Origin of the sequence: Actibacterium lipolyticum (assembly GCF_900184935.1) — a bacterium.
GTDB classification, from domain to species: domain Bacteria; phylum Pseudomonadota; class Alphaproteobacteria; order Rhodobacterales; family Rhodobacteraceae; genus Actibacterium_A; species Actibacterium_A lipolyticum.
On sequence record NZ_FXYE01000003.1, the window covers coordinates 57,672 to 115,342 of the forward strand.

A 57,671-nucleotide genomic window follows, 5' to 3' on the forward strand; every position below is an offset into this window, starting at 1 on the left:
ATTCGCCTCGTCCATGTTGGCGAACAATGTCAGGTCGCGAATCTCTTCCTTATACGACTCAGACATGTCCACTTTTGCCTCCAAATTTCTTAATTTACGATATTTTTTAGACCCACTTGATAAATGTCAAGTGATCGATTGATATGTACGGATCCTGACTTGATGAACCATCATATGAGAGTTGATGTATTTCGGTAAGTCATTTATTTCATTACACTTTTCCCGATTCTTGATGTAGATCAACCTTTCGCGTCTCGAAATCCTCCAACCCTGTACACAAGCCCGAATTGGGCATGTTGCTAGGAGGACCTACCATGGACAGTGCCGGAACCGTCGGCAGAGCCGACCAAAACAGAGCCCTAGGGCTCAGCACCGTTGCATTTACAGCGTGCTTTGCGGTCTGGACGATCTTTTCCATCATTGGTGTTGGCATCAAAGCCGAACTGGGCCTCAACGAGGCTCAGTTCGGCCTTTTGGTTGCAACGCCGATCCTGACTGGCTCGATCACGCGGTTGTTTCTTGGCGTCTGGACAGAGAAATACGGCGGTCGGCTGGTGTTCACCGCGCAGATGCTGCTGACCGCGATGGCGACATGGGCGCTGACCTTTGCCTCCACCTACACCATGTATCTGGTTGCCGCCCTTGGGATCGGCTTAGCCGGCGGTTCGTTCATCATCGGCGTCGCCTATGTTTCGCGCTTCTATGACGCGGGCCACCAGGGCACGGCCCTTGGGATTTTCGGGGCCGGCAACGTCGGTGCAGCTGTCACCAAATTCGTCGCCCCTTTCGTAATGGTAGCCTATGGGTGGCAAGGTGTTGCACATGTCTGGGCTGTCGGTCTCGCGATCATGGCGATCATTTTCTTTGTGTTTGCGAAGGATGACCCGGAACTGATTGCGCGCCGTAAGTCCGGCGTCAAAGCACCAAGCTTTGCGGAGCAATTTGCTCCTCTGCGCAATCTGCAGGTCTGGCGGTTCTCGCTTTATTACTTCTTTGTTTTCGGTGCCTTCGTGGCACTGGCACTTTGGATGCCGCATTACCTCATCGACGTTTATGGCCTCGACGTACGTGCTGCGGGCATGTCCGCAGCAGCATTCTCGCTCTCTGCATCGCTGTTTCGCGCCTATGGTGGCCACCTTTCCGACAAGTTTGGTGCGCGGAAGGTGATGTACTGGACTTTTGGTTTCAGCCTGGTGCTGCTGTTTATGTTGTCCTACCCGCCAACGGACTACGTGATTCAGGGCAAGGACGGCCCGATCACGTTCTCGACAGAAATGGCTTTGTGGCCCTTTGTCATCACACTGTTCGTCCTGGGGTTCTTTATGAGCCTCGGAAAAGCCGCCGTGTTCAAGCACATCCCGGTCTACTACCCGCACCATGTGGGCGCGGTCGGCGGTCTAGTTGGTATGATCGGCGGTTTGGGTGGCTTTGTCCTCCCCATAGGCTTTGGCGCTTTGCTAGAATTGACAGGTATTTATACCAGTTGCTTTGCGCTCCTGTTCGCGCTCGTTGCGATAGCGCTCGGCTGGATGCACTTTTCGGTACGCGCAATGGAACGGGCGGCACACGGCCCAGCCCTCGACGAGCTCCCCGAGCTCCCTGAGATGCAGCCGATCCACTTGCCGGAGCGGACAACCATGCCACGCACGCTCACGGAGTGGCAGCCAGAGGATGAATCCTTCTGGTCCAACAAGGGTCGTGCGGTCGCGCGGCGCAATCTCTGGATCTCGATCCCTGCGCTTCTGCTGGCCTTCTCGGTCTGGATGGTCTGGTCGATGGTTGTCGCGCGCCTTCCTGCAATCGGGTTCGACTTCACCTCGTCCCAGTTGTTCTGGCTGGCCGCATTGCCCGGGCTTTCGGGTGCGACCCTGCGTATCTTCTACAGCTTTATGGTGCCGATCTTTGGCGGCAGGCTCTGGACGACGCTTTCAACCGGGTCCCTGCTGCTGCCAGCCATGGGTATTGGATACGCCGTACAGAACCCTGATACACCCTATCTGATCTTTCTGTCGCTGGCGCTCTTGTGCGGCCTAGGCGGTGGCAACTTCGCGTCCTCGATGGCCAACATCGCCTACTTCTTTCCAAAAGCGGAAAAGGGCAATGCGCTCGCCCTCAACGCGGGCCTCGGCAACCTCGGCGTCTCTGTCATGCAGTTCCTGGTGCCCATCGTCATCACGGCGGGTGTTTTTGGAGCCATGGGCGGTGCACCGGTCACGCTTGATGATGGCAGCCAGCTTTGGATGCAGAATGCAGGCTTTGTCTGGGTGCCCTTTATCCTCATCGCGACCATCGCGGCATGGCTGGGTATGAACGACATCGCTGATGCCAAAGCCAGCTTCCGCGATCAGGCTATCATCTTTAGCCGGTTCCACAACTGGGTGATGTGCGTTCTCTATACCGGAACTTTCGGCAGCTTTATTGGCTACTCTGCAGGCTTCCCGTTGCTGACACGGCTGATGTTCCCCGAAGTGAATGCACTGCAGTACGTATTCCTCGGTCCCCTTGTTGGCGCGCTCAGCCGTGCAGGCACAGGCTGGATCAGCGATCGTTTCGGCGGCGGGCGAGTCACCTTCTGGACCTTCCTCGGTATGATTGTCGCGGTTTACGGCGTGATCTTCTTCCTGCCTTCGGGCGGAGATGGGGGCAGTTTCATGGGCTTCTTCGCCTGCTTCATGGCGCTGTTCCTGCTGACCGGAATCGGCAATGCATCCACCTTCCAGATGATCCCTGCAATCATGGGTCGTGAAATTCCGCGCCTGATGCCGGAACTGGATGCTGCCGCCAGCCGTAAGCAAGCCGAGCGCGAGAGTGCCGCGATCATCGCCTTCACTTCGGCCATTGCAGCATACGGCGCGTTCTTCATTCCCAAGCTCTATGGCACCTCGATTGCCATGACCGGGGCACCTAATGGCGCGCTTTGGGCCTTCCTCGGCTTCTACTTGATCTGCCTGATCGTGACCTGGGTCTTCTACACCCGGCCCGGTGGGCTTCTCCATGACATCGAACGTGGTCGCGGCTCCGCTGCCGCTGCACAACCTGCTCAGTAAGAAAGGAACCTGACATGAGCCATCTGCTCGACAGATTGAACTTTCTCCAGTCGAAAGAACTGGAACAGTTCTCGAACGGCCACGGCCAAGTCACTCGTGAAAATCGCGATTGGGAGGATACCTACCGCAACCGCTGGCGGCACGACAAAGTCGTCCGTTCTACCCATGGTGTGAACTGCACCGGGTCTTGCAGCTGGAAGATCTACGTCAAATCCGGGATCGTGACCTGGGAGACGCAGCAGACCGACTACCCGCGCACCCGCGCTGATCTGCCCAACCATGAGCCGCGGGGCTGCGCTCGGGGCGCCTCCTACAGCTGGTATCTCTATTCCGCGAACCGGGTGAAAAACCCACTTGTGCGGGGCCGCCTCATGAAGGTCTGGCGCAAGATGCGCGAAACGATGGAACCGATCGAGGCGTGGACAAAGCTGCAAGCCGATCCGATCCTGCGTGCCTCCTATGTAGAGACCCGCGGCAAGGGCGGCTTCGTGCGCGCCACTTGGGACGAGGCCACGGAAATTACCGCCGCGGCCAACGCTTACACCGCCAAGACCTACGGCCCCGACCGCGTGTTTGGCTTCTCGCCGATCCCTGCGATGTCGATGGTCAGTTACGCCGCAGGCTCCCGGTATCTCAGCCTGATGGGCGGCGTGTGCATGTCGTTCTATGACTGGTATTGCGACTTACCGCCGGCGTCCCCAATGACTTGGGGCGAACAGACAGACGTGCCCGAAAGCGCGGACTGGTACAACGCAGGATATCTGCTGCTTTGGGGTTCGAACGTTCCACAGACTCGGACACCGGATGCGCATTTCTACACCGAAGCGCGCTACAAGGGCACCAAATCCGCCGTGATTTGCCCAGACTATTCCGAGGCTGCCAAATTCGGCGATGTCTGGCTGAATGCCAAGCAAGGCACCGATGCGGCACTTGCGATGGCCTTTGGTCACGTGATCCTGCGTGAGTTCCACCTCGACAATCAGACAGAGTATTTCGAGGACTACACCCGCAAGTATTCCGACTTCCCGATGCTGGTGAAGCTTGACGAGCAGAATGGCAAGCTTGTTCCAGGCCGCTTTCTGCGCGCCGATGATCTGGACGGCAAGCTGGGGGAAGAGAACAACCCCGAATGGAAGACCGTCGCCTATGACGAGATTTCCAAGGGGTTCGTCGCACCGAACGGGTCAGTCGGGTATCGTTGGGGCGAAGATGGCGAATGGAACCTCGAGGAAAAGGCGAAGGAAGCTGAAACAAGGCTGAAGATGAGCCTCGTTCTGGAAGAGGATTACGACGATGTTGTTGGCGTCGACTTCCCGTACTTCGGCGGCGAGGCGTTTGGCCAGTTCAAGACAGACGCGACCCACCCTGACGTTCTGACCCGCAATATCCCCGTCAAGAAGATCAAAACAGCGGATGGTGAGGTTCTCGTCGCCACCGTGTTCGATCTGTTCTGTGCGAATTACGGACTTGATCGCGGACTTGGTGGTGACTGGGTTACTTCCGATTACGGCAACGACATGCCGGGTACGCCAGCATGGGCGGAAAAGATCACCGGCGTGCCTGCCGACAAGATCGCTCACGTTGCGCGGGAATTTGCGGACAATGCCGAAAAGACCCAAGGCAAGTCGATGATCATCATCGGGGCTGCGATGAACCACTGGTTCCACATGGACATGAACTATCGCGGTGTAATCAACATGCTGGTGATGTGCGGCTGCGTCGGTCAATCCGGCGGTGGCTGGGCGCACTATGTAGGCCAGGAAAAACTCCGGCCACAGACCGGCTGGCAACCTCTGGCCTTTGCGCTCGACTGGAACCGTCCGCCACGCCACATGAACTCGACCTCAGCGTGGTATGCGCACACCGACCAATGGCGTTATGAGACGCTCAAAGCCGATGAAATCTTGTCCCCGACAGCGCCTGAAGGTGACTGGGACATCAGTATGATCGACTACAACATTCGCGCTGAGCGCATGGGGTGGTTGCCCTCTGCACCACAACTGAAAACCAATCCGTTCGAGGTGGCGAAAGCGGCGAAAGCGGCGGGCAAGGAGATCCCGGCCTATGTGGCCGAGAATCTGAAATCCGGTGATCTGGAAATGTCCTGCGAGGATCCGGACAATCCTGCCAACTGGCCGCGCAACCTCTTCGTGTGGCGCTCGAATTTGCTGGGATCGTCCGGCAAAGGCCACGAGTATTTCCTCAAGCATCTTCTGGGCACCGACAACGGTGTGATGGGCAAGGACCTTGGCGAAGAAGGTGGTCAACTGCCGAAGGAGGCTAAGTGGCACAAGGACGCGCCGCGCGGCAAACTCGACCTGCTGGTGACCATCGACTTCCGGATGAGCACCACTTGCGTTTATTCCGACATCGTTCTGCCAACTGCCAGTTGGTACGAAAAGGACGACATGAACACCTCGGACATGCACCCGTTCATCCACCCGCTGCAGGCGGCGGTCGATCCGGCGTATGAAAGCAAATCGGACTGGGAGATCTTCAAGGCCATCGCCAAGAAGTTCCAGGAGATCGCCCCGGGATATCTGGATGTCGAGACAGACATCGTCGCTCTGCCCATTCTTCACGACACCCCTGCGGAAATTGCGCAGGATCAGGTGAAGGACTGGAAAAAAGGCGAATGTGATCTGATCCCGGGCAAGACAGCGCCTGCCTTCGTGGCGGTCGAACGGGATTACTCAGCGATCTATGAGCGGTTCAAGTCTCTTGGGCCGATGCTCGATAAGCTGGGCAATGGCGGCAAGGGGATCAACTGGAACACCCAGGAAGAGATCGACAATCTGTCGGCTTTGAATGGCGTGCAACTGGACGGCCCGGCGGCCGGTCGGCCCAAGATCGAGACGGCCATCGACGCCTGCGAAGTGATCCTGATGCTGGCGCCCGAAACCAACGGCAATGTTGCCGTGAAGGCTTGGCACGCGCTCGAGAAGGCCACGGGACGCGAACACGCGCATCTGGCTGAAGGTGAGCATGGCAACAAAATCCGGTTCCGGGACATTGCCGCACAGCCGCGCAAGATCATCTCGTCGCCGACGTGGTCGGGCATTGAGTCCGAAAAGGTCAGCTACAACGCGGGCTATACCAACGTCCATGAACTGATCCCGTGGCGCACCCTGACGGGCCGCCAGCAACTCTACCAGGATCACCTTTGGATGCGGGCGTTTGGCGAGGGCTTTATGTCCTATCGGCCTCCAGTCGACCTCAAGACAATCACCAAGGACGTGCAGGATGAAGGCGATACGCTGGTCCTGAACTTCATCACACCGCACCAGAAATGGGGCATCCACTCCACCTATACTGACAACCTGTTGATGCTGACCCTGAACAGGGGTGGGCCAGTTGTCTGGATTTCCGAGGTGGACGCCAAATCGGCGGGTATCGTCGATAACGACTGGATTGAGGTCTACAATATCAACGGTGCTTTGACGGCGCGGGCGGTCGTTTCTCAGCGGATCAAGGAAGGCTCGACCTTCATGTATCACGCCCAGGAAAAAATCGTGAACACGCCAGGGTCCGAGAAGACCGGGAACCGGGGCGGGATTCACAACTCCGTCACGCGTACGGTCCTGAAGCCCACCCACATGATCGGTGGCTACGCGCAACAATCCTATGGTTTCAACTACTACGGCACCGTTGGGTCGAACCGGGACGAGTTTGTGGTCATCCGCAAAATGAAGAAAGTTGACTGGCTCGACAAAGAAAAGAGCTGGGAAGCACCTGCACAGGAGGCAGCAGAATGAAAGTCCGCGCACAAATCGGCATGGTGCTGAACCTCGATAAATGTATCGGGTGCCACACCTGCTCCGTCACCTGCAAGAACGTCTGGACCAGCCGCGACGGCGTTGAATACGCCTGGTTCAACAATGTGGAAACCAAGCCGGGCCTTGGCTATCCGACCGACTGGGAAAACCAGGCGCGCTGGAATGGCGGCTGGGAACGCACCAAGGCGGGCAAGTTGCAGCCCAAACAGGGCAGTAAGTGGCGGATCCTGGCGAATATCTTCGCCAACCCCGACCTGCCCGAGATCGACGATTACTATGAGCCGTTTGATTTTGACTACGACCACCTGAAATCCGCCCCCGAGATGGAGGCGTTCCCGACCGCGCGCCCCCGCTCCAAGATCACCGGCGAACGGATGCAGAAGATCGAGAAGGGGCCGAACTGGGAGGAAATTCTGGGCGGCGAATTCTCCAAACGCTCGGAGGATTACAACTTCGAGGGCATCGAAAAGCAGATCTACGGGGAATATGAGAATACATTCATGATGTATCTTCCCCGGCTGTGTGAACACTGCCTCAACCCGACTTGTGTGTCGTCCTGCCCCTCTGGTGCGATCTACAAGCGTGAGGAGGACGGGATCGTCCTGATCGACCAAGAGAAATGCCGCGGTTGGCGGATGTGCGTCTCGGGCTGTCCCTACAAGAAGGTTTATTACAACTGGTCCACCGGTAAATCCGAGAAGTGCACTCTGTGTTATCCGCGGATTGAATCCGGCAACCCGACTGTCTGCTCTGAAACCTGCGTCGGTCGTATCCGGTATCTGGGTGTCATGCTCTACGACGCGGACAAGATTGAAGAAGCGGCCAGTGTGGAAAACACCCAAGACCTCTATGATGCGCAGCTTGGCGTCTTCCTTGACCCCAACGATCCTGCGGTGATCGAGGCGGCGCGGGCCGACGGCATTCCCGAGGATTGGATAACTGGGGCGCAAGAAAGCCCGATCTGGAAAATGGCGATGGACTGGAAAGTCGCTTTCCCGCTGCATCCGGAATACCGGACGCTGCCGATGGTCTGGTACATCCCGCCGCTATCACCGATCCAGAACGCCGCCGAGGCGGGTGCGATCGGAATGGATGGTGGCATGCCGGATGTGAAGAACCTGCGCATCCCGGTCAAATACCTCGCCAACATGCTGACAGCGGGCGATGAGGCCCCCGTGGTCACGGCGCTGGAACGGATGCTGGCGATGCGGTCCTACATGCGGTCCAAGACTGTGGAAGGTGTCATCGACGAAGGCATCGCTGAGCGTGTCGGCCTGAGCGGGCGCATGATTGAGGACATGTACAAGATCATGGCCTTGGCCGATTACGAAGACCGCTTCGTCATTCCGACAACCCACCGCGAACAGGTCGAGGAAGCTTATGACCTGAAGGGCGGCTGCGGGTTCACTGATACCAACGGATGCTCCACCGGTATCTCCAAAGGATCGCTCTTTGGTGGCTCCAAGCGACCCCTCAAAATGCCAGCGGAGGTACAGTAACATGGACCGTACACTGAAAGCCTTTTCCCTGATCCTGAGTTACCCGACGCGCGAGTTGCAGCATGCCATGCCCGAGATCGGAGGCGTTCTGGCCTCGGATACGCGATTGACAGCAGCAGCACGTCGGGCGTTGCGCCCGCTGGTGGAGGAGCTGGCCGGGCGCGACATTTACGACCTGCAGGAGACATTCGTCATGCTGTTTGACCGGTCGCGGACGTTGTCGCTAAACCTGTTTGAACATGTCCATGGCGAAAGCCGGGATCGGGGTGGGGCCATGGTATCGCTGGTCGAAACCTACCGTGAAGGTGGATTTGATCCGGTTACTTCTGAACTTCCTGATCATCTGCCGGTGCTTCTGGAATTCCTGTCGACGCGGCCCTTTGCAGAAGCACAGGATACTCTGGCGGATGCGGCCCATATCTTTGAGGCCTTGAACGCGCGTCTGGTTCGCAGGGAGAGTCCTTATGGCGCCGTCTTCGCTAGCCTTTTGCAGCTTGCTGGCGTGAAACCGGATCAGGAAGCGGTCGCAGAAATGCTGGCGCAGCCGGATGACGATCCCACCGATCTGGAGGCACTGGACGAGGTCTGGGAAGAAAGCGAAGTGCTTTTTGGCCCGGATCCTAGCGCCGGGTGCCCACAAGTGCGTGACATGTTGGCCAACATGGACGTTCCAATCAACCCCGCACCACATCAAGCGGCCGAATAGGGAGATACATCATGTTCTTGGACCTCGACTACTTCATCTTTGGAATCATGCCCTACATCGCGCTGACCGTGCTGATTGTTGGGTCAATTGCACGATATGAGAAGGACCCATTCACTTGGAAATCCTCTTCCAGCCAGCTTTTGCGACGCAAGCAATTGTGGTGGGGATCCGTACTGTTCCATGTCGGAATCATCACTGTCTTCGGCGGCCACCTGATTGGACTGTTCACACCAGTCTGGATTCTTGACACTCTTGGTATTCCATATGCAATGAAGCAATGGGCGGCTGTGATCCTTGGCGGTACAGCGGGCATTGCGGCCCTTATCGGTGCGTCACTTTTGATCCACCGCCGCGTGATGGACCCACGCATCTGGCGCCACACCAGTTTCGCCGACATTGGCATTCTTGTTTTGATCTGGCTGCAGTTGTTCATCGGGCTGGGCACAATCTTTCTGACCTTGCAGCACATGGACGGGGCAGAAATGGTGCGCTTCATGACCTGGTCGCAGAGCGTGATCCTGCTGAACCTGAACGCTTGGGCAATGGTTGTAGACGTCCACTGGCTCTACAAGGCGCACATCTTTCTAGGTCTGCTAATCACCATCCTGTTCCCGTTTACACGGCTTGTGCACATGGTATCCGGCTTTGCGGCACCGTTCCGGTTCCTGCTGCGCCCGGGCTATCAGATTGTGCGGTCGCGGCGGCAGAAAGCTCTGCCGAAGCGCAGCGCTGCCAAAGCAACACCGGCGGAGTAGAGCTCATGAACGTAGCACTCTTTCCCGACCTGATCGTCAATGGCGAACTTGTGCCCCACGCGCTGGTGGCCGCCGAAACCCAGAACCAGGAAGCCCCGAAAGGCAAACCCGGAATTGCATGGCGCAAGGCCACCAATGCAGTGGCGATCCGAACTCTGCTTTTGCAGGAGGCCGTTGCCCGAGGTGTCACGCCAGCCCGCCAGGAGGTTGGTCCCGGCCGGTTCGAGACAGATGAGGAGGCCCAGATCCGGGGCCTTCTCGAACAGGCGGTCAGTGTCACTCCGCCCAATGCCAAGGAGATCAAGGCAGAGTGGCAGAAAGATCCATCCCGGTTTAGAACCCCGCCTTTGTGGGAAGCATCTCATATTCTGTGCGCTTGCGATCCGCGCGACGCTGAGGCGCGGCAAAAAGCACTGTCGCGGATAACGGCTATCGCTGCGGTCCTAGCCGGGGACCCTAAAGGGTTTGCGGCATTGGCGGCACGTGAGAGCGAATGTGGATCGAAGGACTCTGGTGGAGCGCTTGGACAACTCGGTCCGGGTGATACCGTTCCGGAATTCGAGGCTGTACTCCGCAAGCTGTCCGAAGGTGAGACGACTTCTGAACCCGTTCTGACAAGGCATGGCTATCATATTATCCGGCTCGATGCGCTGGCGGAAGGCCAGGTTCTGCCGTTTGAGGCCGTGCGCTCAAAAATCGCCGAGGCGATGGAGAAAGCGGCTTGGGCGAAAGAGGCCCGGGACTTTGTCGATCAATTGGTCAAAGGCGCGGACATCGAAGGGGCTGACTTTAGCATGGTCTGATCGGGAGGATAGGCCGGTGACGAAAGATAGTGAACGATTGCTTACGACTGCGCGGGGCGGAAAGGCAAAAACCGGCCCGTTTAACAATCCGTTGGATTTCATTGCCGAAGATCACATGCGCGAACGGGAAGTCTGCGCCTTGATCGACAAGCTGGTCACCGCGTCATCTACCAAGAGCGCAGAAAGGAAGATGATCGTTGAGTTTCTAACGGAACAATTGCCGCTGCATCTTGCAGACGAAGAAATCGATCTTTTTCCGATGATGTTGGAACGCTGCGATCCGGAAGAGGAAATCAAAGAGTTGATTGAAAAGCTTGAAGCCGATCACGGACATGCCCTTGCTGATGCACCAGCCATAGCGGCTCTGATCGAAGTAAATAAGACCAGCGATACGGGCTTCTCGGAAAAAGCCTGCGCTCGGATGATTGATTTCGCCGGTCATGCACGACGCCATCTCATTCTTGAGAACGCCATTATTCTGCCGATTGCGCGCGTCCGTCTGACCGAGGACGACCTCGAAACCATGAGAAATCATATGCGGGAACGACGGCTTGATCATCACAAGGAGAAGACGAAATGATTGGTGATCTCTTGGACCGCAATGCGCAGTGGTCTGACCATAAGAATGCCGAGGAACCGGGATACTTTGCGAGACTGGCAACACGGCAGTCACCCGAGTTTTTCTGGATTGGCTGTTCCGACAGTCGGGTGCCGGCCAATGTGGTCGCGGGTCTCGATCCCGGTGAAGTGTTCGTGCATCGTAACGTCGCCAATGTGATCCACTCATCAGATATGAACATGTTATCGGCTCTGGAGTTTGCGGTGGAAGCGCTCACGATCCGCGAGATCATCGTCTGCGGCCACTATGGCTGTGGAGGCGTAAAGGCCGCGACAGAAGACCTGCCGCATGGTCTGGCGGATCATTGGCTGGAACCGATCCGCCGTCTGGCACGCTCCTATGCGGTAGACCTTGCGCAAGAAGATAATGAGGAAGCCCGTCGCGACAAACTCGCGGAGCTCAATGTAGTCGAAGGTGTCCGTCGCGTTTCCGAGACACCAATCCTGCAACGCGCATGGAAGGATGGCATCGGTATTCGGGTTCACGGACTCATTTATGGGCTCAAGGACGGTCGTCTGCGTGACCTCGATTGCACCGTGGGGCCGGGTCATTTTCAGAAGGAGGCCGCGCAATGACCGTTTTAACACGGATCGATGAGCCTGGGTGTGGGTGTGGCGCAGCCGATCATCTGGGTGGCCTGGTCGCGATTGACGAGGCTATAGCGCGGATTATCCAGAACGTTTTTGAGGTCCCCGAGACCGAAGAGGTGGCGCTTGCCGCTGCGTGTGGACGCGTTCTTGCCGATTCCGTGCGCGCGCTCTCAGCAGCACCCCCCTTCGACAATTCAGCGATGGATGGCTATGCGCTCGCCTCCATATCGCTGACCGGGGCAGGTCCGTGGCGTCTTGAGGTGACTGCTCGTATCGCGGCTGGACAGGTGGCAAGCGGATCGATCCGACCTGGTGCTGCTGCGCAGATATTCACCGGCGCGCCAATTCCTCAGGGAGCGGATGCAGTCGTGATGCAGGAAGACGTCGATGTCATCGACGACGCGATCATCATCTCACGAAAAATACGGCCACGCGCGAACATCCGAACTGCCGGTGAAGACATGGCTGCGGGTGCAATCGTTGTTCCGGCTGGCCGTCTTATCACATCACGAGATATCGCGGCTTGCGCTGCTGCTGGGGCAGCAACCGTCCGTGTACGCCGCAGAGTTCGGGTGGCGCTTGTTGTCACCGGTGACGAAGTCAATTCGTCTGGTCAGCCCCTCACCTTCGCGGGCATCTGGGATGTGAACTCACCAATGCTGAGCGCGCAGATCGCATCACCGGGGATTGAATTCGTCCAGATCGAAGCCGGTAAGGACGATAGAGATGCCCTGTGTCAACAACTTGGCGATCTGGCCAAGCGAGTCGACCTGATTGTCACCACCGGTGGTATTTCGGTAGGGGAAGAAGACCATGTAAAACCTGCTCTCAATTGCCTCGGCGCGACCATGGTGTTTAGCGGTGTCGCGATGAAGCCCGGCAAACCTGTCTCTTATGGGCGATTGGGAGACGCACACTGGCTGGGTCTGCCGGGCAACCCTCTCTCTGCGTTTATAGGCTGGCAACTCTTCGGAACTGTGCTTCTCCGAGTCCTTGCCGGAGACACCACTTCACAACCCAACCGCCGCCGACATGTCGTTTTGTCCCGCGCGCTTGATCATAAATACGGGCGCTGTGAATTGCGGCTGGCCGAACTCTCGGGGTTCGACGGTTTGGGACGGGAAATCGCCATATTTGAGGACGCGACGCACTCGGGGCGCGTCGCCCGGTTGCCTGCAGCGGATGGCGTTCTGTTCATCCCTTCAGAGATTGAAAACTTGCCGGAAGGCGCTCTGGTGGAATTCCAACCCTTCTGCGATTGATAAAAGGAAGCAAGACCATGAACATTGCTTACACTATGGCGCCCGGACGAGGCGACACTGATCTGCTGCTCTTCAGCGCTGCGCAAGAACTTGCAACACGCGGATACCGGACGTGCGGTACCGTGCAGATCAATACTGAATGCGACAGTCATCCTTGCGATATGGATGTTCAGGTTCTCCCGGATGGCCCTGTCCTGCGGATATCTCAGAGCCTGGGGCGCGAGTCCAAGGGATGCAGGCTGGATCCGTCAGCTCTCGAGAGCGCTGTTGGCCTCGTCGCTGAGCGCCTGATGGCTGAAGCCGACGTTCTTATAGTCAATAAGTTTGGCAAGCACGAAGCAGAGGGCCGCGGATTTCGGACAGTCATAGCAGAGGCGATAGCGCGCGACATACCCGTTTTGGTTGGCATAAACACGCTGAACTTCCACGCTTTTCAAGAATTCACCGGATCCGACGCAAATCGGCTGGAACCGTCTGTCAAGGCCATCGTCTGCTGGCTTGAGCGCACCTTGGCGGCTGGTCGCGAGGTCGCGTGACGAAGCAAGGAGTTCGCCTGTGATCTGAATCAAAGACGCAGAACAAGTCTCGTAAGACCATTGAGTTCAGGAGAATTATGCGCGGTCTACAAAATACTCTCGGGCCGTGTGCCGTTGATCAGAGTCGGCAGAACAACCTTCAAACTGCCGACATGCTGCGCAACAAATTGGGACAACTATGACTAACTCACTGAAAACGTATATGAGCCGCAATGTGCCGCGTTACACGAGCTATCCCACAGCGCCGCATTTTTCAAAGGCGATCGGACCTAAAGAGTACGCGGAGTGGGTTTCGGCGCTCAATCCGAATGCACCTGTTTCGCTCTATCTACATGTCCCGTTCTGTCGTGAGCTTTGTTGGTATTGCGGCTGCAACATGAAGCTGGCCAAACGGGACGCCCCGGTCGCAGAGTATGCCAAGACCCTGATCAAAGAAATCAACCTTGTGTCCGAACACCTACCGGGCCGCATGGACATCTCGCACCTGCATTGGGGCGGCGGAACACCGACGGCGCTGGTGCCCGATGACCTCGCGCGAGCGATGGATGCGGTGCGGGCGAGTTTCAACGTTACGTCTCATGCCGAACTGGCGATTGAAAGCGATCCCCGAACGCTCACCGACGAAATGATCCGACGCATTGGCGAATTGGGCTTCACTCGGGCCAGTTTCGGCGTGCAGGAATTTGACACGAAAGTTCAGAAAGCGATCAATCGGATCCAGCCGCCAGATATGGTGCGTCGATCTGTTGACGGCCTACGGTCGGTTGGCGTCTCCGGCATCAACTTTGATTTGATCTATGGACTGCCGCATCAAACCGTCGGCACCCTACTTGAGACGATCCGGCTCTGCGTCGATATGCAACCCGATCGGATCGCGCTGTTCGGTTATGCGCATGTGCCGTGGATGGCCAAAAAGCAGCGACTCATCGACGAGACCGCTTTGCCGGGAGTCGATGAGCGGCTGCTGCAATCGCAGGCTGCGGCGGTGGCTTTGACCGATGCGGGCTATGTGGCCATCGGCCTTGATCACTTCGCCTTGCCTTCGGATTCCATGGCGAAAGCCGCCGAGGCAGGGACGCTGCGCCGCAACTTCCAAGGCTACACGACAGATCAGGCAGAAATGATGCTTGGGGTCGGCTCTACCTCCATCGGGCGCACGCCGTCGGGATATGTGCAAAACCTGTCAGAAACCGGTGCCTGGGCGCGTTCTGTTGAAGCTGGTGAATTGCCTGTCGGCAAGGGTGTCGTGCTTACAAAGGACGATACGCTACGCGGCTATGTCATCGAAAGGTTGATGTGCTGTGGCGAGGTTGATTTGGACGACGCTGCATTGCGCGTCGGCATGTCAAAAGACTGGTATAGTGAACTTGTGTCGGATCTTATTGAATTGGAAATTGACGGTTTAATAGCGCGTCGTGACGGACGCCTATCGGTGACTGAAAAAGGAGCGCCGGTTGTACGTGTCGTTGCGTCGGTCTTTGATGCCTATCTTGTCGCCAATACCGCACGACACGCTGTGGCCGTCTGATACGCTCTCAGTTGCTGGTCGTCCCGGTATTCTTTGGCTTGGGAAAGCGCCATTTTTCCATTTCTTTGATCTTGAACCCGAGATGTAGTCATGTTAGTTAGTAAGTAATAACTAACTAATGGGTATTCCAAATGGCGCGTAAGGCAGCGAATGACCGGAAGACCGAGATTGTCGCTACAACCTTGCGCTTGGCCGATGAACTCGGACCAGACCGCTTAACAACCCAAGCGGTCGCCGACGCCGTCGGGCTGACTCAGCCTGCGATATTCCGGCATTTCCCCTCAAAACAAACTTTGTGGCTGGCTGTAGCGGACGCCATCGCAGAAGGCATGAAGGGTGCATGGGAAAGGGAGCTCGCGAACAAGACTGATCCCCTTCAACGACTTGTGGCGCTCGTTCTCGTGCAGTTGCGCCAAATTGAAGCCAACCCTGCCATCCCCGCAATTCTGCATTCGCGCGAGTTGCAGACAGAGAACGCGGACCTGTGTCAGATCTTTAGGGCCTTGATGTTGCGCCTTCAGGGCCTTCTGCGGTCTGAGTTGTCGCAGGCCCGCGATGCAGGGCAAGTTCGCAGCGACCTTGCGCCAGAGGACGGCGCAGTCCTGCTCATTTCCCTGATCCAAGGCATGGCAATCCGCTGGTCTTTGGGTAATCGCGCATTTCCGCTTGCAGAGGAGGGTGCGCGAGTTCTCGACGCCCAGATCGCGTTGTTCCGTGGTGTAACGGGAGAGGAGTAGGGCTATGAAAAAGCGGACACGTCGAAATCTCATCTTTCTGCTGCTCTTCGCCTTGGTGGGCGCAGGAGGATGGGTGTTCTTGAACCAGCGCCCTCTCCAGGTCTTAGTTGTCCGTGTGGAGCGGGATGTCCCAGTACGTGTCTATGGTTTGGGCACGGTCGAGGCACGGATCATGTCGCGGATCGGTTTTGAGGTTGGGGCCGCATTGACGGATCTTGCTGTCGACAGTGGTGAAGCGGTCGCGGAGGGTCAGGTTCTGGCCCGTCTCCATTCCGCCGAACAGGAAGCCCGCGTTGCGCGGGCTGAGGCTGTGGTTGCGGCTGCAGTCGCAACGCTTGGACGAACGCGTGCAAATGTGGTACGCGCCGAGGCAGTGCTTGCGCAAAGCGAGGCCGCCAATGCCCGGCGACAAGCGCTCGTGCTGAACAATACAATTTCGGCACAGGTGGCGGAAGAAGCACAACGCGACTTAGAAGTCGCCAGGGCTGAACTTGCCGTCGCCGAAACGGAGATCAGCGTCGCCCAGGCACATCGCACCGATGCGGAAGCAGCCCTTCGCTATGAGGTTGCGCTGCTAGACCATCATATCCTGCGGGCACCTTATGATGCGATTGTCGTAGATCGCCATGTCGAAGCGGGCACCGTGGTTCGTGCGGGCGATTCCATTTTTACCCTGATGGATCCACGCACTGTTTGGACGCTGGCCTATGTCGATGAGGCCCGCGCCGGAAGCGTCACTTTGGGCCAGATTGCTGAAGTCCGTCTGCGGTCGCTGCCGCACGAGATATTTTCGGGCACTGTGGCGCGTATTGGTATCGAAAGTGACCGGGTGAACGAGGAACGGCGTATCTGGATTGCCTGTGATCGCTGTCCGTCGGAGATCTATCTGGGCGAGCAGGCCGAAGTGCGGATTACCGTTGCTACACTCGCCGAGGCGCTGCTTGTTCCAGAGATCGCAGTCCGAGGTTTTGACGGCCATCGGGGTCGCGTCTGGGTGTTGCAGGACGGGCGAATGACTGAGCTTGCAATCGTTCTCGGCTACCGCACCGCAGACGCGCGCCTGGAAATAGTAAGTGGAGTTCCCGAAGGCGCTTTGGTCGTGTCCGCACCGGTCAATGGTCTGTCCGAAGGGCGCAGAGCGCGTCCTATCGCGGAGGATGAGCTATGAATCTTGCTTACCGGGATGTGCGCCATAACCTGTTTCGCTTCGTGCTGACCTGTCTTGGGCTCAGCCTTCTGATGGCCGTGGTTCTGGCGATGATCGGCATTTACAACGGTCTTGTGGCTGACGCACTGAATATCGTTAGAGCGCCGCAGGTTGATCTTTGGGTTGTAGAATCCGGTACACAGGGGCCATTCGCAGAGGCATCGCAGATCCCCGGCACTACCCGTGATGCCGTGGCACGGCTGCATGGCGTGGCAGAGACCGGCAGCATCACTTATCAGACTGTCGAGGCCAGCAACGCGGGCGTTCCCCTGCGTCTCTATGTGATCGGTTACGAGCCCGGACATCCCGGCGGGCCGCAGACAGTTACCGATGGGCGCGGCATCACGCAGACTCACTTTGAGCTTATCGCCGACCGGCAGACCGGGCTTGCAGTGGGGGATCGGATTACCCTTGGGCGGGACAGCTTCGCGGTTGTCGGGTTGGTCGATGACGTCATGAACTCCGGCGGCGATCCCGCAGTTTTCATCACGCTGGCGGACGCTCAGGTACTGCAATCACAACTGGCGCCACCCGCTCAAAGGGTTCAGGCGGCGCGTGGCATTGGGCTTGCGGAAAGCGGCGATACGGTCGCAGCAGTGATCGCAAGACTTGATCCTAACGCCAACGTGCAGCAGGTGGCGCAAACCGTCCGTCAATGGAAACACCTTGGCGCACTAACGCAGGGGGAACAGGAGGGGATCCTGATCGGCTCGGTTGTTGACCGCGCAAAACGGCAGATCGGCCTTTTCCTAGGCATCTTGCTGACCGTCTCGGCAGTAGTGATTGCGCTGATCATCTATACGATGACGATGGAAAAGCTGAAGCAGATCGCCACATTGAAACTGATCGGCGCGCCAGACAAAACCATTGTCGGCTTGATCGTACAGCAATCTCTTGCACTTGGGCTGGTGGGTTGGAGCTTTGGTTTAGTTCTGATCCTGCTCGTGAAGGACGTCTTTCCGCGCCGCGTGGTGCTGGAACCTGTAAATGCCGCAGCCCTTGGCGGGATCATCATTGTCGTGTGCATCTTTGCCAGCGGTCTTGGTGTGCGTGCTGCACTGAAAGTCGATCCGGCCACGGCAATCGGGGGATAGCACGATGGACAGCCCACGCCCGCCCTTGATCGAAATCTCCGGTGTTTCCAAGCACTTTGGCGAGGGTGAGACCCGCGTCGACGCGCTGCGTGACATCAACTTGACGGTGCGGCAAGGCGAAGTGGTAGCACTGCTCGGACCGTCGGGCTCAGGCAAGACCACTCTGCTTAACGTCGTCGGCTGCATCATCGACCCAACGAAAGGTCAGGTGACGCTGGATGGGGAGCTTGTCTTTGACAACCGCTGGCTGCGCGGTGATCTGCGCAAACTCCGGCTCGACAAGATCGGCTTCATTTTTCAGTTCCACAACTTGCTGCCCTTTCTCAACGCGCGCGATAACGTCGCGCTTGTGCTGACACTCTCGGGCAAGTCTGGTGCCGATGCGCAGGCGCGTGCAACTGAACTGCTCGATTACCTTGAGGTCGGCCACCGTGCAGCAGCCATGCCAGCACTTCTGTCCGGTGGAGAAGCGCAACGCGTAGCCATTGCCCGGGCGCTCGCCAACAATCCCCGTATCATTCTGGCCGATGAGCCGACGGCTGCGCTGGACAGCAAACGAGCAGGAATCGTTGTGGATTTGTTGCGCAAGCTCGCTTCCGAGCAGGACGCCTGCATCGTCGCGGTGACCCACGACGAAAAGATCTACGATCGTTTCGACCGTCTGTTTCATTTGCGCGATGGGGTTTTGGAATACGAAAGGGGAGAAGAGCCATGACAGCACATTCATCAAAAAGTTGGTCATTGCGGATTACGGCGGGCGTCGCAGTCGTGTTTGGAATGCTAACCATCATATCCGGCGGGCGCGTTTTATTTGGAGGTTCCGCCGCGAAGGAAGCCGCTGGGGATGCGGTTCCGTTTGTTCTGTGGTTCAACTTCCTGTCCGGATTTCTCTATGTTCTTGCTGGTATTGGGATCGCGATGCACCAACGTTGGGCGGCGTGGACGGCTATTGGTCTCGCAGCGGGAATTGCGGGTGTTTTCGCGCTATTCGGCTTGCATATTTTGCAAGGAGAGGCATTTGAGATGCGCACCGTGGGCGCAATGGTTTTACGTCTTGTCGTGTGGGTTGTGATTGCAGTCGTCGCGTTCCGAAGTGCTGCTGCCAACTGATCGATCGGAAGGCACTGATATCTAAAGCACGGCTCGATAAGTGGCAGTTTCTTGTTTCCAAGAAAGGTTTATTAGTGCGCGGTTGGCTCATGTAGCGAACTAACCTCACAACGACATCGCGCTTTCGCGCTTACAAAGAAGTATTGAAATACTAAGGTTCCTGAAGAGTAAGTAATTAGCTTGGACAGCGCTGACACCAGTCAGCATTTCCCGAATTGTTACTGTGTCTGCCGCAAGAGGAGCTTGATTGCAGCGCCTTTGGAGGAGTGGACAAACATTCCTACGAAATCCGAGCTGTAACAAGTGAGGATCTGCAAATCGTGTGCAGTTCCAACTGAAGGATCGCAAAGCGTAATGAACCAGATGTTGGCGCAAGAGCAGCGGAATAGTAGTTTCTCCCGCGTCGCGGCCATCAGACCAGTCACCGCCTCCCCAACCTTCCCAGCCGGGCCAGTTGCGCCAACATCTGGGACCCGGCCCCCGGTGACCCTGGGCCACTTGCCTGACCTGTCTGCCCCATGCCTTGCCTCACGGGCATTTGCTGCACGCCAAAGAACTGCCGCGCCCTGAGGGCTGCGTATTCTGCGCCACTGGCCCCGCCGATGAGGTAGCGATTGTAGGCCTGCTGGCTTCCCATGGCGGCGCGGGCAAAGCTGTAGCCGCCGCCGAGACCTCCGGAGAGGGCGGGCATCATGATGTTGCCGGAGATCGCGCGGACGATGAAGGGTGTGGCGATAATGAAGCCCTTGGCCATGAGCACCATCATGAAGAAGGGGATGAGCGCGCCGATGTTTGAGGCCCCTTCGGGATCGCCTAGTTCACCGATGAGCGCGGAGGAAACGCCTGTGATCGTTGCGAACACGCCTGCGACGACGATGGGGTATAGCGCAAAGGAAATCAGCGCGGATAACCAACGCGCGAAGTAATCCTTGGTCACCTCGAACAGCGTCAGGAAAATCATCACCGGGGCGATCCCGATCAGAAGCGCGATCATCAGTCGGGAGGCCACTAGGATAAAGGCGGCCAACCCGCCGAGGATCGAGAGCAGAAGCACACCGACAATGTCGAGCATGGCGCCGGCCATCCAGTTGAGCTCGGACCCGGCAGCGTTCAGATAGTCGCCCAGCTCCGCGATCAGCCGGTCGAATTCTTCGGCGAAAGTTCCAGAGGGCCCCGGACTGCCGCCGCCGACCGAGGCCACCAGCGCGCCCGCGATACTGTCGATCCCATAGAGAATGGCAGATGAGAACGCGTTGAACTGCATCCAATTGGTCGCGAATATCCCGATGAGCCCGATCTTGACCGCGAGCCAGAAGGCTGTGTGCCCATCCATGGCCCGATATTGATAGATCATGTTGATGCCGACGAGGATCACCACCAGCGTTGTCCCCAAAACCAGGAGCGTGCCGACTGTTGCCGCAACCGCACCAAACTGGGTTTCGGCAGCGGTGTCGAGATAGGCCTGGGAGGTTTCAACGAAGTAGGTGACGACACTCATCGCGGGGCTGCCTTACCAATTGCCTGCGGCGTCGCAGATGGCCTTGGCGGCAGTTCGGGCGGCGTTGGCGCGGCGGTTGTAGGCGTCCGAGGATTGCAGCATTTCCCACCGTTCGTTGCTCGCGTATTTTTCCCGAAACACAGCCTCGGCAGCGTCCCAGGACGGGAACCGGGTCTCGCAGTCGCAGCTGCCGGTCTCGACGATGCGCTCGAGGTTCTGGGCGCGGTAGATGTCTTGAACCAACACGCGCTGATAGGCTTGGCGGAGCGGAATTTCCTGCATCCAGACGGGCTCGGCGGGCCGGTCCGGACAGACGTCAAAGCTGCGATCGAGGGTTGGCACTAGGTTGCGCTCGGCAACGGCGAAGGTAGGCGTCAGGCTTAGGGCCAGCGCGGCCAAGGCGAGGTGCTGCGCCTGCCTCATGCCGTGGCTCCAGCGGGTGTGGTTTCGCGCTTCAGGAAAACGGTGTGCCCGATATTGGCGAATTCCGAAGTGCTGATTGACACCACCTCCCAGCCGTCTGCGCCCTTCTCGTTCAGGCAGGTCTGCATGTCGGCAAGGCCGGTTTTGCGGGTCATGGGAAAGGACAGGATATTGTATTCAAAGGTCTTCATGGGGAAGTTCCAATCTCAGTTGCGCCGGGGAGGTAGAATTCGGTGATGCCGCGTTTGCCGTCGTGGCGGCCGGCCTGGATGATCACGTCGATGGAGTTCTCGATGTACTGGATCATGTCGGCATAGGTCATCGGGATTTCGGTCTTGAGTGCCGCGATCGCGAGCCGCTGCACGGCGAGTTGCGGGGTTTCGGCATGCAGTGTGGTCATGGACCCGCCATGGCCGGTGTTGATGGCTTCCAGAAAGGTCATGGCCTCCTTGCCGCGCACCTCGCCGAGGATAATCCGGTCGGGGCGCATGCGCAGCGTCGCAGTGAGAAGCACGTCGGCGGTCTGGAATTCTGCGTCACGATTGGCGATGAGGGTCACGGCATTTGGCTGGGTCGGCAGAAGCTCGGCGGCTTCCTCGATGGTCACGATGCGTTCCTCGGACGGTACGTGAGAGAGGATTTTGCGCGCGGCGACGGTCTTGCCGGTGGAGGTGCCGCCCGAGACGATCATGTTGAGTTTGTTCTCGACGCAGAAGGCGAGCGCATCATCGATCAAACCCGCGGCCACCACGGCGCGCAAGGCGCGCTTCTTTTCCACGCGCAGGTCTTCGAGCTTGCGTTCTTTGCCATAGAGAAAGTCGAGCGCGATACCCTCGAGCGGCAGGCTTGAGAAGAACCGCAGGCTGATCGACATGGCCGAGAGCACGGCGGGCGGGGTGATGACCTGTGCCCGGATCGGGCGGCCCTTGTAGGTGATCGAGACTGAGACGATGGGGCGATCCTTGCTCATCGTCGTGTTGGCCGAGGAGGCGATCTGGTTGCCGAGGTCCCTGACCTGAACGCCGGTCAGCCTCTGGTCCAGCGCGCGCATGAAGTGATCGCCCTGGAATTCGCCCCAGCAGGTGCCATCAGGGTTGATGCAGATCTCGATGACATCGTCGCGAGCGGCGGCGTCGATCCGGTCGAGCGAGGTTTCGAGATAGCTCAGCGACATGGGCTCAGAATATCTCCAGATCGCGGTCGACCATGACGGTGACGCGGGCGCCCTGGTCGACATAGATGACGGGGCCGATAGAGAGGTAATCGCCAATGACGCTGTCCGTGGCATCTGCCAGATCATCGCCAACGTCTTCGAGAACGTCGGCGGCAGTCTCATCCTGAACCTCGGAGGCGGCGGCACTTGGCGCGGCCGAGATCAGCGAGATCAGGGCGGCCGACCCGAAACGCTCGGCAAAGCGTGTGTCCACAAAGCCGGTGACACCGGAGCGGCCCAATTCATCCCCCCCGAAGGAGCTGATCTGGACGGTCTGGTTGTTGGGCAGGATGATCCGGTCCCAGGCAATCGTGACGCGGCGCTGCGCGATATCGACGCCGGCGCGGTAGCGCCCGATGAGGCGGGATCCGCGGGGGATCAAGAGGCGCGCGCCATCGACGCTGTAGACATCCTCGGACACCACGGCGCGGGTCTGGCCGGGGAGGGAGCTGTCGAGGGCTGTTTCCATGACGGCCTGGATCATGGTGCCCTGCACGATGGTGTTGGAGGGATTGGCGATCACCTCGGCCTGCGTCACGGTGGAGGGCAACGCACCGTTCAGCACGAAATCCGTCACCTCGCCGAAGGTGCGTTCGGTCAGAGCCGTTTCATTCGCTCCTGAGGCACCGCCAAACGCGATGGTGGGCGAGGCGATGCGCCGCTCCTGGAAGGCGCGTTCCTCCGCGGCCCGGCGCTCCAGCTCGGCCATGCGCCGGGCTTCTTCCTCGCGGCGCAGTCGCTCTTGCTCGCGTGCGCGCAGCTCATCCTCCGTGGGGCCCGTTGGCGCGGGTTGCGGTCGGCTGGCCTCGAGTTGGGCCAATTCCAGATCCATGCGGAGTTGCTCAAGGCTGCGATCCCGCGCCGTCAGTTCGTCCTGGAACCGTTGCTGTGCTGCTTCCGAGGCGGCTTGCAGCGCCGCAATCTGAGTGGTCAGCGCGTCGATTGCCTCTGCGGCGGCGGTGTCTTCCTCGACGACCGGTTCAGGGGCGTTGCGCAATTCCTCGATCTGCGCCTGCAGCGCGGTGATCTGCGCCAGAAGCTCGGCGTTGGGCTCGACTGGACCCGGTTCGACGAACACAACCTCGGGCTCGGGCGGGGGCAAGGTCTCGATGGCGCCAAAGCCGTCGCCCTCGTTTTGGAAGACGTCCGGGGTGGCCGTCGGCAAGGCTTCCTCTTCGTCGGGCTGTGAGAGGAGATAAAGCAGGGCACCACCCGCGCCGATGACGAGCACCACGATCAGCGCAAGAAGGGGCGACCGGCGCTGCGCCGCTATGGGCGCGCGGGCACTGCCTTTCTCGAGGGCGGCGAGGCGTTTTTCCAGCTCGGTGTTCTCGGTATCGCTCATGAGGCGGCCTCCGCGGGCGGGATCGCCTCGATGCAGACCACCTCTTCGCCAAGTCGCAGGACCCATTGGCGGTTTACGCCGCTGACGCGGATCACGCCGTCTTCAGGGGTTTGCGTGTTGACCGTGCGCTCGCGGCCGCCCGCGTAGCGAAAGATCGCTGGCACAGGTGCGTTCCGCGGAAACGCGAAATACGTGAACGTCCCGTCATCCCAGATGCGGGTCGGGGTGAATTCGGTGCGTGCGCTGGCGCCGTAATTGTAGTTCGGCGCTTGGGCGGCGATGGCCCGGGTCGGGCGCGCATCGTCCTCAGGATAGCGGAACTGCACCACGTAGAAGGTTGGGCTGCGGACCTCCTCGACGTTGAAATAGTAGCTGCGCCTGTTCGTATAGACTGTCACATTGGTATGGACACCGCGCGCGACGGGCTTGATTGCAAAGGCCTGACCGCCGGGCACGCCGTCGATCTCAAACCCTTCCGTGTCGCCCGCGATAATCGAGCGGATGCTTTCACCGATCCCAAACTCGATGGTGGTGACATGGGTGAGCGAGACGCTGAGGCGGTAGACCTGGCCTTCCTGATATGTTGCCAACCGCACGCGGCTGTCATTTGGACCACCGCGCGGGATCGCTTCGGCAAAGGCAAGGCCGGGCAGCAAAACAAATATGGCAGCAACAAAGACCTTATTGATCAAACTAATTCTCCAATCTGTCGGAGCGGATGGAATATTCGCGCACGGTGAAGCCGAAGGGGTTGGTCCAGACCTCATCGATGGAGCGGCGGGTCTCCGGGCGGAACTCGAAGAGAAGCGTCGCAGTGAAGAGGCCGGTCTGGGTGCCGTTAATGGACGTCAGGCGCTTGCGCAGGCGGACCGTCGCGCGGTTGGTTCCGATCCGGTTGATGCTGAGGATTTCCACGTCGAGCCGAGCATTTGGGCCATAGACCGTCGGCGGGTAATTCTCGTTGGCGCTGTTCCAGATCTGACGCAGCCCGCTCTCGGCAGCTCCGTCCGAGCGGCGCAGGACGCTGCGGATGCGCAGATCGTTGTCGAGCTGGTTATAGACCTCCCGGTCGGTCACATAGCGGAACACCTCCGCCTCGATGATCGCCTGGTTGGCGGTGACGGATGTGGCCCCAACGGACGCCTCGGGCAGGGCAAAACCAGTGGCGGGATCATAGGGGACAACGACGGGGGGCGGATCGACATCGAGGATCGAGACTGCTGCTGCGCTCAGACAGCCGATGATGCCGAAGACAAGACCTGTCAGACCAAGGCGTTGCCAGAGCCGTTCGCGGCGCAGGGCACCATAGACCAGTTCTTCCTCGATGATTTCTTGTTCAGTCGCCACCCGTCATGCCCCCACGATCAGTCTGCCCGGAGGTCCGGTAGCGTGAAATCCATGAAGCGCTGCTCTTCGGCGATGGTGGCGGCATCAATCACGCCGCCCGTGCCATCGCCCACGGTTTGAATCGCTTCCAGCTGCCACATTGCCACGAGGGCGATGGCCAATTCAGCTGTCACGCGCGTGTTGAGATCGACGCTTTGCTTGAGCTCTTCCATGTCGTCGATGAGCCCGACAAGGCGGTCTACCCGCGCGAGCGATTGGCCTGCATCGTCGTAGCTGTTCTGGGCCGCCGCCGAGACGAGCGCACCGGTTGTTGCCTGCGTCGCCACGCGGTTGGCGCCGGGATTGCCGCTGGTGGCCATTTCCGAGAGGGTGTCTTCATCGAAGCCGAGATCGGCCAGCACCCGGTCCATCTGGGTTTCGATTTCGCCTGCGCCAGAACCGGACAGGCCCGAGAAATCCCCAGTCTTGATCGCCTCAATCGTGGCGAGGATGTCGCCGAACTCCTGGTCGAGCAGGCCATTGAGTTCGTCTTCCATCTCGGTGCGGATGATTTCCGGAAGCTCGGCAAGTCGGGTGAGCGCTTCATAGGTTCTTTGCAGCTCCGCGAGTTGATCCGTGAGAAGGCCGAGCTGTTCGCGGAGCTGCGTCAGCTGCTCGTTTTGCAGAATCTCGTCCTCGATCATCTGCCGGAGCTGCTGGATGTTTTGTGCGATGTTCTGGGTGTCGACGACCGGTACACCTTGTGCTGCGGCAGGGGGTAGGGCGCTGAACTGCAAGCCAACGCCAAGTGTCGTGGCCAAAGCTGTCCTCAAGAGCAGATGTCCCATCATTCAATCTCCCTGATCGTAAAATCCATGAACGCGCCTTCGGCCATGCGGGCGCTGGCCTGGGCCAGCTCCTCGGCGGAGATGACGCGGGTGCGTGCCGCCTGAAGCCGGATGCGGGCAGCCACGAGACGCACGAGTTCGGCGCGTGCATTGGTGTTGAGCGCGACGCTCTCCTGCACATCCTCGGTCTCGGAAATCCGCGTGACGATGTCGGAAATGCGCAGGGCGGCTTGGCGGATCGCGGCTGGTGAGTTGCTGCCATAAAAGGCTGCCCCATGACCCGTGAGCGAGAGGTTGGCATTGGCGAGAAGCGCCGGATCGATCGTGCCAAGCGATTCGATCCCGCCGATACGGGTCAAATAGAGGTTATAGCGTACGGGGATCACCTGGACGTAGTGCTGGGTCTCGCGAAAGGGCGGAACGCCGCCATACTCGAAGACCCGGCCGGGTCCGGCGTTATAGGCCGCGAGGGCGTTGATGATGTTGCCATCGAATGTGTTGAGCTGGGTCGCGAGATAGCGCGCGCCGCCATGCACCTGTAGGTAGGGGCTGTCATAGTATTCCGGGTTGATGCCCAGATCGCTGGCCGTGCCCGGCATGATCTGGGTGAGACCGAAGGCACCGACTGGCGACCGTGCCCCAATCGTAAACCGGCTTTCCTGCCAGATGAGGGCCTGTAGAAGCGCTCGCCACTGGACGGGCGAGAGGCCCGCGCGGCCAACACCCGCAAAGCCGCTGGTTTCCTGGGCGACCCGGATGATGAGCTGCTCGATGGTCTCAGACGCATCCCCGAACATCTGCGCACCGCCGCGATTGGGATCTATCTCGCCCGTGCCATAGACCGCCGCCACAGAGCGGTCGGGATCGCCGCTGCCGCTTTCCAGCCCCGAGACCATAGCCGGCAGGCCCTGACCGCCGAAGCTGGTCTGAGCATCGAGGATGCGTCGGAGGGTTTCAAGCTGCTCCCGTTCGATCTCCGCGATGAGTTCGCGCACTGCAAGCTTGTCGGCCTGAACAGCCAAGTCTGCGTCGCGATCGCCGGTCTCGACAATATCACGCGCGGTCAGCCCACTGTCATTGGTCGGCACGCCTTGGGCGATGCCGAGACCGGGCAGCAGGCAAAACGCCAGGATATGAGGCAGGCTAGACTTCAATGTCGCCCTCCGGGGTGCCAAGGGGCGTGAAGTGGCAATCAGGCGCGACGGGTGCCGTCGACGCAAGGAATGTGAAGCAGTTCGCCTGCGGCTCCCGGTACTGGGTGCAGGAGGCAAGCGCGCCGAGCGCAGCCAAAGCGACAAGAATACGGATCATGAAAGCCTCCAAAAATCTGGGCGGTCGCGGTAATCGGCGCCGACAAGCGCTTCTCCCTTTTCCATGCCGCCAAGGATCGTGAGATTGGGCCCAAGGGCGCTCAGATCGGCGTCGACCACGATCGAGCCCTGATCGTCGCGGATCAGTGCGAGGCGGCTGTTGCTGCCCGTGTTGAGAAGGACGTCGAGTTCCTTCTCCGTGAGGTTCAGCATGGCGTAGTCCGCAGGCTGCGCGCGGATATTGGGCAGCAGGATCTGCGTCGGCACGGCCTCGACGATGGTCTTGCCGGTCCGGGTGCGTTCGAGCTGGCTTGCGTATTGCGTCATCATCACGGCAACCGTGTTCTGCTTGCGCGCGGTCACCAGCCAGTTCGACAACCGTTCGGCGAAATACGCGTTGTCGAGCGCCTTCCAAGCCTCGTCGATCACGATGATGGTGGGGCGGCGATCCTCGATCTCGCGTTCGACCCGGCGGAAAAGATAGGAGAGGACCGCCATCCGCTCCTTGTCGGCCTCGCTGTCGAGAATGCCGGTCAGATCGAAGCCCACCACATCGCCCTTGAGCGAGAACGTGTCCTCGAGGCTCTGCCCGAAGATCCAGCCATAGCGGCCGTCTTCGGTCCACTCGAGCAGGCGCTGGTGCAGATCGCCGCCATCATCGGTGGACACAAAAAGAGATGCGAAATCCCGCCAGTTCCGCAGGGCCGGATTGGAGGCCTGCGCGTTCTGGCGCACCACTTCTTGGATGCGATTGGTCTGTGCCGGTGTGAGCGGCTTGTCGGCGCGGTAAAGAAGCGTGGCAAGCCAGTCCGAGAGCCACGCGGTGCCCCGCGCATCGGTCTCTGTCCAGAGCGGGTTGAGACCCGTGGGCTGGCCGGCGTTCAGGGAGGCGTAGCGCCCGCCATTGGCGCGCACCGCCATCTCCATGCCAAGACGGTAATCGAAGACGAAGATCCGCGCCCCTGCGCGACGGGCTTGGGTCATCAGGAAGGCCGACAGCACCGATTTGCCGGACCCGGGCCGCCCCATGATCAGGGTATGGCCGCTGGTCGGTTCTTTGTCGGGCGATCCCTGCTCGTGATAGGAAAACCGATAGGCGCTTTGCTCCGGCGTGGGCAAATATGTGACGACCCGGCCCCATGGGGTTTTCGCGGCCGGTTTGCCGAGCTGTGTCCGGTGAAAGGCCGCAAAATCCGCGAAGTTGCGATTGGTGACGGCGCTGGCACGCACGCGCTTGGGCTGGTTGCCGGGATGTTGGCTCAGGTAATGCGCCTTGGCCGCGACCCGCTCGCCGATCATCTTCACGCCTTCGGTCGCGGCGGCGTTCACGATCTCGGCGCTGAGGGTCTGCAGCTCTTCGAGCGTGTCGCAAAAGAGCGTTACGACCATGTGGTGTTCGCCAAAGCTCTGGCGCTTGGCCTCGAGGTCATCGGCGGCGATGTCGAGGGCTTCCATGAGCGAGAGGGCCGCGTCCTGGCTCGCCTGCATCTGCCGCTTTTGCCGCTTGATGCGGCCTGCCATGAGGTTCGAATTGATCGGCGTGAAGGACTGGGTGACGATCATGTCGACCGGCAGGTTCAGCATGTCGAACATGGTGCAGGAGGTGCCTTCGGAATATTCCCCGATGGTGAAACTCTTGCCGTAGCGATGGCCCACGACACCTTCGGAAAGCTCGAAATGATCGCCGTGGAACGTCACCCGGGTATTGGCGACGTTGAAGGACAGAAAGCCGTAGGTGTTGGCCGGGTAGAGCGGCAGCTCGGTGCCCGTGTTGAGCGCGCCCAAAAATCCCACCAACTCTCCCGATCCGGCTGACAGCAGGCGCGGCTTGAGTTCGGTAAGCCCCGAGAGGAAGACGTTCACGGCCTCACCGAGGCGCTGCAGGCGTTTGCGGGTCTCCTCCTTCAGTCGGTCCGGCGCGCTGCGGCTCAGGAACGGCAGGAGGCTTTTCGGGGGCGGGCGGTGAATGACGGTGAGCGTCAGTGTTTTGTCGCGGAGCCCGCTGGTCTCGAGTTTCGCGCGCCAGCGCCGGTCAACCTCGCCGGCGAAGCTGTGCTCACGGATCGGGTCGAGATCCGGTTTGATGGCCTTGGAGACCTTGTGGACGTAATAGCTAAACTCAGGCCCGAGCTGCGCGACGATGCGGGCAAAAAGCGCCGTCACCTTGTCGAGATAGGCATCGTCCGTCGTGTAGCTGTTGATCCCCTCGAGCCGGATGCAGCGGAAGAGTTCGTTCACTCTGGTCCGCACGGTCTGGTCGTCGACGAGGCTCACATAGGGCAGCATATGCGCGAGGCGGGTCTCGCGCGCATACCAGTCTGGCGTCATTGTGCGGGCATCGAGCGCAGCATCGCGGGCGTCATCACGGCGCATAGCTGTCCCCGCCATGAATAGAGCGGTTCCGCGTCGGTGGCGTCTCCTGCAGCGCCGTCATCATCACATCGATGAAGCGCGGGTCCCAATCCGCGGCCTTCCAAAGTACGGGATAGAGCAGGGCGGCCACGCCCAGCACCGCAATGTGCTGGACCCAGACGAACAAGAGCACCGAGCCGAAAAGCCAGACCATCGCGTACATGATGGGTAGGCCCAGAAGCTTCGGCGGGCGCACGAGGCCCAGAAAGAGAGGCGAGCGCTCAGCCACCGGCAAAGACCGCGGCAACGATGGTGGGGGCGGCCGCAACACCGGCGATGCCCACGAGGACCCAGAGCGCCTGGCGCAGGTCGATGATGTTGAAGAACCAGCTGAGGAAGACGCCCAGTACGGCGAGTGTGGCGATGACCACACCAAGAGGGCCGGTCAGCGCATCGACAATGCCCTGCAACAAGCTTTGGATCGGGGAGAGATCGATGCTTTGCGCAAGGGCAGGTTCGGCAATCAGCAGGAATAGCGCCAGCGAGGCGGCAAAGAGGTTTGAAATCTGTCTCATGAATTTGATCCTTCCAATCGGGCCACAACGGCCATGACGCGGGCCACGTGGTTTTGGGTTTCTCGGTAAGGGGGAATACCACCGTGTTGGCTCACGGCGTCCGGCCCAGCGTTGTAGGCGGCAAGCGCCAGATGCGGATCGCCGAAGCGCTCCAGCATCATCGCGAGGTAGCGGGCGGAACCGTCGAGGTTCTGTTGTGGATCGCGCGGGTCGACGCCAAGGTCGCGCGCGGTGTCGGGCATCAGCTGACCAAGGCCAATGGCGCCCGCGTGTGAGATCGCATCCTGCCGATAGGCGCTCTCCACTTCGATATTGGCGCGGTAGAGGCTCAGCCAGTCCGTGACGGAAAGCTCCGCGCGCCTTAGGCCGGGGTGGCTGGCATAGCGCAGGGCCGTGGTCTCTATGGCGTTTAGGACATCGGCGCGGGGCAGGGGTGCCGGACCGACACGAGCTGCAAAGCGCATCGCTTCACGCTCTGGCACAGTTTCATCGCTGCCGAAAATCGCAAGTTCATCGGCTGCCGACCCCTGACCGATGCCGTCATTGTAATTGCGCGCGAAGCTATTTTGGGATTGGGACGGCGTCAGGGAGCCGTCGCTCTCCATGACCAGCACCATTTGCGCTGAAGCTGGCGCGGCGACCAGCCAGAGACAGACGAGGTTAGTTGCGAGTGCCCTTGTCCGAAGGCGCAAGTTTATGCGTACGGCTTGTACCCGCCTCGAGCGGCAGGTCGACATGCGCAAAGCCAAGGCCAATGAAGAAAGACACCACGCCGGAGATCGTCTTGAATTCGCGGATCTTGATATCGTTGTAGGTCGTCCGCGTGCGGGCGGTGACGAGTAGCTTTTCCACCCCGTCATCAGAGACAACGCGCATGATCCAGACCCCGTAATAGCTGGGGCCTTTCTTATGTGCCGACTCCTGGCACAGGATTTCTGCGCTATAGCCGCTTTCCACGAGCTCGCGGAACCTGGCTTCCGTAACCACATTTGGTGCTTCGATGTCCCAGTTCATGGCCCGGCTCACGCTTTCTCCAATGGCGCGACCCCAGGCATTCCCACTTGAAGCCTAGAGTTACGATAGTATATTATCAACCGCAAGATGTAATATCGTGCTTTAGCTGTAGTTTGGTCACGCAAACACTAGTCACGGCCAGTGTCTGCGATCAAGGAGATAACAGGTTTGAGAAACCCAAGGTTGACATGCCTGCTCCCATTGCAAGCTATGGCCCTTCTGATCTGCGTTCCTGGGCCGGTTTTGGCGGAATCCTGCTTTGCGCCATCCCGTCCTTTCCTGCCAAGCGATTCGCAGGCCGCGCGGGACTATGCGGATATCATCCGCGGCGACTTCGAAGATTACATTCAGGATATCCAGAGCTACTTCCGTTGCCTCGACAGTGAACGCGCCCGCGCTTTCGAAGAAGCGCGGGAGGTCAGCGAGGACTATGGCCGATTTCTGCAATTGGTAGGGGATTGATGGGCAACCTCGGGACCATCAGACTTGCAGCCCATGGAAACCAGACGCCGATAACACCCTCATATATCTACTTTTTAGATAACAGATTTCATCCGCTAGCGACGTCACAAAAGGTATGTGACGCGTGGCAAAGACAATCAGAAGCACGGGACAGGTGGCACTCTGCCACGCATTGGTCGACGCCCGCATCAAGGCGGGCCTCGGTCAGGAGGACTTGGCGGTCAAGCTCAAGTGCCATCAATCCCTCATTGCCCGCCTTGAAAGCGGTCAGCGCCGGGTCGACGTCGTCGAGCTGGTCGTTCTGGCGCGCGCCATTGGCTTTGACCCCTTCAAGGTTCTGGCGATCGTTGAAGCCGCCACGGAGCCCGACCACCGGATTTGATCCATTTCATCTTTCGAGAACACGGGAGCTGACTTCTCCCAGTGTAAATTCGTTACCGCGAGGACGAACAGTAACCGATTTTAACGAGGCCCGGCATACGGTTGCAGCAAAAGCTTTGGATCTGAGCTGCTATCCGCAACGCCAAATTGCAGGAAGTCAGTAAACAGTGAACGAAAATGAGGTCGAAGGCGTCGCGATCGCCAATTTGATTGCAGCCGATGAAGAAACCATTGTCGGCTGGGTATATCGCTGGAACACAGGTTCTCTGGCAATCCGGTGGGACATCCATGGCCCGCAGCGTGTCTCAAAGATTTTCCCGGATCTCTGCGATGCGGATAAAGCTGAAATCGACTTCGCGTCTCTCACGCAGCTGCCCTGTCGCAAAGGCTGACATGATAGAATATGGCCTTTATGGCCCTCGATTGTTTGGTTTTTCCTGCATTCCAGGTTTGATTTCGTACAAGGCCCTGCGCGACGTCGCAGCAGCTCAACAGTCAGTAATTGACCTGCTCGAAGCCGTAATTCCCACTATAGTCATGCCACTCCACAAAGACGGATCTGTGATAAATGCTCGGGCAGTGCTGGCCCCATCGCTCGAGACCGGCATGTGCATCAGGAAGCGCTGCGGGTGACGACGACCTCCAGGAAAAATCGCCCTGCATCCCGTAGGTGCCGAGGACAACGACGGCGCTGCGGTTGCAGTCGCCATCTCGCCCGGATTCGTGCTGGCGGGCATAACGAACGTCAAAGACGCGGATGGAGCGCACGAAGTTGAATTCAGGCCCGCTGATATCGATGTCGGCGCGGTCTTCTACGAGATGGAGGGCGTAATCAGCCCTTACGAGGTTGTCCCAGGCCGCGTTGGAGCCTCTGAACCCGCGCATCCCGCCTGTTGTGGCGGCCTGATCGAAGAGCGGGGCTGAAGAGTTTGATGGGGTTCCTGAACCACCATATAGGGCATCGAAGATCCGGTCCGTGGGGCGCGACCTTGCAGGCCCATCGAAAGACGCACCCATCGGGCAGCGCCAAATCTGAAGTGGCGGCTCCACCGGCCAAGGTGTGATGCGCCGGATGAACTCGGCCCGAGCGCGGGCGCATGGCACGGAAGCCGGCCACCCACCGGACAAACACAGCAGGATGGCGCAATCGATCTGATAGGTTTGGGTGCGGGCTTGCGTCGGAACTGTTGGGCCGGTCAAAGCGAGAGCTAGAAAGGCCGCCAGAGGGAGGTTTTTGAATTCGAAACGCATGGCAAGGACCCTTGACAATCTTCACCCAACATACATACGAAAATATACTATTGCAACATTGATGATGCGTATGGCGGTTGCGGTGATTAGCAAGATCGCGAGCTGACAGCCTCGCCCGTCGTCATCCGCCACGTTGCGCGCGGCGCCAGTCCCACGGCATGTCAAAGCGTCCGGACCAGATATTGCGCCGTGCGGATCTGGCTTCCGTCTCATCGCGGATGTAGTCGCGGCTGTATCGGCGATAAGCGACGGCCCACCCTTCACGCACGAGCCAGCCGTTCAGATCGGTACCGTCTTGATGACATACCGCAATGAAGCGGCCATAGCGGTCGATATCGCGCACGGTGCAGCTGACCTGCCGGCGGCCGATCCTGTCGGCGAGAGACAGTGCCGCTTGTTGTCCACACCGCCAGCGCTGACCCTCAGCCGTGGCGCAAAGCTGCCGGCTTTCCGGAGCATCGATCCCATGCAACCGGATGCGCTGTCCCCGAATTTCCAATGTGTCGCCGTCGATCACGCTGGCAACGCCGGTCAAGCGATCGGCATGGGCCTGCGGGGCGGCAACAAACGAAAACAGAAGGAGGGCGAGTAGAAAGCGCATAGAGCAGACCTGTTTTGAGCAGAGGTGACGAGACATAAACGGCTGATCCCGCAGGGAAGACCCAAGTCTCATGAAGCCGCCAGTTAGCCAACGCTGGACGACACGGATGATTTGCATCCGGGGCCGTGTAGGGCAAGGTTGCTATTCGCCGACCTGGACACCAAGGGCTTCGAGGGTTGTGCGATCGGCTGCGCCGGTGATGGGCAGGCCGCTTTGTTCTTGGAACGCCCGCATCGCATTGCGTGATCCATTGCCCCAAACCCCGTCCGGGGTGCCTGCGTCAAACCCGCCCGCGTTCAGGAGAGTTTGGATCGCGCGGTAGTCGTCAGGCGAGAGATCTAGCGTCGACCACCCGCAGGCGCCAGCCACGGCCTCAATCGCTTCCTGAATTCCGGCGAGATCAAATTCTGCATCGTAGCGTCGGCCATTGCCGTCCGTGAGCCGGATGAAAAAGCTTTCGGCATCATAGAGGCCGCGCAGGAACCCCTCCGAGGCAGAGCCGAACAGCCCGGCCCCCTTGTTATTGGTCAGCTCGTTCCAGCGCGTCGATTGCGCAGGATTGCTATCGATTCGGTAGTTGATGTCGAAGGAATCCCGGCGCATGGCACTGATCAAGAAATCGTCCTGGACGAACACAACCGACGTGTCGCCCTCACGGCACTGCGCAAGTAGGGCTGTCAGACCACCGAAGCTGCGCGCGTCATAGGCAGAGTAGTTGATGGCCACCACCGATGGACTGTCGTCGATTGCGGCCCGCTCTTCATTGATCACCCACCAACCCGAGATCTGATCCCCTGCATTATGCGCCTGCTCGAAGGGTGCTAGGCTGTAGTCGATGTCTGGATGGTCTGGGTCGGCCCAAGGCAGCGCAGTCTCAGTGACCTCTTCGCCTTGGGTCATGGCAGCGGGTGAAGTTGGGTCGGATATGGGCGGCGCTGAATTCATCATGGTCGGTGTCACCGGGAAGGCGATGCCGTAACGGGCCTGCAGATAGGCCATCTGCAGTTGAGCGAGCGTGAGCTTTTCCGTTTCCACGCGGCTGAGGGCCACCGCCTGGATTAATCCCCCTGCCGAAGCCGCTTCTCGCTCCGCGGCCTCGACGCGCTGCTGTTGTGCGGCCATTTCTCCTAGAAGCTGCTCGGCGCGCTCTGGATCTGGCTCGACTGCCGGTACGGTGATCTCGATCATCGCGCCAGCGGCTTCCGCCGCCTGTCGTGCCTCCACGACCGTGCGCAACAGAAGCAGAGCCTCGCGGCGGCTCTCGGCCAGCATACGGATCAATCCCGCATCATAGCGGGCGATCGTGGCGTCGACTTCAGCAATCTGGCTGTCGATAGCCACGATCTCTGCCTCCAGCGGAGAGCTTTCCTGCGCGACGGCGCCTGCCGTCAGGCAGGTGCTGATCAACAGGGATGCGGTGAGCGTACGAAGTTTCGTCATGCAAAAGCTCCTTTTCCCTTCCAGTGAGCGGTGCGGGAGGGTAATGCTAGGGCGAGCCCCCAAGTTTGTGATATGTCTAATAACGCGATGGGCTTGTCACGAATCGACTTTCTGACACTGCAAGGGTCATATGGTCTGATTTGTGAGTCAATCTAAAAACTGGACGCGTGTAGCTTTACGACATATAAATGAGGGCACTAAGTGACTCGCAATAAGGGCAAGCAGCTGAACTGGGGTGTCGAACGTCGATATGAGTTCATCGAGTTTCGCCTGTTCTGGCAGGGGCGGATAAACCGAGGGGATTTGATGGACGCGTTCGGGGTTTCAACACAGCAGGCATCGCTGGACCTGAACGCCTATATCGATCAGGCCAAGCGGAACCTCGTCTATGACAAGAGCCTGCGCACCTACCTGCGCGGCAAACACTTCAAGCCCAAATATCTCAAGCCTGATGCGGAGGAGTACTTCGCGCAGCTGCGGGCCGTCGATCAGGGGCTGGTGAGCGCGGAGCAAAGCTGGATCAGCGTCTTTCCGGGCTTTGGGGCAACGCCAACACCTGTCCGAGGCGTGGCACCTGAAACGCTGCGCGATGTTCTCGCTGCGATCCGTGTCCCGGCCGCCTTGCAGGTGACCTATCAGTCGATGTCGCGCCCTGAGCCAAACGCGCGCTGGATCGAGCCCCATGCTCTTGCCTTTGACGGCTTCCGTTGGCATGCCCGCGCGTTTTGCCAGAATGACCAGGTCTTCAAGGATTTCCTGCTCTCACGCATCGTGGAGGTCGGGGACCAAGGGCCTGTTACGTCGGACTCTAGCTCCGATGGCGCTTGGCACACAGACGTCTTGCTCGAGATTGGGCCGCATCCGGACCTCTCCGACAACCAACGCCGCGCGATAGAGATGGATTACGGCATGGAGGCGGGCCATGCGCAGATCGTGGTCCGCCGCGCACTGTTGTTCTACGCGCTTAAGAGGCTGGGGCTTGATACCGACCCCGCCGCACGAAGACCGCGGGACCAGCAGATCGTGCTGTTGAATCGAGATAATGTTTTGGGGGCCTCCTAAATGAATGTCGTGCCGCAGCCTGGCGCCGTCATCAGTCTACGCTCCGCTACATGGAAGGTGCTGAGCACTTCGACCCTCAAGCGTGGATTCCGTGAGGTCCACTGCCGTGGACTTTCGGGCCTTGTGCGGGACAAGGAGGGCCGGTTCGTCTGGGACTTGGAAGAAGGCGCTCGGGTTCTTGACCCCGGCGCGGTCCAACTTTTGCCCGACGCATCCCCGGGTCTGATTGACACAAAGTTACACTTGGAGGCGTCGTTTCGGAACACACCAACGACGACCCGCCGTCCTCTCACCTTGGGGCGTGCTGCGATCGATGATCTGTCGTTCCAGCACCTGCCGGTCGAACGTGCCCTCGCACAGGACCGGGTTCGCCTCCTCATCGCGGATGACGTCGGTCTCGGTAAGACCCTAGAGGCGGGCCTGATCGCCTCCGAACTCGCCCTGCGTGGCCGGGCGGACCGGATCCTTGTGGTCACGACGCGGGCCATGCTGACCCAGTTTCAGAAGGAGTTCTGGACCCGGTTTTCGATCCCGCTGTCCCGGCTCGACAGCGCCGCAATCCGGCGGATGCGAAATCGGATCCCGGCCCATTACAATGTGTTCGATCAGTTTGACCGATCTATTGTCTCTATCGATACGCTCAAACGGGACGCCCAGATCAGGGATGCGATCAAGCACTCTTACTGGGACCTTATCATTATTGATGAAGCGCATAACGCAGCCGCCCGGAAAGCAGCGGCGGGTTCAAACTCGCAACGCGCAGAATTGGCACAGCTATTGTCCCGGCGCACCGACTCTCTGCTCTTGCTTACTGCCACCCCACATGATGGGTCGCAAGAAAGCTTCGCAAGTCTGATCGAGATGCTTGATCCGACGCGGGTGCCAGACCCCAGTCGACTGCATCGAACCGATATCGAAGATCTCGTAGTTCGCCGATTCCGGTCGGACAAAAAGGTCGCGGCGGACATAGGCCAGCAGGTTCCCGAACGCAAACTGATCCGCCGGAACTTTCCGCTGAGCTCAGAGGAAGAGGTGGCCTATCAATCGATCGCCGATCTTCATCTGGATCTCGATGAGCAATCCACCCGGGGCAGAGCGATCGACCTGTTTCGTACCACGCTCGCCAAGGCGATCTTCTCAAGCCCGGCCGCCTGTTTCGAGACGCTGGAGCGGCGCATCCGGGGTATCGAGAATGGGACCGCCCGAGGCACAGAGGAAGATCGGGTTAGGCTCCGGGAGCTTGCCGATCAGGTCGCCGCGATCGAAACGGACGCGTTCAGCAAGTATCAGGACCTCTTGCGCATGTTGCGCGAGATACGATGGACTGGGAAAGCTGCCCGAGACCGCATCGTCATCTTTACAGAGCGTATCGCCACGGTTTCTTGGCTCGCCGAGCGGCTACGCGAGGATATGGGCCTGTCAGAGGAGCAAGTGGCTCGAGTAGACGGAGGCAGCGTCGAGGCGGATGTCCGGACCCAGGAGGTGATCGAAGCGTTCGGGCAGGAAAAATCCCCTATTCGTATTCTGATCGCCTCCGACATGGCCTCCGAAGGCCTGAACCTGCATTTTCAGTCTCACCGACTGATCCATTTTGACCTCCCCTGGTCCCTTCTGCGGTTCCAGCAACGGAATGGTCGTATCGACCGGTACGGACAGGATCGCGCCCCGCTCATCACCTATTTCGTTGGGGAGAGCTCTCACCCGAAAGTGCGCCAGATGTGGGTGCTTGAGAAGCTCGTCGAGAAGGACGAGGCTGCACAGTCCGGCGTGGGTGATCCGGCGGTCTTTCTCGGAAAAGGCGACGCGGAAGAGGAGGAGGCGGTCGTCGCGGAGGCGATCGCGTCGGGGATCGGCGCCGACGCTTTTGATGCGGAGATGAATGTCCGCGCCGCAGAGGCCGAGGCTCACATGTCGCTTGATGATGAGTTCGCCGCTCTTTTCGGAGATTATGCGACACCGGCTGTGCCTGAGCCTGACGCCGAAACTACCGCAAAGCAGGCCCCGCCGCGGCTTTATCCAGACACCTTCACCTATGCATCCAAGATGGTGGAAAGGCTGTCCCGCCCTGAGGAGCGGGTGTTTGCTTCTCTTCCGGCGATCTCCCGGGAAGATCGCACGATCAGGATGGTCATTCCTGACGACATGCGAGCGCGGGATGGGTTCGGGTACGCCAGCGAGGGGGCCGTGGATGGCCGGTACATGCCGGAAGAAGCGGTTGGTTCCGGGGACCGGATCGAGCTGACGGACCAAGCGCAGGTCATCAATCAAGCGATCGATCAAGCGAAGATGCAGGAGCGGTCTTGGCCGACCGTTCAATATCTCTGGGACGTACACCCGATCCTCGAGTGGTTTGCCGACCGGGCCAGCACCTTTTTCCCTGAGCATTCCGCCCCGGTCGCCCCGCTGAGTCGTCTCGCTGGAGGCGAGGTGGCTGTGGTCATGCACGGGGCCATACCGAACGCGAATGGGGCTCCAGTCGTTGACCGATGGGCGGTCGTCATCCGAGGGTCAGACGGTACGGTCCGGATCGAAGAAGTCCCGGACTTCATAACGCGGATGCGGCTGGCGGAGGACACTCCGGGACGAGCGGTTGAAGATCTCGGGCTAGCACAGTCCGCGATCTCGGTGGCCGTTGATCGGTTTCAGACCCATCTCGTCGAGCTACGACGGGAGCAAGGAGCGCGGATCCAGCAGGACCTCAACGAGGTCCTTGACCGCCTCGCGAAGCTTGAAGGACGGTTCCGGACGCAGCTTGCGCTGGATCTCGGCGACGTGACTGACGGCGACGCCGAGCTGACTCCGGCGGAAAAGCGTCGCCTTACGATCAGGCGTGCGAGGGAACAGAGGATCGAACGCATGTTCCAAGACTGGACGGAATGGTTCGAGCGGACTCGGCATATGGTGGATGACCCCAATCCATATGTGGACGTCAAAGCAGTATTTGTGGGGTGACCGGATGGATCTGATCGGAATTGAGAACGAAGCAGAATTCTTCCCATCAGGCACCTTGTCAGATGTGCTGAAAGAGGAACTTCAGGACATCACGGCGCGCTGGTCCGGGCTTGAAAAGAATTCCCATCCTGTGGAGCGGCTAACGCGGGTGGCGTCCCCGGCGGTCGAAACGCTGCGGCAGGTCCGGAACACCTCGGATCAGAACCGTCGGCGAGAACTTGTCCGGGATGCCCAGAACGCGCTCTTGGCCGCTCTCGGCTATACTTGGAAGCGAGAGGCGGTGATCACCGCACTTGAAGGCGCCCCGGTCATCCCGATTGTGGCAAAAGCCGCGGACGCAACAGGTCGAAACGCGCTGTGGGTTATCGAGGCACCGCTCCCGGACGCTGAAGATGAGGCGACGGACCCGCTAGGAGCGAGTTTTACCGCTGATCAGTTCCCGCCAGAAACTGATGAGGCGGCCCTCTTGGACCGGAGCATCGAGTCCCTCCTTGCTGAAGGGGTGTTCGAGCTGCCCGACGGACCGCGCCATGTTCTTGTGATGGGCCTCTCTCAGATCGCTCTGATCGACAAACGGAAATGGCCGGCCCGGTCCGTCCTCCGGTTCGATCTACAGGAAATATTCACCCGGGCTGAGCGGGACACGCTGATCGTCATGGCCTGCCTGATCTCTCGCGAGGCGCGCGTTCCGGAACAGGGCGCGCCGATCTCGGATCGGTTGGAAGAGGAAGCGCAGCGGAACGCCAACGCGGTCACCACATCTCTTAAACGGACCGTTCGGGACGCGATCGAGCTTCTGGGTCAGGAAGTTCTCGATGTCACCGGTGGGACGCACAAGGGGGTCTGGATCGACGGGCCGGAACTGTCGCGCGAGTGTCTGCGCTACATGTACCGGCTCTTGTTCCTGTTCTACGCGGAGGCGAACCCGCGTCTCAATTTGCTGGACCTGAAAAATCCGATTTATGCGACCGGGTATTCGCTTGAAACGTTGCGCGACCTCGAATCTGTGCCGCTCAGGACCACTGTGGATCGCGACGGAACTTTCTTGTGGGAAAGCCTCCAGCAGACCCTGAACCTTCTATACACTGGGCTGGATCTTGCAGATGCGGAGAAGGGGACCGGGTTGCGCCTGCCGGCGGTGAAGGTCTCTCTACTGGACCCGAAAAGCACCCCTATTCTGAACGCCCTCCCGCTCAGGAATGAGGCTATCCAAAAGGTGATCCGGCTGCTGTCGCTCCGGTCCACCGGTAAGAGCACCGGCCGGATCTCCTACGCTAAGCTCGGGATAGGCCAGCTCGGCGCGGTCTATGAGACCCTGATCTCCTTCACCGGGGTCGTCGCCAAGACGGACCTGATCGAGCTGAAACCGCGCAAGGGGCGGTCCGCCGGGGCGGACGACGAGGAAGACTCGGACGAGACGGACGAGGACCTTGAAGAGGAGATCCTTGAAGACGGTGACGGTGACGGGGACGAAGAGGAGGTTTTCCGCCGCGACAAGGTTGACCCGCTCGCCCCAAGCTGGTTCGTTCCGCGCAGCCGGATCGGGGAATTCGAGCAGGATGAGATCGTCTTCAAAGGGTCAGAGGCCCTCGTCTATCCCAAGGGAACCTTTATCTATCGCCTCGCCGGCCGGGACCGGGAGAAATCCGCCTCCTATTACACGCCGGAACCGCTCGCCCGGCTGCTGGTCAAGCACGCGCTCATGGAGCGGTGCAGGGAACTGACCGCGGACGACCTTCTGGACCTGAAAATCCTGGAGCCAGCCATGGGGTCCGCGGCCTTCCTCGTGGAGACCACAAACCAGTTGGCCGACCTCTACCTGGAACGGAAGCAGAAGGAGACAGGCAAGACCATCCCGCAGGACCGGATCGTGGTCGAGAAGCAGAAGGTCCGAGCCTATATCGCCGACCGGAACTGCTTCGGGGTCGACCTCAATCCAATCGCGGTGGAGCTGGGCGCGATCTCGCTATGGCTGAACAGTCTTCATGCGAGCGACTTCTCACCGTGGTTTGGGGATCAGCTCCATGCCGGGAACTCCCTGATCGGGGCCCGGCGGGCGGCGTACAAACCGGTCCTTCTCAACGCCAGCTCCCAGAAAGACCTCTGGCTCAACGCCAAGCCGGACGAGATCGGTTGGCGCAATCGCCTGCCCGAAAACCATGTCTGGCAGTTCCTTCTCCCCGCCAAGGACATGGCGAATTTCGACAAGGACAAGTCGATCAAGCCCTTCGCGGGTGACGCGCAAGATCAGATCAAGGAGTGGCGGAAAGGCGGATTCTTCAAAAAGCTCGAACCCCACGAGATAAAGCTGGTCCAGAAGCTCAGCCGCGTCGCCGAGGCCCTGTTCGACCAAGTGGCCGAGGACCTCGCCAAGACCCGCGCCGCTGCGAATGACGAGATCACCCTCTGGCCGGACAAGGTGATCCCCGGAAACAAGGGGCTGGATTTCCACGCTAAGGAGAAGCTGAACGCCCACCTAATCGGGGCAGACCACGCGACGAACACGCTTCCCTATAAGCGCCTGAAAACCGCGATGGACGCGTGGTGCGCGCTCTGGCTTTGGCCGCTCGACAAGGCGGACCTGCTGCCCAACCGGGCGGAGTTCCTTCAGGGGATGGCGATGATACTGGAGGGCGGGTTCACACCCGACGGGTCGCTGGCCGCGCCCAGTACGGACGAATTCGCCGATCCGTCGCCGGACTTCCTTGATCTGATGGAGCCGGACGCGCCCGCGCGGGACCTGTTCAAGGCTGCCGCCAAGAGGCAGGACGGGCTTTTCCGGGAGACGAACGTCGAGGCGCTGATCGAAACCTTTGACTGGCTGGGTGTTGCAGTCGAAGTGGCCGAGCGCGAGCGCTTCGTGCATTTCGACCTGATTTTCGCCGACGTGATGAAGGCGCGGGGCGGGTTTGATGTGATCGTTGGGAACCCGCCGTGGGCCAAGCCCTCGTGGAACGAGGGGCTGGTGCTGGCGGATATCGACCCGCTTTATGCGGGGCTCTCGGCGTCAGACGCGAAGAAAGTTTTGAGCGAGGCGCTGCCGAAGGCGCCACCCGTGCGGCGCGAGGGGCGGACGGTTCCGGCGGTAGAGGCCTTCCTTCAGGATTTCGTGTCGACTCGGGGGGCGATGGAGGTGACCTCGTCTGAGGTGATGAACCCCTTCGCTGGGGGCGGGCAGAACAACCTCTACCGGTGCTTTCTTGACCTCAGCTTGAGGCTAGTGTCCCATAAGGGATACAGCGCATTGATCCATCAAGATGGACACCTGTCTGACCCAAAGTCTGGTCAGCTAAGGCGTCATTGGTACCAACGTGTCGTCAGGCACTATGAATTTGTAAACAAGATTAAGTCCAAAAATTTCGCAGAGGTCGAAGATCAGAAACGCTTTAGCCTTAACGTTTATCGAGGACATGATGAAGCTATTGGGTTCGACCAACTAACAAACATGTTCCTCGCAAGGCAGGTAGAAGATAGCTACGAACACGATGGGACCGGCGAGATACCGTCAATTCGTGATGCTCGTGGAAAATGGGATGTTCGTGGCCACAGCGGTAGGATCGTCGCAGTTGATCGCTCGACCCTACGGGTCATTCACGGGATTATCGAAGATTCAGATGTCCCCATTGAAGAAACTCGCTTCTTAGCACCTTTTTCGGAAGAAATCTGGCACGCCCTTGAGACGTTCTCAGAACTGCCAAAACTCCGTGATGGAACAGACTCGTGGCAAATGAAGCGACTTTGGGAGGAATCCGCGGCTCAGAAGGACGGCAGACTGAAACAAGCCAGTTACTTCTCGGATGTGGAAGATACCGTTATCCAGGGTCCATTTTTTTACAATGCGAACCCATGGAGTAAGTGTCCTAGACAGATCTGCACTCACAATTCACACTACGACATCGTCGACTTATCAAGTCTACCCGTGGATTACGTTCCACGTACCAACTTTACTCCCGCACTCAAAATTCATGAGAAACAGAACTTCATCCCTCGACTGTCGTGGGATCCTACAAGGCTACATACCGACGACTACCGCTTGGCGGTTCGAAAGCGTGTTCCCATAAATAGTGAACGGAGTTTGGTTTCAGCGATTATTCCGCCCAAATTGATTCATATAGATCAGGTCCAAAGTCTCCATTTCAAGAGTCGGATGGATTTATGCAAAGCGGCCGCACTTTTCTTTTCGGTGCCATACGACTTTCTTACCAAGATTGCTGGACGATCTGACTTCATGGAAAGAGATGCGGCGAGTTTTCCTTGGGCCGACGCGGGTTCCTTGGAACTGGAAAGAGTGCTTCGCCTAACATGTGTCACCAGTCACTATGCAGATCTTTGGGAGGATCTGTATCCCCAAGTTTTTGGGGAAGGACGAACCCATGCAAAGGAACCGAACGATCTTGCGGCGCGCAGCCTTTCAGCCAAATGGAGCCAAGCCTGTGCCTACAGGAGTGATTTGGAAAGAAGAAACGCGCTCTTAGAACTGGATGTTCTCGCGGCTCAGATTCTAGGGCTATCGCTGGAAGAATTAATCGGCATCTATCGGATTTACTTTGGTCTGGTTGAGCTAAACGAGGCAGGCACCTGGTTCGATCAGAACGGCCGGATCGTCTGGACCTCTTCTAAGGGCATGCCCGGCGTCGGCTGGCTCGACGACCGCGGCAAGAGCCCCGGCCGCGCCGCGTGGGACAAGATCCTCGCCGACAGCCCGCCTGAACTGACTTGCACCGCAATCGACGATACGATGCCCGGCGGCCCCCGCACCGTCACCCGCCACTTCGTCGGCCCCTTCACCCAGTGCGACCGGATCGAAGACTACCGCCGCGCCTGGACCCATTTCGAGCGGCTGAAGTCAGCGGAGGCCGCTGAATGAACCCAGTACTCCTCGCCCGCCACGTTCAGGACAGCCTGCGCGAACTGGTCCATACGACGCTGAACAGCACTAGCCCTGCCTTCGAGGGGATGGTGGACCGGTTCATCGCCGAGCCCGGAAACTTCCTGAAGGGGCCGTGGATCTCGGTCGACATGCCGTTCCGGCAGATCGACGGGGCTGCGGACGGGACATGGGTCCAGCCCTTCCCAGAGGTGCCGCTGCGCTTCGCCCCTTATCAGCACCAGACGGACGCCTTCGCACGCCTGAGCGGAGAGGCGATGCGCTCGACGCTGGTCGCAACCGGGACCGGGTCGGGGAAGACGGAATCTTACCTCTGGCCGATCCTGGACCACTGTCGGCGGAACAAAGGCAAGCCCGGGATCAAGGCGATCCTGATCTACCCGATGAACGCGCTGGCGACCGACCAGGCGCGCCGGATCGCAGCAGCCATCACGGACATCGGGTCGCTGGACGGGGTGCGCGCAGGGATCTACGCGGATGCGGAGCCGCAAAACCCGGCCCATGAGGTGACGGCAGACAGCGTGATCACCCATCGCGAGACGATGCGGAAGAACCCGCCCGACATCCTGCTGACGAACTACAAGATGCTCGACTACCTGCTGCTGCGCGGCCGGGACAAGCCGCTGTGGGCGCAGAATGACCCGGAGACGCTCCGGTTCCTCGTGGTCGACGAGATGCACACGTTTGATGGGGCGCAGGGCGCTGACCTCGCCCTTCTGTTGCGGCGCTTGAAATACCGGCTCAAGACCCCGAAAGAGCACCTGATCTGTGTAGGTTCCTCCGCGACGCTCGGCTCCGGCGAGGATGCGAAAACCGAACTCAGACACTATGCGGAAACGATCTTCGGGGAGACCTTCGATGAGGGGGCGGTGGTCACAGAGACCCGGAAGACCCCGAACGAGGTGTTCGACGATCCGGAATATTTCGAACTGCCTGATCCGACCGATATTCACTCGGCCCTGCGCGAGGCAGAGGAGCTGGACCAAGCAGGCGCGGCGCGGCGGCTCGCCACTTGTATCTTCCCGGATCGAACAGACTCTGACCTTACCTTCATCGAGGAAGAGGATCCATCAGATCCGGCATGGCGGATCTCGCTTGGCGAGCAGCTGAAGGATCACGTCTTGTGCCAGCGAACCCTCAAGATCATCGCTGAGCACAAAGGTCCAGCTTCGCTGGCGGTGATTGCTGCGGGGCTGGCGCAGGTCAAGATCATTCGGGATTGGGCTGAGGCGGACCATCGCGCGCTCGCCGAATTGGTGGTGGCGCTGGTGGCGTGGGCCCGGTCCGGGTCCGCTGAAAGCCTGCGTCCGCTGTTCAACGTCCGGCTCCAGCTCTGGATCCGTGAAATGTCCCGGATGGTCACGAACCTGCCCCGGTTGGAGGCGGGCGGGGTCCGCTCGGAGATGGACCTGTTCCACGCTCTCGACCTCGACCGTCAGTCGCTGCGTGAAAAGCTTCCGGTTGTGAACTGTAACCGGTGTGGCGCGACCGCCCATGTGGGTCGGCTGAACCCCAGCTCAGCCACCTGCTGGGCACCACTCGAGCAGCTGTATGAGGAGTTCTTCGACGAGAACGGCGGTGAGCGTATTCGGCTCTTTTACCATGAGTCGATTGACCGGATGGTTCCAGCGACTAGCGGCGGTGGAAAGATCGTGAAGGGGGTGCTCGACTCGGACTCGATCGCCTTCACTCCGTGCGATCACGACAACCTCGAAACCGGTCCGGCTACCCCGGTCTGGATGTATGATCCGTCCGATACGAATGGTCGGATCGACCGGTCGTGCCCCGCGTGTGGTCAGGCGCGGGGCTTGCTCCTCTTCGGGATGCGGGCGGCCAGACTTACGACCGGAATAACCGGCACGCTTTACACCTCCGCCCAGAACGAGGAGTTCCCGGACGCAAAACCGCGTTTCCTTGTGTTTTCAGATTCTGTTCAGGACGCTGCGCACCGGGCCGCGGTGGCGGAGACCCGCAATGCCCTCTCGGTCTACCAGAAATCCCTCTACACGGCTCTTCGAGCTACGCAAACGGGCGGGATGACCTTCAAAGAGGTGATTGAAACCGTTCCGAGCGACCTGCTCGACACGCTGGGTGGGGACGCGTTCACCGCGCTGTTCATCCCAAAGGAACAGACCTGGCGGCGCCTCTATCAAGACCTGATCCGGGACGGGATTTCGATCACTGACCCTATTTTCTTGGATCACATGAAGCAGCGGCTCGGCTGGGAATATTTCGTCGACCTGAGCTACCGGGCCCATTTCAGCCATACGCTTGAGGTCAATGGGATCGCCGTCGCGGACATCTCCGCAGATCTCTTGCGCGCTTCAGCAGAGCGGCTTGCGAGCGAACTTCGCAACGAGCTTCCGGGCGCACCCGATTTAGACCCGGACCTGCTTGCGGGCTTCTTGTCCGGGGTGGTCCAGCGGATGCGGCGACAAGGGTCTGCCGCTCACCCGTATCTTGTCAGCGCGATCGCCACCGCAAGTGGTCGCTACGGGCTGAACTGGTTCGCGGCGCAACAGCAGGTCGGTGTGAGACGAACCGGGGCGCTCCCGGCGCCGGACAGTCGTCGAGGCCTCGCTCCGATCCCTGTCACTCTTCACAACCCGCCGATTGGGTTCGAGCGTATCACGAAGGCGCATGTGTCGAGCTGGTACCGGGACTGGCTCTTCCGAACTTTGGGTCAGGCGGATATCCGGTACGGGACCGACCCGGACACGATATACCCGATCGTTATGCGGCGGCTTGAGGCCGACGGGCTGGTGCGGCGCGTCGACGGGCCAGACGGAAGTCGGCACGCGTGGCTCATCGAGCCGGAGCGCGTCACCGTGACCACTGACACGATTGGGCTGGTCTGCAGCCGATGTAGTCGGCGTGAGACCGCACCGATGGAAAATTCAGGGATCGCGATTGGGTCCTCATGCACGAGGATCGGGTGCGATGGGCATCTGGAGAAGATCGTGCCGCCATCCCGTCCAGCGCTGCGCCGGTCTCTCCTTTCGGATCGAAATCACCGGGTCGTCGCGCGCGAGCATACCGGCATCCTGGAGACCAATGAGCGGCTGAGTATCGAGAGCGGATTTATCAAGGGGGAGACGAAATGGGCACCGAACCTGATCTCGGCCACCCCGACGCTGGAAATGGGGATCGATATCGGGGACCTGTCGACCCTGCTTCTGGGTTCTGTCCCGCCTGAAGAGGCGAATTACGTCCAGAGGATGGGCCGCAGTGGCCGGCGCGACGGCAACGCGTTGAACATGGTGCTCGCGAATTCCAGGGCTCACGATCTGCAGTTCTGGGAGGACCCGACACCCATGCTCGCGGGTCAGGTGCGCCCGCCAGGCGTGTTCCTGGCCGCAGAGGAGGTTCTGCTCCGCCAGGTCACCGCCTTCACACTGGACGCCTATGTCTCCAGCTCTACCGAAACGGGGGACTACGGCAAGGTCAGGGATGTCCTGAAACGCCGGGCGGCTGGCGCGCTGACAGGATTTCCGATCGAATGGCTGGAGATGATCAAGGACCGGGGCGATGAGCTTGCGACCGAATTCTTGTCCGGTCTTCCGCAGGAGGTTCAGGCGAGAACAGACCTCGCGACCCGGGTCCGCAGCTACCTGACGTCGACGGATTCCAAATCCATCGGGTGGCGGATCGGAGCCGCGTTTGACGCGGCCGCTGAGGAGCGTTCACGCTTGGTGGAAAAGCGGGAGGAGGCGACACGGGAACTCAAGCGCCTTCGCGCTCGCCGAATTGAACTGACAGAAGAGGAATTCGAGCGCCGCGAGGGGGAAATCGCCCGGGACCGGGCCGAGGTCAATCGGCTGATCCGGAACGGGATCGACGAGGTGGCCGTGATCAAGTTCCTCACGGACAAAGGGGTCCTGCCGAATTATGCCTTCCCTGAAGAGGGGGTGAAGCTGACCTCGATCCTGTCCCGTCGGAATGACACGGGTCGCACTAACGCAGCCGGGGGCGAGGACGGGCTGATCCATGTCGAGTATTCGCGCCCGGCAAGTTCGGCGCTTTCCGAGTTCGCACCGGGTCAGTTTTTCTATGCCAACGGCCGACAGGTGGAGATTGAGCGGATCGAGCTTGGGAAAGAGGATCTGACGCCTTGGACCTTCTGTCCGGCTTGTTCATATGTCGCCAGCCGGGTCGAAGGTACGGATACGACCAGCTGCCCGAGCTGCGGAACGGACATGTGGTCGGATACCGGATCGCACCACGATGTGGTGCAACTGAAGTCTGTCATCTCCGTGGACAGCGAAGAGAAGGCTGCGATCCGGGACGGAGATCAACGCGATCAGCGTCAGTTCGACCGTGTGCTGATGCCCTTCCACGGGCCGGAGGACATCGTTTCATCCTGGTTTACGAGCAGAGAGAGCGGAGCCCCGTTCGGCTTCGAGTTTCTTCCGTCCTGCACCTTCCGGGATTTCAATTTTGGATCGAAGTCCGCTATGCCCGGACCGAAGATCGCGGGAGAGAACCGGCCGGCGCAGCCGTTCAAGATCTGCAGACACTGTGGGACCTTGCAAAAACCGCCCCGGGGCGAGGATGACCGCGGAACACATCCGCCGACCTGCAAGGTGATGCGGGAGCCGGATCTTGCGCGCGAACGGTGGGAGACCGGCGTATTCCTGATGCGCAAGTTCGACACGGAGGCGATCCGGATCGTGATCCCCGTAGTCGGAGAGGCGGATGACGACGATCTGAAAAGCTTTGTCGCCGCGATCAACCTCGGGATGCGACGGCATTTCGCGGGAAAGGTCGACCATCTCCGCTCCACGATCTTCGCCGCTCGGTTGGACGGCATGACAACGGTGCGCAGCCTCTACCTCTACGACTCCGTGCCAGGTGGTTCCGGGTATCTTCGTCAGATCGGGCAGCACCCGGACACGATGCGGAAGGTGATCAGCCGCGCGGTTGAGGCGCTCCGTGACTGCCCGTGCAACCAGGAGCCGGACCGAAACGGGTGTTTCCGCTGCGTGAAACCGTATCGGTTGCAATTCGGGCCAGGTGAGCCGGACCGTGATCGGGCGCGTCAGATGATGGAGACCATTCTCGAAAAATGGGACAGCCTGAGCCGCACCGAGACTGGCATCGATGAGTCGATCCGCGGCGCGCTTGTGGAGAGCGCGCTGGAGCGCCGTCTCCTGCAGGTCCTTGCCCGTGAATATGGAGAGGACGCGCTGACCCCTCAGGTTTTGTCCGGCGGGCGGCGGGGCTTCGTTCTGAGGGCTGGCACGAAAGCGTCACCACACCTGTGGACAATCGAGCCTCAGGTTCAGATCGACGCGCGCTTCAAAGGCCTCCCGCGCAAAAGGATAGATTTTCTCCTCACCCCCATCGGCCGGTCCGGCGCCATCCCCGTGGTGCTGGAAATGGACGGGATCGAGTATCATGCGGAAACGGTGGCTCAGGATCTCCTCGATCGAATGCTGATGATCCGGTCCGGACTTGTTCGGGTCTGGACCCTGTCCTGGCGAGACTTGGACCCCGATGACCGGGCCTATCTCAACCCGTTGGCGGAGCCTGCCCTCAGCCCTGCGAAAATCGGGCCCCTCGGTCGGGTCCTCGCTGCGCCTGCTTTCGCCGCGAATGCTGACTGTGTTCGTGGTTTGCAGGCTGAAGGCTCGCTTCAGGCCCTGAGACACATCCTTGACGGTGAATCGGAAGGCGATGTCGCGACGCGCTCCATCCTGATCCGTGCTTTCGTTGCCATGGGCCGTCCGCTTGACCAGCTCCCGCGTCAGGCATCAGTCTCAGATGAGGGCCGCGAGTTCCTGTTGACTCCGGGTCTCGCTGAGCATGTCGGGGCTGGACCGGTTGATCTCTACATGGCCTGTACGAAGCTGTCCCCGGCTGAGTGGGCTGGATCCGACGAGGATATCCGACTTCTTTTGCGTGCCGAACTGCCTACCCCGGGTGAAGACCCGGCGGCAAAGGCGCTCTACACGGAGGCTTGGCGCGGGCTCTGGCGGCTCGTCAACGTGCTGCAGGGCGTCCGAGGCCTCCATGTTGAGCTAAACGGTCTGGACACGCTTTCACCCCCTGACATGACCTCGGGAGGCGGTCCAACAGACGCAGACAGTGCGGCTTGGACGGAAGCACGGGCCTTGTGTGATGAAGTGTTCCACCCGCTGATTGACGCACTGGTCGCGGCGGAACTGCCCGGTCCGGATCATATCGGAGATGATGTTGTTGCTGACGGCCGGGTTGTCGGCACGATGGAGTTCGGCTGGTCAGAAACCTGGGTGGGCGTGATTGAGCAGGCCTGCCAAGGATCGGACTGGAAGCTAGTCCCGTTCGATCCCGACGCGGACCAGATCGGTGAAACGGTGACCAGGATACTTCAGGCAATTCAGGAGACGAAATCATGATGGACGCGATCAACAAACGGGTCTCCTACGACATCGGCTGCATGAAGAGCCTGCGGAAACTCCCGGACAGGGTTTCGCTCAAGTTCATGGACCTGATGACCCGGTACATGTCTGATCCGTCCGCGAACGGGTTGAACCTGGAAACTGTAGAAGGGGCCAAGGACAGTTCGATCAAGTCACTTCGTGTGGATCAGGGATACCGCGCCATCGCCTTCGAGGTGGGCAGGGACATCATGTTTGTGCATGTCAACGAACACGATAAGGCCTATCGCTGGGCGGTAGGGCGGCGGGTCAAGCTGGACCCAAGCACGAACCGTATCCGAGTGATTGAGGAGCTGGACGCAACAAAAGTCGAAGCCGAAGCGCCCGCCCCATCGGAGCCCCGTCTGTTCGCAGAGGTTGCGGACAAGCGGTTGCGCGCGCTTGGCGTTCAGGAAGAGGAGCTTCCCGCGATCCGAGCCCTGACGACGATCGAGGCGCTGGACGCGGCGGAGGAGGATTTCGACCCACTCACCTACCAGGTTCTCTACGCGCTGGCGGCCGGATATTCGGATGAAGAGGTTTACGCCCTGACCGGGGTCGCGGACGAGCCGCAAGAGGCTCCTGTGGCAGTCGAAGATGATCTTACCTTCGACCAACTGATCGAGACGGAGGAGAGCCGGCAGACCATTTTTATCCCTGAGAGCGAGGAGGAACTGCGCCGCGTCTTCGAAGAGGGCTTGGAGGGATGGCGGGTGTTCTTGCACCCTGACCAACGCAAGCTGGCCTATCGGGACTATAGCGGTCCCGCCATGGTTCGCGGCGGAGCCGGGACCGGGAAGACCGTGGTGGCGATGCACCGGGCCAAACACCTCGCGGACGCGATCAAGGAAGACCCGGCCCGGGCAGGCCAGCGTGTCCTGCTGACCACCTTCACCACCAGCCTCGCCCATGACATCGAGGCGAACCTGCGGACCCTGTGCCCTGATCACTTGGACGTGCGACCACCGCGGATCGAGGTGATCAACCTCGACCGTTGGGTCTCGCAGTTTCTCAAGCGTAAGAGCTTCGGCCGCGAGGTGGCGTTTTTCGGGGAGGCGCGGGACCGGCTGGATCAGATCTGGCAGGAGGTCTTCGATGACCACGAGCTTCCTGAAGGATTGTCGGAACCTTTCGTTAAAGCAGAGTGGTCCCAGATCGTGCAGGCGAAGGGGCTTACGGACAAACGGGCCTACCTTAAGGCATCCCGTGCCGGCCGCGGAACCCCGCTTGACCGGCGAAAGCGAGCCACACTTTGGGACCTATTTGAGGACTACCGTGCTCGGATGATTAGCGAGGGTCTTGCGGAGCCGGATGATGCGTATCGAGAGGCGACAGATATCCTTTCCTCAGAGGCGCCCAACCTTCCCTACGCCGCAGTAATTGTCGATGAAGCGCAGGATATGGGGGAGCAGGCGTTCCGGCTAATCCGGGCAATTGTTCCGGAATCTCCGGCTGGAGATCAGAATTCCATCTTCATCGTCGGCGATGCGCATCAGCGCATCTACGGACGTCGGGCGAGCATGTCATCATGCGGGATCGAGGTGCGCGGCCGCTCAAGACGTCTGCGTCTGAACTACCGAACCACGCAAGAAATCCGGGCATGGGCCGTCTCCATCCTTGAGGGGGTGAGCGTGGACGACCTTGACGATGGGACCGACACGCTGCGTGGTTATGTGAGCCTGCTGCATGGCGCCGCGCCGGAGCTGGTCTCTTGCGCCTCCGAGGCGCAAGAGCTTGAGGGGCTGGTGGCCTGGGTCCGGGCGCTGCCGGCAGACCAGATCCAACTCGCAGAAATCGCGATCCTATGCGCGCGCCGTAAAGATGTTGAGCGGGTGAGGGAAGCGCTTCGAGCCGCCGAGCTCGAAACTGTGGTTCTTCAGTCTGGTGCTGACGACCGGTCCGTTCCGGGGGTCCGAATAACCACGATGCACCGAGCGAAGGGGCTGGAGTTTTTCGCAGTGGCGATCCCGTTTCTGTCCGATGGGACCTTCCCCCCACCGGGGGTGCTTCGAGCGGCCATCGATGCGCCTGACCGCGAGGACATGATTACCCAATATCGGTCCCTTCTTCACGTTGCAGCAACGCGGGCGAAAAAGTCGTTGAGGATTTCATGGTCTGGTCAGCCCACCAAAATCATGAGCCCATAAAGCAGCGGAGAAATTAAATGTTTCACATCGAAAAAAACGATAATTCGATCAAGCCGCTCAAGGGACGTAGCTTTTCCGAATTGGGCTTCAAGGAACGCAAGCATCTGCAGGAACGGATCGCAAAGTATCCGTCCTGCTTGGACGAAGACCTGTTGATCATCCAGAAGAAGCTCGCGGGATTTTCTGACACCAATGACGAAGGCACTTTTTTAAGGCTTCATGAATTTCATGCCCCTAGAAGCGGCGTTGAGAGCAAGGTCCGCAGAAAGGTGATAGCGCTTGAAAGCATAAAGGAGGTCCTGGAGTATGTTCGATATGACCGGATGGCCTTCCAGACTGCCTTTGGCCAAATACAAGCTATTGAGAAATCGGGTAACCAATGAATAACCAACCTAAACCAGACTCCAAAACCTATGATGACCTAATCTCTGATGTGAAAAAGGGGATCATAAAGGTTCCAAAGTTTCAGCGAGATTTTGTTTGGGATTTGAAGGCGACCGCCAAGCTTTTGGACTCAATCTTGAAGGGCTATCCCATTGGGACATTTATTCTTTGGGAAACCGATCAGCGCATCAACGATATCAAGAATATTGGTGGCTTCGACCTTCCGGAAACTCCACTTGGGCGCAATGTTCAATATGTCCTTGATGGACAGCAACGGATCACCTCGCTTTTTGCAGCCTATCTCGGCGCCAAGATCAAGAAACCAGGTGAAAAAAAGGTCACAGACTATAACGATATCGTGGTGAACCTTGAGGAAAACCTCGAGGAAAAGGAAAAAGACATTGTTACCGTCAAGGATGAAGCCGAGATCGCTATTCCTCTACATGATGTGCTGAACTTCGATTATCAGATGGGCAACGAGCTGGAACAGCGTGGGTTTGACAAAGCCCAGATCAACCAGATCAGTGCCTACTCAAGCGCCTTCAAGACCTATGCCTTCTCCACAGTCACCTTGCGCCAGAACGACATCGAATCCGCAATCGAGGTCTTCACTCGCATTAACACGGGCGGCAAGGTCTTAACCCTGTTCGAGATCATGTCGGCCAAGACCTATGACGAAGCCAATGACTTCGACATGCAGGCTCGCTGGGAGCAGTTCCAGAAGAAATTGAATGATCGCAAGTATGAGAACATCTCGCCGTCTGTCATCTTGCAGATCCTGAGCCTTATCATCAGTGAAACTCGGGAATGCAAGCGTAAGACCATCTTGGGGCTCGAGAAGGCTGATATCCTCGAAAAATGGGATGACGCTATCTCTGCCATCGAGAAGACGATTGACTATTTCCGCACCGTCTTGCGCATCCCTGTGTCGCAACTCCTGCCCTATGACACGCTCATCGTGCCGTTTTCTTACTTTTTCCTGAAAACGGGCAAGGCACCCAATGGACAGCAGCGTAAGTACCTTGAAGAACTGTTTTGGCGGTCGAGCCTGTCCCTGCGCTACTCATCCGCCACAGAGTCAAAGCTGGCAGCGGACATCAAAAAAGTTGACCTCATCATCGATGGTCAGCGCCCGCCCTACCCTGAGTTCAAGCTCTACATCAATTCCTCACAGGATCTCAAGGAAACCGATTTCTCGACCGGCAATGCAATCTGTAAGTCGATCCTTTGTATCCTAGCCTATTACGAACCCAAGGATTTCGACAGCAACGGTAAAGTGCTTCTGGATAACTCGTACCTGAAGATTGCCAGCAGCAAGAACTACCACCACTTCTTCCCTAGGGCCTATGTCCGCAAGCATGGAAGTGATGCTGAGACACCCTATGCGAACTCGATTGTGAACATCACCTTGGTCAGCGCAGAGTTGAACAAGAAACGCATCGGAGCCAAGGCACCCTCCGTCTATCTGGCAGATTTCGCAGACGAAAATTCAGAGCTGAAACATGCGCTGAAGAGCCATCTCATCGAATTGGATGATGCCTCTGTTATTCAGAATGACTTCACCGCTTTCCTGAAAAAGCGCTCTGAGGCTCTCTACGCCGAGATTCTGAAGCGGATAGAACCTTCAGAGGCTTCTACCAAGATTGACGCTGTGCATGAGACGATCCTGGAAGGCGAAGGTCAGCTGGTCGAGTTCAAGTCTACCCTGCGCTATGACATGCGCACCGGCGAGGTAAACAAAAAGCTCGAACATGTGATCGCTAAGACAGTGGCCGCCTTCATGAATTCTGATGGTGGCAGCTTGTTCATCGGGGTGGATGACCATGGCAACGCCGTTGGTCTGGACCTGGATTATGGCACACTAAAGAAAGCAGACAGGGACGGCTTCCAGCTTCACCTGGGCAACATTCTGGATTCTTACCTTGGTAAGGATGTGATGAAGCTCTGGAAACTCGACTGGCCCCTCTACGACGACAGGCATAACTGCCACGTGCAGGTCACACGAGCCAACAAGCCCGTCCATGTGAGTCATGAAGGCAAGGAGGAATTCTTCGTGCGGAAGGAGGGCTCGTCCCAGCCTTTGAGCCGTGCTGAAGAGCATGAGTGGAATAAAGGCCGGTTCTAAGACTATGAGAGAGCTTATTATCAGTCCTTACACAACACTCCTGAGGATATCTCACCCCGAGCGACACGCGCTGCAGCGGCTGTTGGATCAGAGCAGTTAGCACTCGATCTGGCTAGGCTGGGGATCAAGGGAGCCATCAGGACTGAACTGGCCGCGGCGGTTCAGACCACAAGTGGGATAATCGCGGAGCACGGGTGATCGGCGATAAGCCTGCGGCGATCGCCTCCGTAGGTAGATTATTGGTTCTGACGATGCTGCGAACTGCCCTATCGGTTTGAGCTAGTTTGGTGGTGCCGGCGCGTCGTCGCGGTTTCCGGTGAAATAATGTCTCCTTTTTTGTCATCTTTGAGCCGTATGCGCGGCATCATAGCATCTTTAAGCGGCCTCAGTCGCTATTTTTGACAAAAAATGCCAAATTGATATAGTAGTTTTTGGCACCTATCTTGAGGTCATAGATGCAAAGGAGGCACCAATGGCGTTCAAGGCAGAACTTCTCCGAAAGAAGCTCAAAGCAGAGGGTAAATCGCGCGACGAACTCGCAGCGGCGATCAACAAGCATAAGCGCACCGTTAGTCGCTGGCTGGCTGGAACCAATCCGCCCAAGCCCAAGGATCTGGAGGCGATCGCACGTGTTCTAAACTGCAAGCCTCAGGATTTCGATCCGTTCTTCGCTGACATGGGCGTGGGAGAAGTCTCGATTCAGGCGCATGTGTCCGCAGCGTCCCATAACGCGTACGAACTGATGCGCTGGCGGTACGGGGTCAGCCAGAAGCAGATCATGGAACTGGCGCCTGTTCTTTTCGCGATTGTGGCGGGACATGCGCTCAAGGTGCCGGATCAGGATGATGCGCTTGAACTCAAGGCCCAGATGAGCGGTCGTCCTAGCACGCAAATGATCGGCGACCACATTGATCGACGAGCCAGCAAGCTGAAGCATTGCTTTGGTCTTTCATCACCAGCTCCCTACAACGAGCCTTCGCGCAACCTGTTCGACACCGCTCTTCATCGGCTGTCTGCCCAAGCCGCTGATTACGTCGATGCCAGGTGGTATGTCGGCGCCGAGCCTGGAGATGTTCCGGGGGCGTCAGGCTATGTCACCGATACGGACCTCCTCGAGAAAATCACCGGCGGTGACCGAGAACTGATCGAAGCAATCGTCAAGGGGCGCATCCGTCTGTCGACGGTTCTACAACAAGCCAAGGAAGGAAAAGCAAACGTTTCGGTCGAGGAGTTTGCAGATTCCATTCGCCACGCGCATGCCCAAGGTATTGAAGGACAGAGGAAAGCCGGTCTCAAGAAGCTGAAAGCCTGGCGGGCATTCTATGCTGATCTCCACCCAGATCTGGCTGAGGAATATGATCATCTGGTCGCTCAGCACTGCCATGAAGAAGGTTGGTATCCTGAGCGTTACACGGATGATGATCGCATCCAGAACTGGGTGAACCCCTTTCAGGAAGATCGGCACATTAACGTGGAAACGCTGGCTGAGTATCAGCGGTTAAAGGCCGAAGGCTCAGAGAAAGGGAAGTTTTCTCTAGTTTTTCCAGATCGGGATCCAATCTACCGACGCTTCGGTGAACTTCAGAAACACAGGGCCCAGTTCAAAAAGCAGTTCGAGGAGACTTGGGTATGATGTCGATCTGCGAGCCTGAAGCGTTCACGCTCAGCAACCATGCCGCGGCACGCATGGCCCAGAGAGGTATTCGAGGCGCTATCCTTGATCTCGTGCTTGTGCATGGGACGCGGGCGAAAGCACAGCATGGCTGCGAGGAATACATCCTGTCAGAACGCGCAGCACGGCATCTCGAAGCAGCTGGATACAACGGTCAAACGATCGCCGCCGCAACAAAGGTTCGGGCAATCGTCGATGCCGAGGGTCGGATCGTGACCTGCTATCACCAAAGTAAGGGTCGGCTACGACCTTCCGGTCGGAAGTCCCATCTTCGTGGCGTCAGGCACGCCTAACAATTCCAAAATTGCACAGCGGATCCGCCTGTCGCGTGGGTGATATGCCTGCCGATCGTATCGCGCTGCTCTCTTTTCAAGACTGTTCACCGAAAGGAACCAGCATGACTGTTACCATCTATCAATCTACGAAATTCGACTATGCCCGCGAGCAGTACTATGCTGAGGCTGGTGGGCACACCTTGCTTCGCCTGACTTGCGGCAACCTTGCGGGCGAAGCTGGCGGAGCCATTAAATCAGCGACAGCGAGAGACTTTGATGCTGCGCCGGTCTACCCCAATCCGGAGGAGCTGGCCGCCGCGATGCGTCTCAGCGTACGAAACCTCGGGGGCCGAACACAAGATGTGAGCATCGAAGTCGATGGCAAAGGCCGTCTTTTCGGGGAGGTCACATTGCCGGGCTCGCGGGACCATCTCGTCGAAGCACTTCACCAGTTGGCCGA

At 59.1% G+C, this 57,671-nt stretch carries 47 protein-coding genes (2 of these 47 cut by a window edge); 28 read left to right on the forward strand and 19 right to left on the reverse strand.

Annotated elements, in window-relative coordinates; all coding sequences use genetic code 11:
• Positions 1-66 carry the 5' portion of a helix-turn-helix domain-containing protein gene (locus COL8621_RS17370; RefSeq protein WP_093968696.1) on the reverse strand. It extends 630 nt beyond the left edge of the window, so the window shows 66 of its 696 coding nt (coding positions 1-66); it begins with the start codon at positions 64-66; its stop codon lies beyond the left edge, outside the window.
• Positions 67-314: 248 nt separating this feature from the next.
• On the opposite strand from COL8621_RS17370, the gene COL8621_RS17375 reads away from it, so the two are divergent.
• From COL8621_RS17375 to COL8621_RS17450, 16 genes are all read left to right on the forward strand, one after another.
• A complete protein-coding gene (locus COL8621_RS17375; protein ID WP_093968697.1) occupies positions 315-3,047 on the forward strand; it encodes a nitrate/nitrite transporter in 2,733 nt (910 codons plus the stop codon).
• A 14-nt stretch (positions 3,048-3,061) separates the two neighbouring features.
• Complete coding sequence (locus COL8621_RS17380; RefSeq protein WP_093968698.1) at positions 3,062-6,802, forward strand: nitrate reductase subunit alpha; 3,741 nt, start codon at positions 3,062-3,064, stop codon at positions 6,800-6,802.
• Entirely contained in the window at positions 6,799-8,322 is a 1,524-nt protein-coding gene (narH, locus tag COL8621_RS17385) for a nitrate reductase subunit beta (protein ID WP_093968699.1), read from the forward strand. The genes COL8621_RS17380 and narH overlap by 4 nt, the downstream gene beginning before the upstream one ends.
• Position 8,323: 1 nt before the next feature.
• Entirely contained in the window at positions 8,324-9,028 is a 705-nt protein-coding gene (narJ, locus tag COL8621_RS17390) for a nitrate reductase molybdenum cofactor assembly chaperone (RefSeq protein ID WP_093968700.1), read from the forward strand.
• A gap of 11 nt (positions 9,029-9,039) precedes the next feature.
• Positions 9,040-9,783, forward strand: a complete 744-nt coding sequence (narI, locus tag COL8621_RS17395) for a respiratory nitrate reductase subunit gamma (protein WP_093968701.1) — start codon at positions 9,040-9,042, stop codon at positions 9,781-9,783.
• Positions 9,784-9,788: 5 nt separating this feature from the next.
• Positions 9,789-10,586 carry a peptidylprolyl isomerase gene (locus COL8621_RS17400; protein ID WP_093968702.1) on the forward strand — a complete coding sequence of 266 codons (798 nt, stop codon included), beginning with the start codon at positions 9,789-9,791 and terminating at the stop codon, positions 10,584-10,586.
• A gap of 16 nt (positions 10,587-10,602) precedes the next feature.
• Complete coding sequence (locus COL8621_RS17405) at positions 10,603-11,166, forward strand: hemerythrin domain-containing protein (protein ID WP_093968703.1); 564 nt, start codon at positions 10,603-10,605, stop codon at positions 11,164-11,166.
• Positions 11,163-11,780 (forward strand): carbonic anhydrase, encoded by a 618-nt coding sequence (locus COL8621_RS17410; RefSeq protein WP_093968704.1) that lies wholly within the window; start codon positions 11,163-11,165, stop codon positions 11,778-11,780. Before COL8621_RS17405 ends, COL8621_RS17410 begins: the two co-directional genes overlap by 4 nt.
• A complete protein-coding gene (locus COL8621_RS17415) occupies positions 11,777-13,057 on the forward strand; it encodes a molybdopterin molybdotransferase MoeA (protein WP_093968705.1) in 1,281 nt (426 codons plus the stop codon). The genes COL8621_RS17410 and COL8621_RS17415 overlap by 4 nt, the downstream gene beginning before the upstream one ends.
• Positions 13,058-13,074: 17 nt before the next feature.
• Positions 13,075-13,593 carry a DUF2478 domain-containing protein gene (locus COL8621_RS17420; protein WP_093968745.1) on the forward strand — a complete coding sequence of 173 codons (519 nt, stop codon included), beginning with the start codon at positions 13,075-13,077 and terminating at the stop codon, positions 13,591-13,593.
• 202 nt (positions 13,594-13,795) lie between these two features.
• Complete coding sequence (gene hemN / locus COL8621_RS17425) at positions 13,796-15,121, forward strand: oxygen-independent coproporphyrinogen III oxidase (RefSeq protein ID WP_235823938.1); 1,326 nt, start codon at positions 13,796-13,798, stop codon at positions 15,119-15,121.
• Between the two features lie 131 nt (positions 15,122-15,252).
• Positions 15,253-15,858, forward strand: a complete 606-nt coding sequence (locus COL8621_RS17430; RefSeq protein ID WP_093968707.1) for a TetR/AcrR family transcriptional regulator — start codon at positions 15,253-15,255, stop codon at positions 15,856-15,858.
• A 4-nt stretch (positions 15,859-15,862) separates the two neighbouring features.
• Positions 15,863-17,026: an efflux RND transporter periplasmic adaptor subunit gene (locus COL8621_RS17435; RefSeq protein ID WP_093968708.1), complete on the forward strand. Its 1,164-nt coding sequence runs from the start codon at positions 15,863-15,865 to the stop codon at positions 17,024-17,026.
• The gene (locus COL8621_RS17440; RefSeq protein ID WP_093968709.1) at positions 17,023-18,159 is read left to right on the forward strand and encodes an ABC transporter permease; all 1,137 of its coding nucleotides are present in this window, start codon (positions 17,023-17,025) and stop codon (positions 18,157-18,159) included. Before COL8621_RS17435 ends, COL8621_RS17440 begins: the two co-directional genes overlap by 4 nt.
• A gap of 4 nt (positions 18,160-18,163) precedes the next feature.
• On the forward strand, positions 18,164-18,874 hold the full coding sequence (locus tag COL8621_RS17445; RefSeq protein ID WP_093968710.1) for an ABC transporter ATP-binding protein: 711 nt from the start codon (positions 18,164-18,166) through the stop codon (positions 18,872-18,874).
• Positions 18,871-19,269 carry a hypothetical protein gene (locus COL8621_RS17450; protein WP_093968711.1) on the forward strand — a complete coding sequence of 133 codons (399 nt, stop codon included), beginning with the start codon at positions 18,871-18,873 and terminating at the stop codon, positions 19,267-19,269. Before COL8621_RS17445 ends, COL8621_RS17450 begins: the two co-directional genes overlap by 4 nt.
• 421 nt (positions 19,270-19,690) lie before the next feature.
• Here the strand turns inward: COL8621_RS17450 and COL8621_RS17455 are convergent, their stop codons facing one another.
• The 15 genes from COL8621_RS17455 to COL8621_RS17520 are packed head-to-tail and all read right to left on the reverse strand — an operon-like array spanning position 19,691 to position 31,173.
• Positions 19,691-20,767 (reverse strand): TrbL/VirB6 family protein, encoded by a 1,077-nt coding sequence (locus tag COL8621_RS17455; protein ID WP_093968712.1) that lies wholly within the window; start codon positions 20,765-20,767, stop codon positions 19,691-19,693.
• A gap of 12 nt (positions 20,768-20,779) precedes the next feature.
• Positions 20,780-21,190, reverse strand: a complete 411-nt coding sequence (locus COL8621_RS17460) for a hypothetical protein (protein ID WP_093968713.1) — start codon at positions 21,188-21,190, stop codon at positions 20,780-20,782.
• Positions 21,187-21,381, reverse strand: coding sequence for a DUF4177 domain-containing protein (locus COL8621_RS17465; RefSeq protein WP_093968714.1), 195 nt, complete (start codon positions 21,379-21,381; stop codon positions 21,187-21,189). Before COL8621_RS17465 ends, COL8621_RS17460 begins: the two co-directional genes overlap by 4 nt.
• Complete coding sequence (locus COL8621_RS17470) at positions 21,378-22,364, reverse strand: ATPase, T2SS/T4P/T4SS family (RefSeq protein WP_093968715.1); 987 nt, start codon at positions 22,362-22,364, stop codon at positions 21,378-21,380. Before COL8621_RS17470 ends, COL8621_RS17465 begins: the two co-directional genes overlap by 4 nt.
• Before the next feature lie 4 nt (positions 22,365-22,368).
• The gene (locus tag COL8621_RS17475) at positions 22,369-23,748 is read right to left on the reverse strand and encodes a TraB/TrbI/VirB10 family type IV secretion system protein (protein WP_093968716.1); all 1,380 of its coding nucleotides are present in this window, start codon (positions 23,746-23,748) and stop codon (positions 22,369-22,371) included.
• On the reverse strand, positions 23,745-24,440 hold the full coding sequence (locus tag COL8621_RS17480) for a TrbG/VirB9 family P-type conjugative transfer protein (protein ID WP_093968717.1): 696 nt from the start codon (positions 24,438-24,440) through the stop codon (positions 23,745-23,747). The genes COL8621_RS17475 and COL8621_RS17480 overlap by 4 nt, the downstream gene beginning before the upstream one ends.
• A gap of 1 nt (position 24,441) precedes the next feature.
• On the reverse strand, positions 24,442-25,095 hold the full coding sequence (locus tag COL8621_RS17485) for a VirB8 family type IV secretion system protein (RefSeq protein WP_093968718.1): 654 nt from the start codon (positions 25,093-25,095) through the stop codon (positions 24,442-24,444).
• Positions 25,096-25,112: 17 nt separating this feature from the next.
• Positions 25,113-25,922 carry a type IV secretion system protein gene (locus tag COL8621_RS17490; RefSeq protein ID WP_093968746.1) on the reverse strand — a complete coding sequence of 270 codons (810 nt, stop codon included), beginning with the start codon at positions 25,920-25,922 and terminating at the stop codon, positions 25,113-25,115.
• Complete coding sequence (locus COL8621_RS17495; protein WP_235823939.1) at positions 25,922-27,076, reverse strand: lytic transglycosylase domain-containing protein; 1,155 nt, start codon at positions 27,074-27,076, stop codon at positions 25,922-25,924. Before COL8621_RS17495 ends, COL8621_RS17490 begins: the two co-directional genes overlap by 1 nt.
• Complete coding sequence (locus tag COL8621_RS19230) at positions 27,066-27,233, reverse strand: hypothetical protein (RefSeq protein ID WP_169739164.1); 168 nt, start codon at positions 27,231-27,233, stop codon at positions 27,066-27,068. Before COL8621_RS19230 ends, COL8621_RS17495 begins: the two co-directional genes overlap by 11 nt.
• Positions 27,230-29,605 (reverse strand): VirB4 family type IV secretion/conjugal transfer ATPase, encoded by a 2,376-nt coding sequence (locus tag COL8621_RS17500; protein WP_093968719.1) that lies wholly within the window; start codon positions 29,603-29,605, stop codon positions 27,230-27,232. The genes COL8621_RS19230 and COL8621_RS17500 overlap by 4 nt, the downstream gene beginning before the upstream one ends.
• Positions 29,595-29,873, reverse strand: coding sequence for a VirB3 family type IV secretion system protein (locus COL8621_RS17505; protein WP_008327373.1), 279 nt, complete (start codon positions 29,871-29,873; stop codon positions 29,595-29,597). The genes COL8621_RS17500 and COL8621_RS17505 overlap by 11 nt, the downstream gene beginning before the upstream one ends.
• Positions 29,866-30,159, reverse strand: coding sequence for a TrbC/VirB2 family protein (locus COL8621_RS17510; RefSeq protein WP_093968720.1), 294 nt, complete (start codon positions 30,157-30,159; stop codon positions 29,866-29,868). Before COL8621_RS17510 ends, COL8621_RS17505 begins: the two co-directional genes overlap by 8 nt.
• Complete coding sequence (locus COL8621_RS17515; protein WP_093968721.1) at positions 30,156-30,776, reverse strand: lytic transglycosylase domain-containing protein; 621 nt, start codon at positions 30,774-30,776, stop codon at positions 30,156-30,158. The genes COL8621_RS17510 and COL8621_RS17515 overlap by 4 nt, the downstream gene beginning before the upstream one ends.
• Positions 30,777-30,819: 43 nt before the next feature.
• A complete protein-coding gene (locus tag COL8621_RS17520) occupies positions 30,820-31,173 on the reverse strand; it encodes a hypothetical protein (RefSeq protein ID WP_093968722.1) in 354 nt (117 codons plus the stop codon).
• A gap of 210 nt (positions 31,174-31,383) precedes the next feature.
• Here COL8621_RS17520 and COL8621_RS17525 point away from each other — a divergent pair, with 210 nt between their 5' ends.
• From COL8621_RS17525 to COL8621_RS17535, 3 genes are all read left to right on the forward strand, one after another.
• The gene (locus tag COL8621_RS17525) at positions 31,384-31,635 is read left to right on the forward strand and encodes a hypothetical protein (RefSeq protein ID WP_028284973.1); all 252 of its coding nucleotides are present in this window, start codon (positions 31,384-31,386) and stop codon (positions 31,633-31,635) included.
• Positions 31,636-31,759: 124 nt separating this feature from the next.
• Positions 31,760-32,017 carry a helix-turn-helix domain-containing protein gene (locus COL8621_RS17530; RefSeq protein WP_093968723.1) on the forward strand — a complete coding sequence of 86 codons (258 nt, stop codon included), beginning with the start codon at positions 31,760-31,762 and terminating at the stop codon, positions 32,015-32,017.
• Between the two features lie 166 nt (positions 32,018-32,183).
• Positions 32,184-32,408 (forward strand): hypothetical protein, encoded by a 225-nt coding sequence (locus tag COL8621_RS17535; RefSeq protein WP_093968724.1) that lies wholly within the window; start codon positions 32,184-32,186, stop codon positions 32,406-32,408.
• Between the two features lie 103 nt (positions 32,409-32,511).
• Here COL8621_RS17535 and COL8621_RS19335 read toward each other — a convergent pair whose 3' ends face one another.
• From COL8621_RS19335 to COL8621_RS17550, 3 genes are all read right to left on the reverse strand, one after another.
• Complete coding sequence (locus tag COL8621_RS19335; RefSeq protein ID WP_235823940.1) at positions 32,512-33,267, reverse strand: hypothetical protein; 756 nt, start codon at positions 33,265-33,267, stop codon at positions 32,512-32,514.
• 121 nt (positions 33,268-33,388) lie between these two features.
• The gene (locus COL8621_RS17545) at positions 33,389-33,868 is read right to left on the reverse strand and encodes a thermonuclease family protein (RefSeq protein WP_093968725.1); all 480 of its coding nucleotides are present in this window, start codon (positions 33,866-33,868) and stop codon (positions 33,389-33,391) included.
• 141 nt (positions 33,869-34,009) lie between these two features.
• The gene (locus COL8621_RS17550; protein WP_093968726.1) at positions 34,010-35,308 is read right to left on the reverse strand and encodes a peptidoglycan-binding domain-containing protein; all 1,299 of its coding nucleotides are present in this window, start codon (positions 35,306-35,308) and stop codon (positions 34,010-34,012) included.
• A 201-nt stretch (positions 35,309-35,509) separates the two neighbouring features.
• Here COL8621_RS17550 and COL8621_RS17555 point away from each other — a divergent pair, with 201 nt between their 5' ends.
• The 9 genes from COL8621_RS17555 to COL8621_RS17600 all read left to right on the forward strand — a co-directional run.
• Positions 35,510-36,370: a BrxR family helix-turn-helix transcriptional regulator gene (locus COL8621_RS17555; RefSeq protein ID WP_093968727.1), complete on the forward strand. Its 861-nt coding sequence runs from the start codon at positions 35,510-35,512 to the stop codon at positions 36,368-36,370.
• On the forward strand, positions 36,371-39,322 hold the full coding sequence (locus tag COL8621_RS17560) for a DEAD/DEAH box helicase (RefSeq protein WP_093968728.1): 2,952 nt from the start codon (positions 36,371-36,373) through the stop codon (positions 39,320-39,322). It begins immediately after the preceding gene.
• A gap of 4 nt (positions 39,323-39,326) precedes the next feature.
• Complete coding sequence (locus tag COL8621_RS17565; RefSeq protein WP_093968729.1) at positions 39,327-44,189, forward strand: N-6 DNA methylase; 4,863 nt, start codon at positions 39,327-39,329, stop codon at positions 44,187-44,189.
• Positions 44,186-50,587, forward strand: coding sequence for a DEAD/DEAH box helicase (locus COL8621_RS17570; RefSeq protein WP_093968730.1), 6,402 nt, complete (start codon positions 44,186-44,188; stop codon positions 50,585-50,587). The genes COL8621_RS17565 and COL8621_RS17570 overlap by 4 nt, the downstream gene beginning before the upstream one ends.
• Complete coding sequence (locus tag COL8621_RS17575) at positions 50,584-52,755, forward strand: UvrD-helicase domain-containing protein (protein ID WP_093968731.1); 2,172 nt, start codon at positions 50,584-50,586, stop codon at positions 52,753-52,755. Before COL8621_RS17570 ends, COL8621_RS17575 begins: the two co-directional genes overlap by 4 nt.
• Positions 52,756-52,772: 17 nt before the next feature.
• Positions 52,773-53,138, forward strand: a complete 366-nt coding sequence (locus tag COL8621_RS17580) for a hypothetical protein (protein WP_093968732.1) — start codon at positions 52,773-52,775, stop codon at positions 53,136-53,138.
• Complete coding sequence (locus tag COL8621_RS17585; protein ID WP_093968733.1) at positions 53,135-55,264, forward strand: GmrSD restriction endonuclease domain-containing protein; 2,130 nt, start codon at positions 53,135-53,137, stop codon at positions 55,262-55,264. The genes COL8621_RS17580 and COL8621_RS17585 overlap by 4 nt, the downstream gene beginning before the upstream one ends.
• 472 nt (positions 55,265-55,736) lie before the next feature.
• Positions 55,737-56,897 (forward strand): helix-turn-helix domain-containing protein, encoded by a 1,161-nt coding sequence (locus COL8621_RS17590; RefSeq protein ID WP_093968734.1) that lies wholly within the window; start codon positions 55,737-55,739, stop codon positions 56,895-56,897.
• A gap of 436 nt (positions 56,898-57,333) precedes the next feature.
• Positions 57,334-57,671: the 5' portion of a hypothetical protein gene (locus COL8621_RS17600; protein ID WP_093968736.1), read on the forward strand. The gene runs 160 nt beyond the window's last position; 338 of the gene's 498 nt are visible here — the first part of the coding sequence; the start codon lies at positions 57,334-57,336; its stop codon lies off the right edge, out of view.

Bases quoted from the DNA above. Each gene is read 5' to 3' on its own strand.
- COL8621_RS17375 (WP_093968697.1), top strand. From the start codon at position 315: ATGGACAGTGCCGGAACCGTCGGCAGAGCCGACCAAAACAGAGCCCTA.
- COL8621_RS17380 (WP_093968698.1), top strand. From the start codon at position 3,062: ATGAGCCATCTGCTCGACAGATTGAACTTTCTCCAGTCGAAAGAACTG.
- narH (WP_093968699.1), top strand. From the start codon at position 6,799: ATGAAAGTCCGCGCACAAATCGGCATGGTGCTGAACCTCGATAAATGT.
- narJ (WP_093968700.1), top strand. From the start codon at position 8,324: ATGGACCGTACACTGAAAGCCTTTTCCCTGATCCTGAGTTACCCGACG.
- narI (WP_093968701.1), top strand. From the start codon at position 9,040: ATGTTCTTGGACCTCGACTACTTCATCTTTGGAATCATGCCCTACATC.
- COL8621_RS17400 (WP_093968702.1), top strand. From the start codon at position 9,789: ATGAACGTAGCACTCTTTCCCGACCTGATCGTCAATGGCGAACTTGTG.
- COL8621_RS17410 (WP_093968704.1), top strand. From the start codon at position 11,163: ATGATTGGTGATCTCTTGGACCGCAATGCGCAGTGGTCTGACCATAAG.
- COL8621_RS17415 (WP_093968705.1), top strand. From the start codon at position 11,777: ATGACCGTTTTAACACGGATCGATGAGCCTGGGTGTGGGTGTGGCGCA.
- COL8621_RS17420 (WP_093968745.1), top strand. From the start codon at position 13,075: ATGAACATTGCTTACACTATGGCGCCCGGACGAGGCGACACTGATCTG.
- hemN (WP_235823938.1), top strand. From the start codon at position 13,796: ATGAGCCGCAATGTGCCGCGTTACACGAGCTATCCCACAGCGCCGCAT.
- COL8621_RS17430 (WP_093968707.1), top strand. From the start codon at position 15,253: ATGGCGCGTAAGGCAGCGAATGACCGGAAGACCGAGATTGTCGCTACA.
- COL8621_RS17435 (WP_093968708.1), top strand. From the start codon at position 15,863: ATGAAAAAGCGGACACGTCGAAATCTCATCTTTCTGCTGCTCTTCGCC.
- COL8621_RS17440 (WP_093968709.1), top strand. From the start codon at position 17,023: ATGAATCTTGCTTACCGGGATGTGCGCCATAACCTGTTTCGCTTCGTG.
- COL8621_RS17445 (WP_093968710.1), top strand. From the start codon at position 18,164: ATGGACAGCCCACGCCCGCCCTTGATCGAAATCTCCGGTGTTTCCAAG.
- COL8621_RS17450 (WP_093968711.1), top strand. From the start codon at position 18,871: ATGACAGCACATTCATCAAAAAGTTGGTCATTGCGGATTACGGCGGGC.
- COL8621_RS17455 (WP_093968712.1), bottom strand. From the start codon at position 20,767: ATGAGTGTCGTCACCTACTTCGTTGAAACCTCCCAGGCCTATCTCGAC.
- COL8621_RS17460 (WP_093968713.1), bottom strand. From the start codon at position 21,190: ATGAGGCAGGCGCAGCACCTCGCCTTGGCCGCGCTGGCCCTAAGCCTG.
- COL8621_RS17465 (WP_093968714.1), bottom strand. From the start codon at position 21,381: ATGAAGACCTTTGAATACAATATCCTGTCCTTTCCCATGACCCGCAAA.
- COL8621_RS17470 (WP_093968715.1), bottom strand. From the start codon at position 22,364: ATGTCGCTGAGCTATCTCGAAACCTCGCTCGACCGGATCGACGCCGCC.
- COL8621_RS17475 (WP_093968716.1), bottom strand. From the start codon at position 23,748: ATGAGCGATACCGAGAACACCGAGCTGGAAAAACGCCTCGCCGCCCTC.
- COL8621_RS17490 (WP_093968746.1), bottom strand. From the start codon at position 25,922: ATGGGACATCTGCTCTTGAGGACAGCTTTGGCCACGACACTTGGCGTT.
- COL8621_RS19230 (WP_169739164.1), bottom strand. From the start codon at position 27,233: ATGATCCGTATTCTTGTCGCTTTGGCTGCGCTCGGCGCGCTTGCCTCC.
- COL8621_RS17500 (WP_093968719.1), bottom strand. From the start codon at position 29,605: ATGCGCCGTGATGACGCCCGCGATGCTGCGCTCGATGCCCGCACAATG.
- COL8621_RS17510 (WP_093968720.1), bottom strand. From the start codon at position 30,159: ATGAGACAGATTTCAAACCTCTTTGCCGCCTCGCTGGCGCTATTCCTG.
- COL8621_RS17515 (WP_093968721.1), bottom strand. From the start codon at position 30,776: ATGGTGCTGGTCATGGAGAGCGACGGCTCCCTGACGCCGTCCCAATCC.
- COL8621_RS17520 (WP_093968722.1), bottom strand. From the start codon at position 31,173: ATGAACTGGGACATCGAAGCACCAAATGTGGTTACGGAAGCCAGGTTC.
- COL8621_RS17525 (WP_028284973.1), top strand. From the start codon at position 31,384: ATGGCCCTTCTGATCTGCGTTCCTGGGCCGGTTTTGGCGGAATCCTGC.
- COL8621_RS19335 (WP_235823940.1), bottom strand. From the start codon at position 33,267: ATGCGTTTCGAATTCAAAAACCTCCCTCTGGCGGCCTTTCTAGCTCTC.
- COL8621_RS17545 (WP_093968725.1), bottom strand. From the start codon at position 33,868: ATGCGCTTTCTACTCGCCCTCCTTCTGTTTTCGTTTGTTGCCGCCCCG.
- COL8621_RS17550 (WP_093968726.1), bottom strand. From the start codon at position 35,308: ATGACGAAACTTCGTACGCTCACCGCATCCCTGTTGATCAGCACCTGC.
- COL8621_RS17560 (WP_093968728.1), top strand. From the start codon at position 36,371: ATGAATGTCGTGCCGCAGCCTGGCGCCGTCATCAGTCTACGCTCCGCT.
- COL8621_RS17565 (WP_093968729.1), top strand. From the start codon at position 39,327: ATGGATCTGATCGGAATTGAGAACGAAGCAGAATTCTTCCCATCAGGC.
- COL8621_RS17570 (WP_093968730.1), top strand. From the start codon at position 44,186: ATGAACCCAGTACTCCTCGCCCGCCACGTTCAGGACAGCCTGCGCGAA.
- COL8621_RS17575 (WP_093968731.1), top strand. From the start codon at position 50,584: ATGATGGACGCGATCAACAAACGGGTCTCCTACGACATCGGCTGCATG.
- COL8621_RS17580 (WP_093968732.1), top strand. From the start codon at position 52,773: ATGTTTCACATCGAAAAAAACGATAATTCGATCAAGCCGCTCAAGGGA.
- COL8621_RS17585 (WP_093968733.1), top strand. From the start codon at position 53,135: ATGAATAACCAACCTAAACCAGACTCCAAAACCTATGATGACCTAATC.
- COL8621_RS17590 (WP_093968734.1), top strand. From the start codon at position 55,737: ATGGCGTTCAAGGCAGAACTTCTCCGAAAGAAGCTCAAAGCAGAGGGT.